Raw genomic sequence first — 56,028 nt, 5'->3', positions numbered from 1 at the left:
TCTCGGAGACGTCGACCATCCGGGCGGCACCGGTGGCGTCCACGTGGGTCAACCGCTGCTCGGTCATGGCCTCAGCTCCGTCCTTGGCTACCTCGCCCGCGCTCGCGCACTGCCGGCTCCGGCCGGGGCGATCGCCCCGATCTTCGCACCCGCGGGCAGGTCCTCGCTGCCGGGTGGCACCACCAGGATCAGGTCGGCCGCGGCCACCAGTCGCTGGGAGTGGCCCGCGTGGCCCGGCAGCACCTCGGCACGGCCGTCGCCGTCGTACCGCCCCGGGAGCAGGAGCGTCCGGTCCCGCGAGCGCCGCACCGGCGCGGCCACCTCGACCTGAACCTCCACCGTCGCCGCGCCACCGGCGAGCAGCCCGAGCACCGGTCGCACGAAGCACTGGAACGCCAGGTAGGTGGCGGCCGGCGTGCCCGGCAGCGCGATCACCGGGACGCGGCGACCACCGTCGCCGGTGTCGACGACCAGCGCGCCCGCTCCTTGAGGGCGGCCCGGCCTCACCGCGACCGGGCCGAACCAGAAGCCGTCCCGCCCGGCCAGCGCCGCCTTGACCACGTCCCGGTCGCCGGCGGAGATGCCGCCGGTGGTGATCAGCAGGTCGACGTCGCGGACCGCCTGGTCCAGGCGCACCAGGAAGTCCCCGGGGTCGTCGCCGGCGGGGCCCACGGCGTGGGCCTGCGCGCCCAGCGCGCGGAGCTCGGCGACCAGGGTCACCGCGGTGCTGTCGTGGACCGCGCCGGCGGCCAGGTGGTCGGGGTCGGCGCCGGCCCCGACCAGCTCGGTCCCGGTGGTCAGCACCGCCACCCGGGGCGCCGGGTGGACCAGGACCGATCCGGTGCCGGTGGCGGCGATGAGGCCCGCGGTCCGCGGATCGAGCACCGCGCCCGCCGCAGCGACCAGCACCCCGGCCGCGACGTCCTCGCCGGCCCGGCGGATGTTGGCGCCGACCGGCACGGGGCGGTCGACCCGCACGGTGGGGACGCCGGCCGTCCCCGAGGCGTCCTGCGTCCACTCGAACGGGACCACGGCATCCGCGGCGGTCGGCATCGGCGCACCGGTCATGATCCGGATCGCGGTGCCCGCTGCGAGGAACTCCGGACCGGGCAGCCCGGCTCCGCTGGTGCCCACCACCGGCAGGCCAGCATCCGTTCCGGCCCCTGCCCCGAGGTCCGCGGCGCGCACCGCGAAGCCGTCCATCGCGGCGTGGTCGAAGCGGGGCAGCGCGACCCGGGCGTGCACGGGCTCGGCCAGCACACGGCCGACCGCGTCGGCCACGGGCAGCGCGACGGGCGTCAGCGGCGCCAGGTCACGGCAGAGCGCGGCCCGGTGCTCGTCGACGGACCGGATCCGCCCCGGGTCACTCACCCCTGCGAGCCGCCGAGCACCTCGCCGGCCGGCACCCGCTGGGCGCCCTTGCCACTCAGCTCGACGTCGCCCATCACCTGGACGCCGTGACCGAAGGTGTAGTCACCCTGGATGCGGAACGACGACGCCTTCTGCAGGGACGGCGCACCCTCGGGGAAGCGCTGGTCGAAGTCGCCGACCAGCTTGTAGTAGCCGGAGTCGAGATCGATGAACGGCACGTCCGACGCCACCTGGGTGAGCGCGAAGTCCGCCCCGATCTCGTAGACGTCCGAGCGCAGCACCAGCAGGTCGTTGGTGGTCTTCACCGGGATGAAGCGGTCGCGCCCCACCTCGATCAGGCGAGCGCCGTCGAAGACCTCGATCGCCGCGCCCATCGCGGTCTCGATCTGGACCACCTCGGGAGTCGAGGGGTCGGTGGGGTCGAGGTGCTTGACGTTGCGGATCAGCGGCAGGCCGAGGATCCCGTCGCGCTGGTCGAGCGTCGCCTTCATGGCGTGCAGGTCGAACCAGAGGTTGTTGGTCGAGGTGAACTGGTGCCGGTCCAGGTCGGCCAGCGCCGCCTGGTCCTCGGGCAGGGTCTGCGCGGTCTCGCGGAGCACGATCCGGCCGTCGGCCTTGCGGCGGGCGAAGTGGCCGCCCTTGCGGTCGCTGGCGGTACGCCGGACCGCCTCGATCGCGAACGGCGCGCCGCTCTGCGCGAACCAGCCGGCGACCCGGGCGTCCGGGACGGCGCCGAGGTTGTCGGAGTTGGAGACGAAGACGTAGCGGTACCCCTGCTCGATCAGCAGGTCCAGGGTGCCCGACCCGCGCAGCGCGGTGTAGATGTCACCGTGGCCCGGCGGGCACCACTCCAGGTCCGGATCCGCCGGATAGCTGGCCGGGGTCAGCCCCTTGAGCAGCAGCTTGGGCTCCTTGTTCTGCAGGAACTCCAGCGGCAGCCCGGGGACCTCCAGGTCCTCGTAGCGCGCGAGCGCGTGCAGGGTGTCGGAGGAGGTGCGGAAGGAGTTCATCAGCAGCAGCGGCAGCCGTGCGCCGTACTCCTTGCGCAGGCCGAGCACCTGGCGGGCGATGATGTCGAGGAAGGAGAGCCCACGACGCACGCAGAGCAGCGACTTGGCCCGGTCCATGCCCATCGAGGTACCCAGGCCGCCGTTGAGCTTGATCACGACGGTCTTCTGGATCGCGGCGGCGGCGACGTCATCCGGCACCTCGACGTCGGCGAGCCGCTCCATGTCGATCGGCTCGATGCTCGACTCGGGGATCATCCCCGTCTCGCCGTGTTCGAGCAGCCGGTAGTAGTGCGCGAAGGTCTCGATGGCGATCTCCTCAACCCCGGCGTCCCTCATCTTCGCCCGGGCCTGGTCCAAACCTGCGCTACCCATACCTCGATCGTAGGCTCGAAAGGTGCCGAGGCCACATTCGATGCCAGAACCGACGGATCAATCTGACCCGACCTCCCCAATTCAGGGGCCGGCACCCGAGGTCGCCGAGCGGCTGCGGGCGGCGAAGTCGGCGCTGCGCGCCGCGATCCTCGACCGACGGCGGGCGGCTCCCACCCAGCGGGACGGGGCGGCCATCGCCGACGCCGCCCTGGCCTCACCCGCGGTCCGCGACGCGGCCGCCATCGCCTGCTACGTCGCGACCGCGGGCGAGCCCGACACCGGTCCGCTGCTGGACCGCCTGCGGGCCGCCGGGTGCCGGGTGCTGCTCCCGGTGCTGCTGCCCGACAACGACCTCGACTGGGGCGTCTACGAGGGCGCCGACGCCCTGCGGCCCGGACGGTTCGAGCTGCTCGAGCCCGCCGGTCCGCGGCTCGGACCGGACGCGATCGCGGCCGTGGACGCGGTGCTGGTGCCGGGCCTGGCGGTCTCCGCGGACGGCCACCGCCTCGGCCGCGGCGGCGGCTCCTACGACCGGGCGCTGACCCGGCTCCCCGCGGGCGCCTTCACGGCGGTGGTGCTGCGCCGCGACGAGGTCGGCCTGGACGTCCCGGTGGAGCCGCACGACCGGCCGGTGCGGGCCGCGATCACGCCGGACGGCGTGCGGCTGTTCCCGACCGCCGACCGCTGACCGGGCCGACCGGAGTCCACGGAGGGGCCGTCGTTGTGCCCTCCCTGGGGTCGGTGCCCTAGGATTGGCAGTCGAAAGTCGCGAGTGCTAACTCCTCCGCCTGATCGTTCTCCCCGGGAGTCGTCCATGCCCACCTACCAGTACCGCTGCTCCGAGTGCGGCCACTTCTTCGAGCAGGTCCAGAGCTTCTCCGACGACGCGCTCACCGAGTGCCCCGAGTGCCAGGGCCTGCTGCGCAAGGTGTTCAACGCGGTCGGCGTGGTGTTCAAGGGATCCGGCTTCTACAAGACCGACAGCCGCAGCGGCGCCAACACCAGCGCCAGCACCTCCGCGGCCGCCTCCTCCAGCACCTCGGGCTCCTCCGGCAGCGACTCGTCCAGCACCGCGGGCTCGTCCTCGAGCTCCTCGTCCAGCTCGTCCGGCTCGTCCGGCTCCTCCACGGGCACCGCCGCGGCCAGCCCGGCGTCCTGACCCTCCCGGGGGCCCGGCCCCCTGTGGACGGGACGTCGCAGCCCTTCGGGTGACGGCGACGGCGACCTAGCGTCGCGCCATGCCTCCGCAGATCGCCCCGTCCACCCCGCTGCGCCGGGTCGCCGACGCCGCGCACGCCGTCCGGCGGTCGGTACGTCGCCGGCGGCGCCCGCTGGCCGCGCTCTGCGCCGCGCTCGCGGTCGCCGCGCTGCTCGGCGCGCTGCGGCCGCCGACCCCGGCGACCGAGCGGGTGCCGGTCGCGGCCCGCGACCTGCCCGCCGGCACCACGCTGGCGCCCGGGGACCTGACCACCGCACTGCTGCCGCCGGACGCGGTGCCGCGCGGCACCCTGCCCGACCCGACCGGCGCGGTGCTCGCGGCGCCGCTGCGCCAGGGCGAGCCGGTCACGGACGCACGGGTCGTCGGACCGGGGCTGGGCGCGGGCGAGAGCGACCGGGTCGTCGTACCGCTGCGGCTCTCGGACGGCGACCAGGCGGTCCTGCTGTCGGCCGGCGACCGGATCGACGTGCTCGCCACCGACCCCGCCGACGGCGGCACGGAGCTGGTCGCGGCGGACGTCACGGTCCTCGCGGTGCCCCCGGCCGCGGCGTCCGGCGGGTCGACCACGGCCGGCGTGCTGGGCGGGCGCCTGGTGGTGGTCGCGGTCCCCGCGTCGGCGGTCACCGGGGTGACCGCGGCGGGGGTGCTGTCCTTCGTGACATACGCGTGGAGCGCTCGTTAGGTTCTTCGGCACGCGGCGCCCGCCGTTTCCGTCCTCTCACCCCGGGGAGAACACCCAGATGAGTGGTTTCAAGAACTTCCTGCTCCGCGGCAACCTCGTCGAGATCGCGGTCGGCCTGATCATGGCCGCCTCGTTCGGCGCGGTCGTCACCGCCTTCACCGACATGCTGATGGGCTTCATCGGCAAGATCGGCGGCCAGCCCAACTTCAACAACGTCACCGTCGCGGACGTCAACGTCGGCATCTTCATCACCGCCGTCGTCTCGTTCGTGATCCTGGCGGCGGTCGTCTACTTCCTGATCGTCACGCCCTACGTGCACGCCAAGGAGAGGTTCTTCCCCGAGGAGTCCGACCCCGAGGCACCGTCGGAGGTCGCCCTGCTCACCGAGATCCGGGACGCGCTGGTCAACCGCTGAGCCGCTGCTCCCCGCGGTCGCTCACTGACCGTGGTGGGGCGGCACCTGCGACTTGAGCCACCGCTCGGAGGCCGTCTCGCCCTTCGCCGTGCCCGAGGCGCCGCGCTCCCCCTCGTCGCGCTCGTCGCGGGTGGTGTCGGGCAGCGCGTCGCCGAAGATCTCGGCGAGGCGGCGCTTGCGCTGCCACTCCGTCTCGCCGCCCCGATCGGTGCCCATGCCGTCGACCCTACGCGCCGAGGTGGCTCAGGTGCACAGCCCGGCCGCGGCCCGCGCCTCGTCGGAGAGGCCGCCCTCGGCCTTGTTGCCGGTGCCGCCGCCCGGCCGGCCGGACGCGCTGGGCGAGCTGCCTGCGCTGGCCGTCGGCGAGCCGCTGTCGGTCGGGGTCGCGTCGGCGCTGGGGCCGGCGGTCTCCGAGGCCGTGGCGGAGGAGCCCTCCGGGTCGTCGGCCGCGCTGATCGACTGGTCGACGAACTCCCGGGTGAGCGGCTTGTCGTTGATCACCAGCTGCCAGAGCTTGTCGACCTCGGGGGTCCACTCGACCCGGCCCGGCTGGGCCGTGGAGTAGACCCACGGGGTGGTGACGAACTTGACGTTGGACGGGCCGATCCCGGCGAAGCTGCCGGCCAGGTCGACCAGCTCACCGAGGCTGTCGAAGTCGGTCTGGATGGAGTCGGTCAGGGCGTTCATGAACGAGACCATCCGGTCCGGGCGGGCCAGGGTCCCGCCGGAGAGCACCTTGTTCATCATCGCCGCCATGAAGGCCTGCTGGCGCTTGATCCGCTCCGGGTCGGTGCCGCTGCCGATGTGGCGCACCCGCACGTAGCTGAGCGCCTCGTCGCCCTTGATCTCCCGCGTGCCGGCCTTGAGCACGATGCCGTGCTCCTCGTCGTTGATGTCCTCGGGGATGCAGACCTCGACGCCGTCCAGGGCGTTGACCATGTCCTTGAAGCCGCCGAAGTCGATCACCACGTAGTCGTCGACCCGCACCCCGGAGACCTGCTCGAGCTGCTGCACGGTGCAGGCCGGCCCGCCGACGGCGTACGCCTCGTTCCACATCACGCTGGTCGCGGCCGGGATGGAGGTGCCGTCCTCGCGGTAGCACTCGGGGCGGTCGACGAGCGTGTCGCGCGGGATCGAGATCCCGTAGGCGAAGGACCGGTCGGCCGAGAGGTGGACCAGGATCGTGGTGTCGGAGAGGCCGCCGCCGGATTCGCCGTCGATCTTGTTGCCCGCACCCTCGCGGGTGTCGGAGCCCATCACCAGGATGTTCAGCGGCTCCTGCGGGCCCTCCACCTCGACCTTGTCGGGGCGGTTCTTCAGCTGGCCCGCGATCTCCTTGTGCTCGATGTTGGAGTTCCAGTGGTTGTAGATCACCGCCACCGAGACGCCGGTGGTCAGCGCCAGCGTGAGCAGCGTGGCGGTGATGACCTTCGCCACCGTGTGCCCGGGCACCACCCGGCGCCGCTTGCCGCGGCGCGCGGACCGGCCGACCCTGCGCACGCTCCCGTCGCCGGGAGGCGGCGTGTTCTGCTCGGTCATCGTTCACCTGGTCGTGCGGGCCCGCGGGCGTGGTCTGCGCGGCTGCGGGGCCAGCTGCGTCGGCGCGACGCGCCAGGATTACGGTACGGCGTCCGGACAAGGCCCCGGTCAAGCGCCCCCCTCGCCGCCCGACGCGCCCATCCTCCCCCACCGCTTCGTCGTCCGTGGAGCCGACCTGAGAAGATGCAGCCGAGCCCCCGTAGCTCAGTGGATAGAGCAGCCGCCTCCTAAGCGAAAGGTCGTAGGTTCGACTCCTACCGGGGGCACCACCGCGACCCCGGCCGTGCCGGGACCGTTCACTCCAGCGCGCTGAACGCCTCGACCCGCTCCCGGGGCCCCGAGACGATGATCTCGTCGCCGGGCCGCAGCACCGTCTCGCCGGTGGCGTAGGTGAACTCCTGGCCGCGCGCCTTCACGCCGACCACGGTCACGCCGTACGACGCCCGCACGCCGAAGCCGGCGAGGCTGCGGCCATGGAGGAACCGGGGCGCCGTGGTGCGCACGAACGCGTAGCCGTCGTCGAACTCGATGTAGTCCATCATCCGGCCGAGCACGAGGTGCGCCACCCGGCGCCCCATGTCGTGCTCGGGGCGGACCACGTGGTGCACGCCGATCTGGCTGAGGATCCGGGCATGGGCCTTGCTGATCGCCTTCGCCCAGACGTCGGGGACGCCCAGCCCCAGCACCACCGAGGCGGCGAGGATGCTCGCCTCGAGGTCGGTGCCGACGCCGATCACGACCCGGTCGAACTCGCCGACCGAGAGCTGGCGCATCGCCTCCTCGTCGGTGGCGTCGGCCTCCACCACGTGCGTGACGCGGCCCGCCAGCGCCTGCACCAGGCGCGGGTCGGAGTCGATCGCGAGGACCTCGGTGCCGTTCTGCATCAGCTCCAGCGCCAGCGAGCGGCCGAACCGCCCGAGGCCGATCACCACGACGGCGTCGTCGCGCTTCCTGCCCAATGACCTAGCCAATGATCGGACGTCCTTCCGGGAGTCGGTGCAGCCTGCGGCGGTCGCGGAGCGCGAGCGCGGAGACCAGGGTGACCGGGCCGAGCCGGCCCACGAACATGAGGACCACCAGCACCAGCTGCGCCGGGGTGGACAGCTGGGCGGTGATCCCGGTGGAGAGCCCGACGGTGGCGAACGCCGAGACGGCCTCGAAGAGCACGTCGCGGGTGCCGAGGTCGGAGAGCTCGAGCAGCGCGAGGGTCGCCATCGCCACGGCACCGACGGCCAGCAGGGCCACGCTGAGCGCCTGGCGGATCGCGCGGTCGTCGACCCGGCGGTCGAACGCCTCCACGTTCTGCTCGCCCCGCACCTCGGCGTAGATGACGAAGAAGAGCAGCACGAAGGTGGTCACCTTGATCCCGCCCGCGGTGCCGGCGGAGCCGCCGCCGATGAACATCAGGATCTCGGTGACCAGCAGCGTGGCGTCGCGTGCGCCGCCGTAGTCGATGCTGTTGAAGCCCGCGGTGCGGGGCATCACCGAGTGGAAGAACCCGGCCAGCACCCGACCGGGCGGGTCCAGGGAGCCCAGCGTCGCCGGGTTGGACCACTCGTTCGCGGTCACGAAGACCATGCCGGCCACCAGCAGCAGCGCACTGGCCGAGAGCGTCATCCGGGTGTGCATGCTCCAGGACCGGGGGCGGTGGTAGCGCCGGGCCAGCTCCACCCAGACCGGGAAGCCGAGGCCGCCGGCGATCACCGCGAACGCGATCGGCAGGCAGATCCAGGGGTCGGTGACGAAGCGGACCAGGCTGTCGCTGTACAGCGCGAACCCCGCGTTGTTGAACGCCGAGACCGCGTGGAAGACCCCGTGGTAGGTCGCCCGCCCCCAGGGCTCGTCGTACCCGAGCGCGAACCGGAGGGTCAGGGCGAGCGCCGTGACCGCCTCGAACACGACGCTGATGGCGATGACGCCGCGGAGCACCCGGCGCACCTCGCCCAGACCGGTCGCCTTGGTCTCGGTGGCCGCGGTCATCCGCGAGCGCAGGCCCAGTCGGCGGAAGATCAGCATCCCGAGCAGCGAGGCGAACGTCATGATGCCGAACCCGCCGACCTGGATCAGCCCGAGGATCACGCCCTCCCCGAAGCCGGACCAGTAGCTCGGGGTGTCGACCACGGTCAGCCCGGTGACGCACACGGCGCTGGTCGCGGTGAAGAGCGCGGTGGTCAGTCCGGCCGATCCGGTCGGCCCGGCCTTCGCTATCGGGAGCGCCAGCAGCAGGGTGCCGACCAGGACCGCGGCGGCGAACGCCAGCACGACCGCCTGGGCGGGGTGCCTCAGCTCCAGCCGCAGCAGGTGGCCGAGCGACGACCGGGCCGATCTCACGCACCGAGGCTAGTGCAGGTCAGGCCGGGTCTCGTCAGGGGCAGGTCTCGTCAGGGGCAGGTCTCGTCAGGGGCAGGTCACGACAGGTCGCGGGTCGCGACGGCCGCGCCGTACCCGCGCGGGACCCGTACGTCCTGGATCCGCCAGCCCTCGAGCAGCCGCACGGGCGCGCTGTCGGTGCCGAGGTAGTCGAGGTGCGGGTCGCGGCCCAAGCCGATCCCGACGCCCTTGAGGTAGGCCTCGGTGCGGGTCCAGGCACGGGTGAACCGGGCGACGGCCTCGTCGGGGTCCTCGGCCTTCTCCACCTCGGCCGCCTCGTCCGGGTGCAGCACGCCGGTCAGGCCGCTGAGGCCCCCGGCCGCCGGGTAGTGCTCGACGTCGACGCCGACCGGGCCGTGGGCGACGGCCAGCAGCACCATCCCCGGGGTGTGGGCCAGGGAGAACTCGACGCCGGCGTCCGCCGCGTCCTCCACCCGGGGCCGGCCGTGGGGCTCGCCGCAGCGCGGGCAGTCGTGGCGGTCCCAGACGACGTCACCGGGGTCGCGGTCGAGCACCGCGCCGACGATCCGGCGGGCCATCCCGTGGGCGATCTCGTAGGAGTGGCGCAGCTCGGCGCGGACGAAGGAGGAGGCCTGCGCACGCTCGGCGTCATCGAACCAACGGCGCGCCTGGTCCAGGTCCCCGGCGTCGACGGCGTCGGTGGCCAGCGCCCAGATCCGCAGCCCCCGACCGGCCTCCGCGGCGGCCACGGAGGCGTCCGGTACGTCGAGCAGCCCGTCGAGCTGGATCGGCTCGAGCGGCGCCGGGACCGGGCCGTCGATGGGCGGGAGCACTGCGTCAGGCATGGGCTCCACCCTGCCGCATCGTGACGTGCGCCACGTCGGCGGGGCGAAGATCGGTGGCCCCGAGGCCGCCGGGCTCGGCTCAGCCGACGAGCCGCGGGGTGCCGCAGTCCACGGTCGGGACCAGCCGCACGCTGCCGCCGCCGAACGTCGCGCCCATGGCGTTCAGGAGCGGCTGCAGGAGCCACTGGTCGATGCCGGAGGACAGCGCGTTGTAGACCTTGGTGATCGACTGGCCGACGAAGTCGGCGTAGGCGCTGCCGTAGATGCTGGAGATGTTCGACTGGTAGCCCATCGTCGGGAAGCCGAGGCCCTCGGGCTTGATCGAGATCTCGGGCGTGTAGTCGTTGCCCTTGATGTCGATGTAGGTGCTGAGCGTGGTGCGGTTGACCGCGCCGGTGGGGAACAGGTGGATCGTCCCCGTGGCGAGGGTGAAGAGGTTGCCGTAGAACTTGAAGTCCTTGGAGCCGGGGACGTCGGGGCTCTTCCCGATGTAGATGTCGATGTCGAACAGGCTGCTGTCCACGTCGAGGTAGACGCGCTTGGTGCCGTCGGGGAGGCAGGTCACGTTCTTGGTGACCACCTTCAGGTTGGCGGTGTCCACGGTGATCGAGATCGGCGCGGACAGGTAGTACCAGACGCCGAGGTACCAGAACGGGATGGTGGGCAGGGTCCCGGAGAGCAGGAACGTCATCTGCGAGCTGTTGGCGTTGCCGCTGCAGCTGATCACGGGCTTCTGGGCGATCGAGAGCTTCGTGGTGATGCCCATCGACTGGGGCCCGTCGGGCAGCGTCGGTGAGAGTCCGGACAGGTCGCTGTAGGCCAGCGAGTCGGTGCCGGTCGCCGAGACCAGCGCGGCCGAGACCAGGTCGGCGATGTTGATCGGCATGGTCAGCGCGGCGGTCTTGTCGACGCCGAAGTCGATCACGTCACCGAGCCGGACCCCGCCGGTCACCTTGGCCGGGTCGATCCCCGAGCGAAGGTTCGTCATCAGCGCCACCTGCGCGGCGGTGCCGTGGGCCTGCACGACCGAGGTGGCCGCCTGCAGGAAGACGTCGAGCGTGACGGTGGTGCTGGACAGCGCGGTGCCGCTCATGCCGGCGAGGTCCTGCGCGACGAGCGCGTCGAGTGCGTCCACGACGTCCCCGATCGGCGGGTTGAGGTCGAGCATCCCGGTCTCGGTGTCGAAGAACATGACGATGACGTCCTCGCCGGCGGGGGTCTTCATCAGCCCACCGAGCGCCTGGCCGAGCCAGGAGTTGCTGATGTTCCACTCCTTGACGTAGGAGCGGACGCGGACGCAGGCGCGCTTGGTGCTGGCGGCGATCCCGACCCGACGAGACTGTCCCTCGGCGACGCCGGTGATCCCGGAGAACGCGAACCCGACGTCGGCGCGGCCGGCGACCTTGATCGCGGTCGGCGTCTCGGTCGCGCCGGCGACCCGGTACTCGTTGGTGGTGGGGTCCTTGAGGACGAAGGTCCAGGAGAGCTCCGAGGGGGGCACCGCGCCGCCGACCATGTCCTTGTTCCGGTTGACGCTGGCGACCTTCTCGGCGTCGATCGCCGCGATCGCGGAGGCCGAGTAGCTGTTCGTGGCGCCGCCGGTCAGGCTGCGGGAGAGGTCCATGGCGACGATGTCGACCAGGCCCTGCAGGTCGGAGCGCAGGGCGCGCTGGGTACCGAGGTCGACAGTCATCGCCGCCGCGAGCAGCAGCACGCTGAGCAGGATGGCCACCATCACCGCCACGGCACCGCGCTCGTCCGCGCGGCGTCGTCGAATACGCAGTCGCCGAAGCATGTTCCCCCCGTTGCGGCGCGGCCCCGAACCCGCTCCGCCCAGTCCGGCCCCAGCCGCGACCGCCGTCGGCCGCCGGCCCCCACGAGGCCTCGTCGGATGCAGGCTAACGGAGCCCGGCCAGGCACATCACCAAAACTGGTGATGCTTTACCGGCATTCGCCGCGCGCTAGCCGATCAGCCGCGGTACGCCGCAGTCCACCCCGGGAGCGACCTGGACCGTGCCGCCGGCAGCGGACACTCCGAACGCCGCCATCAGCGGCGCCATCAGCCAGGTGTCGATCGACGCGACGAGCGGGTTGACGAGCCCGTCGAGGATCAGGTTGACGGTGGTCTGGAGGAGGTCGGTGACGTTCAGGATCCTCAGCAGCGTGCTGAGCGGCCCCAGGCCCCCGAGCAGGGCGAGGTCGTTGAACGCCAGGCCGACCGCCGGCAGGCCGACGCCGCGGGGCGCGATGTCGAGGACCGCCGAGTAGTCGTCGCGAGGGACGTCGAAGTCGTGCAGGACGACGGGGCGGTTCGCCACGGCACCGCTGGTCAGCGCGATCGTGCCGGAGATGACCTCGACCCCGTCCCACCGCGGGAGGCCGACGTCGAGGAGCGCGACCCGCATCTTCGGCGACGACGGCTCGCCGGCGCGCTGCCCGAGCCTGATGTCGATGCCGACCATCGCGCTCGTCACCGCCGTACTGACCCGGACGGCACCGGAGGGCAGGCAGGCGACGTCGCGGACGCTCGCCCGGGCGTCGCCGAGGGTGAGCCGCACGGTGATCGGGGTCCGCACCCGGATCAGTCCGCCGAGGTCGAGGTTCACGATGTCGCCGCGCAGCTCGATGACCCGCTGCGAGCTGCTGGCCGTCCCGTCACAGCTCAGCACCGGCCGCTGTCCGACGGTGAGCCGCGCCGTCATGTCGACGAGCCGACCGCCGCCGGCCCCGATCGGCAGCGGCAGCGTCACACCGCTCGGGAGGTCGATCACCCGGTTGCCGTTGGCCACGACCAGGGCACCGGTGAGCAGGTCGAAGACGTTCACGGTGACGTCGACCGCGGCCTCCGCGGCGGTGTCCAGCTCGAACAGCTCACCCAGCGTGATGTCGACGTGGGGCAGGTTCAGCTGGATCCCACCCCAGAGCTGACGGAGCAGGTCGAGCTCCGAGGTCAGCCCGGACTCGCGCTCGAGGACGTGCTGGGTGGCCAGCACCAGGTTGCCGACGCTGATCTGGGTGCCCAGGATCTCGTCGAACGACATCGCGTCCACGTCCACGGCGAGCAGCGGCCCGATCGCGTCGATCAGCTCGAACAACGAGATGTCCACCCCCACCAACCCGTTGTCGGGGTCGAGGAACGACGTGCCGACCTCCGTGCCGAGCAGGCCGCCGAGGACCGGGTCCAGCACCCAGGACTCCCCCGACCGGAACTCCTCGACGTACGAGCCGACCAGCAGGCAGGCGCGCCGAGTGGTCGACGCCACCGCGGACCGGACCGCGCCGGCGGCGTCCACCCCCGTGAACCCGTCGAACGCGAGGTCGATGCTCGCGGCGGCGGTGACCTGCACCCCCGTCGGGACCTCCGCCGACGCCGCGGTCCGGTAGCGGCCGGTGACCCGATCGCGGACCACGAAGCTCCAGTCCACGTCGGCCCGGTTCACGGCCCCGCCGGCGACCGCCCGGTTGCGGGCCACGCTCGCCGCGACCGCACCGTCCAACGCCGCCAGGTCCGAGGGCAGGTAGGACACGACCGGACCGCCCGTCAGCTCGCGGGAGAGGTCGAGCGCGACCGCGTCCACGAGAGCCTGCAGGTCGGAGCGGAGCACCCGCTGCACGCCGAGGTCGACCGTCAGCGCCGTCGCGACCATGATCACGCTCATCAGGAGCGCGGTCATCACCGCGATCGACCCGCGCTCACCACGCCCTCGGGCAGCACTCGTCCGCAAACCTGTTCCCCCCAGAACCGCGCCCCGAGCGCGCGCTGCGTCTGCGGTCCCGACGGCTGACCTCCCTCAGGTCGGCCTCCCCGGGACCCTCCGATCGGGGGACGGTAGCCAGGTTGAACTGTTTCAGACAGGTAAACCGTCGAATTCGTCCACCCGAACGCCCGCTCAGGCCTCCCGCTCAGACTCCCGCTCGGCCTCCCGCTCGGCCTCCCGCTCGGCCTCCCGCTCGGCCTCCCGCTCGGCCTCCCGCTCGGCCTTCGCCCGGGCCCGGGCGGCCTTGGCGATGGCGTCCTCGACGACCGAGTTCATGCGGGAGCCGTTGGGCCACCCGTCGTAGTGGCAGGCGAGGATCACCAGCTCGCGCAGCGCCTGCTCGTCCAGCTCCTCGTTGGCCAGCGCCGCGGGCACCTGGATGCCCAGGACGTCGTCGGCGCGCTGGCCGACCAGCATCCCGATCAGGAACAGCCGGCGGTCCCGGGTCGAGAGGCCGGGGCGCTGCCAGATGTCGCCGAAGAGGTGCTCGGCGGTGTAGCGGAAGAAGTCGCCCTCGCCGTCGGTCATCTCGAACCCGTAGACCTCCTCCATCTTCTCCAGCCCGCGACGGCGGGACTCGGGGAGGTCGTCGAACTTGCCCACCTGATGATCCTTCGTCTCTCGTCGCCGACTCAGAGCCGGAAGGTCTGGCCGCCGTCGACCGCCAGGATCTGGCCGGTCACCCAGGAGGCGTCGTCGGACAGCAGGAACAGGCAGGCGCCGACCATGTCGTCGACCGATCCCATCCGCTTGAGCGCCAGCTGGTTCCTGACGATGTCCATCGCGGCGTCGCCGGCCTGGACCTTGGTCGCCTCGGTGGCGGTGGGGCCCGGCGCGATCGCGTTGACGCGGATCCGCTGGCCGCCGAGCTCGTGGGCGAGCTGCTGGGTGAGGCTGTTGATCCCGGCCTTGGCCAGGCCGTAGAAGCCCGAGTACAGGTACGCCGCGGTGCTGGACTGGTTGACGATCGCTCCCCCGCCGCGCTTCGCGATCTCTGGGTAGACCGCGCGCGTCATCACCAGCGCCCCGTCCAGGTTCACCGACATGAACTTCCGGTAGTAGTCCCAGTCGACGGCGATCAGCAGGTTGAACTCCATCGCCCCGTAGATCGCGGCGTTGTTGACCAGGTGGTCGATGCCGCCGAGCTCCTCGACGGTCCGCTCGACAAGCGCCCCGGCCGACTCGGCGGAGGAGACGTCGCAGGCCACGAAGATCGCCCGGCCGCCGCCCTCGTTGATGCTCGCGGCGACCTTCGCGCCCGCCTCCTCGTTGAGGTCGGCCACGACGACGCTGGCACCCTCGGCGGCCAGCGCCCGGGCGTAGGCCTCGCCGATGCCCTGGGCGGCGCCGGTGACCACGACGACCTTGTTCTCGAAACGCATGGTGCTCCTTGTGGATGCTCGGTTGTGGTGCTTGACGCGTTGTCGGAATCACCGGTGAACCGGTGAAACTTGCGCGCTTGGGGGGTTGCAACCCCCCAGACGCGCAGGGATCACCGGTTCACCGGTGATCCCCGCACCGGCTCACGCAGGCTCGGCGATCGTCTTCGTCTCCAGGTACTCCTCGAACCCGGCCACCCCCATCTCGCGGCCGATGCCCGACTGCTTGTAGCCGCCGAACGGCGCGTCCGGGCTGAACCAGACCCCGCCGTTGACCGCGAGCGTCCCGGTGCGGATCCGGGCCGCGACCGCCCTGGCCCGCTCCAGCGAGCCCGAGTCGACCGAGCCGGAGAGCCCGTACGGCGACTCGTTGGCGATCCGCACCGCGTCGTCGTCGCCGTCGTGCGGGATCACCACCAGCACCGGTCCGAAGATCTCCTCCTGGGCCAGGCGCGAGGTGTTGTCCAGCCCCGCGACGACGGTGGGCTGCACCCAGTTGCCGGGCCGGTCGACGACCGCGCCGCCGGTGGCGAAGCTGCCGCCCTCGGCCAGCGCCACGTCGAAGTACGCCGCCACCCGCTCGCGCTGCACGGCGGAGATCACGGGCCCGCAGATCGCGCCGGGGTCGGCCGGGTCCTTGATCCCGATCGACTCCATGGTCGCGGCGGCGACCTGCACCGCCTCGTCGTACTTCTCGCGGGGCACGATCAGCCGGGTGGTGATCGCGCAGCCCTGGCCGGCGTGGATGCAGGCCGCGAAGGCGGTGCCGCCGGCCACCGCGGCCACGTCGGCGTCGTCGAGCGCGATCGCCGCGGACTTGCCGCCGAGCTCGAGGAAGACCTTCTTCAGGGTCGGTGCCGCGGCCGCCATGATCGCCTTGCCGACGGCCGTGGAGCCGGTGAAGGAGACCATGTCGACGCGCGGGTCGGTGGTCAGCATCGCCGCCACGTCGTTCGAGCGCGGGGTGACCACGTTGAAGACCCCCGCCGGCATGTCGGTGTGCTCGGCGACCAGGCGGCCGAGCTCCGCGGCGACCCACGGGGTGTCCGGGGCCGGCTTGAGCACCACGGTGCAGCCGGCGGCCAACGCCGGGCCGATCTTGGCCAGGTTGATCTGGGTGGGCACGTTCCACGGGGTGATCGCGCCGACCACGCCGACCGGCTCGCGTCGCACCGTGCGCCGCGAGGGGATCCCCATCGGCGAGGCGACGCCGAGGTCGGACTCGAACTCGTAGCCCTCGGCGAGGTCGGTGACCCACTTCAGCCCGTCGACCGGCACGTCGAAGCCGGCCGCGGTCATCATGAAGCTCGGCATCCCCACCTCGGCCGTGGTCAGCGCACGGAAGGCGTCGGCCTCGTCGAGCAGCGCCTGGTGGAGCTGGCGCAGGCAGCGCACCCGCAGCTCGCGGTCGGTCGACCAGTCGGTCTCGTCGAAGGCCTTCCGGGCGGCCGCGATCGCGGCGTCCATGTCGGCGGCGGTGCCGTCGGGGGCCCGACCGATCTCGGTGCCGTCGGCCGGGTTGAGGATCGGGTACGACGCGCCGTCGGAGGCGCCGACGAGCTTGCCGCCGATCAGCTGCTGCGCAGCGGGGAGGGCGTCGAACGCGGTCATGCCCCGGCCCCCTCGACCTCGGCGGACGGGGCGGGTGCCGGGGCCTGGGTGACGTAGTCGCCCCGCTCGACCGGCGGCGGCCAGACCGTGGAGGGGAGGTCCGCGTGGTGGTAGTGACCGGGCACCCCGTGCCCGGCGACCGACATCCGCTTCAGCAGGGTGTCCGGCGCCTTGCCGGCCTTGATGATCTCCACGAAGGTGTGCGCGGTCGACGGCATGTCGAACCAGTCGCGCTGCCAGTCGATCTTGATCGTGCCGGCGTCGGCACCCTCGGTGACCCGCTTGAGCCCGAACCAGGAGCCGCCGATGCCGAGGATCTCGTACTCCTTGCCGGCGTCGTCGAGGATCCCCGAGCGCTGCTTCCAGAAGCCGAGCACCATCGACTTCTGCTCGTCGATCATCGTGCAGACGTAGTCGTAGTGCCAGCCGTCCAGGCCGTCCATCTCGATGCCGATCGCCCAGTCGCGGATCTGGTCCCTCCCGACGGCCATGAAGTGCTCGTCGGGGGCGTACATCCAGCCGTACGTCGCGTCCTCGGCGTACCACTCCGCCATCGGCCGCCAGTCGCCGGTGGCCTCGACGTCGCGGTTGACCTGGAGCCAGGTGGCCCAGAACTCCTCGATCTCGGCGCGGCTCAACGGCTGGCTCGACGGCGGGGCCTGCTGCTCACTCATGGAACTCCTCAATCCTCTTCGATCGACAGGGCGAAGGCGGGGCAGTACTTGACGGCCTGGGTGACGTCGGCGCGGAGCGACTCGTCGGGGTGCTCGTCGAGGACGACGACCACGTCGGCGGCCTCGTCGAAGCCGAAGACGTCGGGCGCCTCGCCCTGGCACAGCTGGTGCCCCTGGCAGATGCCGGTGTCGGCGACCACGCGGAAACCCATCACTCGCCTCCGGTGGTTGAGGTGCGAGCGGAGCGGGCCCCGAGACCCCGCCGCCGGTACCGGACCTTGGCGGGCCGGGCCAGCTGGATGACCATCTTCGAGCAGTCGTCCTGGTAGGACTCCAGCGGCTGGGAGGCCTCGAAGGTGAAGTCGCGCAGGACGACGGAGAAGATCGCCTTCATCTGCATCATCGCGAAGGCGTTGCCGACGCAGCGGTGCTTGCCGGCTCCGAACGGGATCCAGGTCCACCGGTTCTGCAGGTCCTCCTGGCGCGGGTCGATGTAGCGGCCCGGGTCGAACTCCTCGGCCTGCGGGAAGTCCTCCTCGATCCGGTTCGACACCTTCGGCGAGGCGGCGATCAGGGTGCCGGCCGGGATGGTGTGGCCGAGCAGCTCGAAGTCCTCGCGGACCAGGCGCATCAGGATGATCAGCGGCGGGTGCAGCCGCAGCGTCTCCTTCAGCGCGGCCTCCAGCACCGGGATCGAGCGCAGCGCCTGGAAGGAGACCTCGGGCGCGGTGCCGTCGGCGGCCGGGGCGTACAGCGCGTCGAGCTCGGCGACGACGTCGGCCATCACCTCCGGGTGCCGGAGCAGCTCGATCATCGCCCACGACGCGGTGCCCGAGGAGGTGTGGTGCCCGGCGAACATCATCGAGATGAAGATCCCGGTGATGTAGTCGGCCGACATGTCGATCGAGATCAGCACGTCGAGCAGGTCGCGGTCCTCCTTGGGGACCGGCCCCCGCTCCGTGCGGCGGTCGATGATCGCCTGGACCAGCGAGACGAGCTTCTCCCGGGCGGCGTCGCGGTCCGCGAAGGAGTCGATGTCGGCGTACGGGTCGACGTAGGCGATCGCGTCGGTGCCGCGCTCGAGCTGGTGGTAGGTCTCGGCGAACCGGACGTCGAGCTCCTCGCGGAACGGCTTGCCGATCAGGCACGCGGAGGTGGTGTAGATGGTCAGCTCGGCGAAGAAATCGAGCAGGTCGATCTCGCCCTCGTCGCCCCAGTCGGCCACCATCCGACGGATCTCGGCCTCGATGGTCTGCGCGTGGCCGCGCATCATGTCGCCGCGCAGCGCCTGGTTCTTCAGCATCTGCTGGCGCTCCTCCGGGGAGGCGTCGAAGACGACGCCCTTGCCGAAGATCGGGGTCATGAAGGGGTACGCCGCGGCCTGGTCGAGCACCTCGTCGGGCGCGCGGAAGAAGGCCTCGTTGGCCTCCGCGCCGGTGACCAGGACGACGTCCTTGTCGGCCAGCCGGAACCGGCCGATGTCGCCGCACTCGTCGCGCACCCGCTGGAACAGCGCGATCGGGTCGACGCGCATCTCCGGCAGGTGGCCGGTGCCCCGGATGATCTCCGGGACGGCCGGGTCCTGGTCGTCGAGGGTGAACGAGACCTCGGGGATGGCCGCGAGGCGCTCGGCTGCGGTGGTGCTCATGCCTGCTGCTCCTTCGTCGTGGACGTGTCCACGGGCGCCTCGGGGTTGACGTCGACGGGGCTGATGTGGACCCCGCGCGGGGCGCTGACGACGGTGGTGATCGCGTCGGCGATGGCCCTGGCCTTGAGGAAGTGGGAGTGCCGGGCGTGGCCCCACTTGACCCACTCGTTGAGGACCTTCGCCGCGGCGTCCGGGTCCCAGTCCATGCCCATCTCGCTCCAGGTCGGGCCCGGCCGGACCACCGAGGCCCGGACGCCGGTGCCCTCCAGCTCCATCTGCAGCGAGCCGACCAGGCCCTCGAGGCCGGCCTTGCTGGCGCTGTAGCCGCCCATGAACGGGCGGGCCCGCACGGCGGTGTCGGAGGAGACGAAGACGATGTCGCCGCGGGCGCGCTCGACCATCCCGGGCACGAACGCGCGGATCAGCCGGTGCGGGCCGAGCAGGTTGACGTCGAGCTCGCGGGCCAGCCGGTCGGTGTCGATCTCGGCCAGCGCCCCGGGGCCGAGCAGCCCGGCGTTGGAGACCACCACCTCCACGTCGCCGAGGTCGGCGGCGACCTTGGCGGCGAAGTCGGCGACGCTCCCGTCGTCGGCCACGTCGAGCGGGTGGGCCACCGCCTCACCGCCGGCGGAGCGGATGGTGGCGGCCAGCTCCTCGATCCGGTCCACCCGGCGCGCCCCCAGCGCGACCGGGAAGCCGGCGGCGGCCAGCGCCTGCGCGGTCTCCGCGCCGATCCCCGACGAGGCGCCGGCGATCACCGCCGGGCGGCGCTCGGGGTGGTCGTACCTGCCCATCAGGACTCCTTTGCCGCTGGTTGAAGGGCCACTGCCGCTGCCGCTGGTTGAAGGGCCACTGCCGCTGCCGCTGGTTGAGGCGCGAGCGAAGCGAGCCTCGAAACCGAGGCAGCCGGCGCCGTGGTTTCGAGGCTCGGCCGCGGGCGGCCTCGCACCTCAACCAGCGGCCGCATCTCAACCACCGGTCCGCTCGGTGAACGTGACCGGCAGGTGCGCGAAGCCGCGCACGCTGGTGGAGTGCACCCGGACCGCACGGTCGGCGTGCACCTCGAAGTGCTCGACGCGGCGGACCAGCTCCTCCAGCACCACCCGCGCCTCCAGTCGGGCCAGGTTCGCGCCGAGGCAGAAGTGCCGGCCGGTGCCGAAGCTCAGGCTCTGACCGAGCTCGGCCTTGTCGCGGCCGATGTCGAAGCGGGTGGGCTCGGTGAAGACCCGCTCGTCGCGGTTGGCCGAGCCGAGCAGCACCAGCGCCTTCGCGCCGGCCGGGATGGTGACCCCGGCGACCTCGGCGTCGCGGACGACGTAGCGGGCCAGCATCTGGCTGGAGGTGTCGAAGCGCAGCGTCTCCTCGACCCACGGGACGACCAGCGAGCCGGGGTCGTCCGGCGCGGCCAGGACCCGCGCGCGCTGGTCGGGGTGGGCGGAGAGGTGGAAGAGCGCGTTGCCGAGCAGCTTGGTGGTGGTCTCGTTGCCGGCCACGATCATCAGCAGCAGGAACGCGATCACCTCGTGGTCCTTGAGGTGGTCGCCGTCGACCTCGGCCTGGATCAGCGCCGAGGTCAGGTCGTCGGTCGCGGCCCTGCGGCGCTGGACGACCATCTCGCTCAGGTAGGTGAAGATCGCGATCGCGGCCTCCATGCCGGCCGGCGGCACGTCGCGCACCCCCGCCTCGCGGTGGACCAGCAGGTCGGCCAGGCGGCGGACCTCGTCGCGGTCGGCCTCGGGCACGCCCATCATCTCGGAGATGACGTCCATCGGGAGCTTGCCGGCGAACTCGCCGATCCAGTCGGCCTCCCCGGCCCCGGCGTTCGCCGCGAAGGTGCGGGCCAGGTACTGCTCGGTGAGTGCCTGGATCTGCGGGGTCAGCTCGCGGACCCGGCGCGGGGTGAAGGCGGCCGAGACCAGCTTGCGGATCCGGTTCTGCTCGGCGCCGTCGAGGGCGAGGAACGACATCACCCGGTGCGCGTCCCTGCTCCACGCGCTGGCGTCGAGCGAGACGCCCATCCGGTTGGAGAAGGTCTCGTCGTCGCGCAGCACCTCGAACACGTCGGCGTGCCGGGAGACCACCCACAGGTCGTCCTGGGTCGCGTGGTGGACGGGCTCCTCGTCGCGCAGCCGCCGGTAGAGCGGGTACGGGTCCTCGTGGAAGTCGTAGTCGTAGGGGTCGAACCGCAGCGCGTCGGCGACCCCGGCCGGCGACGGAGCGCTCATCGGGTGGTCCCCTCCAGGATGGTGGCGACCACCGCGTCCAGGCGGTCCCCCAGGTCGGCGTACGTGATCAGACCCATGCCGGCCTGGAGCAGCGCGCCGGAGAAGGCGAGGACCAGCGCCTCGACCCGGCCCGGCGTGCGGTCGTCGCCGAGCGCCTCCTCGAAGCGCTCGACGAAGAGCGCACCGATCCGCAGCCGGAGCCGGTCCACGTCGGGGTCGCCGCCGAGCAGCGCCGCCGTGGCGCCGGCGGCGAGGTGCGGGGCCTCCTCGAGCATCTGGGTCAGCGACCGGGTCACCGACTGCACCCGCTCGATCGCGGTCGCGCCGGCCAGCTCGTGGTCGGCCCCGTGCGCGACCAGCCGCTGCCAGAAGATCTCGGCGACCAGGTGGCCCTTGGAGGAGAAGTAGGTGTAGGCGGTCGCCGGCGAGACCCCGGCGCGCACCGCCACCTGGCGCACGGTCAGCGCCTCGGCACCGACCTCGGCGAGCTGTTCGAGCCCCGCGTCGAGGAGCTTCTGCACCGTTTCCGCCTGGCGCGGCTTGAGCTGCTGCCGGGGCGCGGTCGCACGGGCCGCGGCGGCGGGATCGGGGCTGGTCACCTGACTGGACACGTGTCTAAACTAGAACTCGTTCCAGCGATCTGGCAAGCGCTCACGAGGAGAATCGATGACCGAGGCGACAGCGGCGGGGCCGGCGACGCGGGCGGGTTCGCGGGTGCCGAGCAGGTACGCCGACCTGACCCGCGAGGAGCTCGCCGCCGTCGTACCGGAGCTGCTGCTGATCGGGCAGCTCATCGACCGCTCGGGCATGGCGTGGTGCATCTCGGCGTTCGGGCGCGAGGAGATGGCGCAGATCGCGATCGAGGAGTGGGCCGCGTCCTCCCCGATCTACACGCGGCGGATGCAGCGCGCGCTGGGGTACGCGCCCCAGGTGCCGGGTCAGGGCGACGTGGTCACCATCTTCAAGGGTCTCCAGCTCGACATCGGCGCGCCGCCGCAGTTCATGGACTTCCGCTACACCGTGCACGACCCGCACCACGGCGAGTTCCACCTCGACCACTGCGGCGCGCTGATGGACGTGGAGCCGATGGGCGAGGACTACGTGCGGTCGATGTGCCACGACATCGAGGACCCGACCTTCGATGCCACCGCGGTCGCCTCCAACCCGCGCGCCCAGGTCCGCCCGATCCACCGGCCGCCACGGACGCCGGCCGACCGGCACCCGCACTGCGCGTGGACGGTGATCATCGACCCGGCCCACCCGCCGGTCGCCGGGATCCCGGCACTCTCGGTGGTCGGGTCGACCCGCGCGGCGACCCTGGAGCTGGAGCCGATCGAGCCCAGCGGGTCGGCCGAGGAGGGCGCGGCCGACTACGCCGGCCCGCTCGTCTCCGACCTCGACTTCGCCGCGTTCTCGCGCTCGGCGCTGGCCCGGATCGCGGACGAGGTCTGCCTGCAGATGCACCTGCTCGACCAGGCCTTCGCGCTCGCCGTCGGGAAGCGCGCGGCGACCGAGGAGGACCTGCTGCGGATCCGCCGCAAGCAGCTGACCGGGGTCGCCGGGATCGCCGCCGAGCGGCTGGCCCGCGCCCTGCGCCTGCCGGCGACCGAGGAGGGCGCGCTGCGGCTGCTCGCGCTGCACCCGCTGGTCAACCCGTCGGCGTACGTGCCGGCGCAGGTCGTGGGCGACCGGCTGGAGGTCCGCCGCGGCCCGGCCGACGACGACCGCGCCTGGATCTGGCTGGTCGACCCCGCCCACGCCGGTCCGCTGCAGGCCATCGTCAGGGCCCTCGACCCGCACCTCGACGTGGAGGTGACGCCGCTGACCGACGGCACCGAGGGATGGTCCGCCACGGTCGTCCGGCGCGAGGAGCCGGCCGCGGAGGACGGCGCCGTCGCGGTCACCCGCTTCAGCACCGGCGCCGGGTTCGCGTTCGAGGAGCGGCGCTCGCTGCCGATCTACCCGGTCTGAACCGCCGCCACGACCTCGCGGACCTCGAACACCATCCCCGCGGCCTGCAACCGCGCCAGCAGCGCGTCGCCCATCGCGGTCGCGGTGGTCACCTGGCCCGCGGTCTCGGGGAGGTCGTCCAGCGCCAGGCACATCGCCGACTCCGCCAGCATCTTCGCGGTCTCGGTGTAGCCGGGGTCGCCCCCGGAGACGCGGGTCCGCACCTTCACCGGCACCCCACCGGCGTCGGGGACCGTCTCGGCGACGAAGTCGACGGTGAACCAGGACTTCTCGCGCCGCGACGCGCTCGGCCCCTCCCCCTGCGGGATCCGGTCCAGCAGGAACGCCCGGACCGGCGGGACCTGCGCGCCGAGCGCGAGCGCGCCGACGCCGAGCGCCCCGCCCACGGCGTACCGCAGGGTCTTGGCTCCGGCGAAGTGCGAGTAGCGGAAGTCGGGGCCGTACGACGCCAGCGCGGCGCCCGAGCGCGCCACCACGAACGGGTCGAGCGTCGGCATCGGAAGCAGCCAGTAGCCGAGGTCGGCGTCGCGGCACGGCTTGCCGCCGGACGGCCTGCTGCGACGCCCCTCGGGCCGCGGCTCCACGCGACGCCGGGCCGCTGAGGCCTCCTTCATCTGCTTGGCGCGGGAGAAGGCGCCGATCGCGGAGTGGAACGTGCCGCCGGAGAAGGCGGCCCCCGCGCGGACCGCGCCGGTCATCCGGACCGGGTCGGTGATGGTGCCGCCGCAGGCCTCGGCCAGCCGTCGGACCGTGAAGTACGCGCCGAGGTCGTGCGGGATGGAGTCGAAGCCGCAGGCGTGCACGATCCGGGCGCCGCTGGCCACCGCGGTCGCGTGGTGCTCGACGTACATCCGGTCCACGAACTCGGGCTCGCCGGTGATGTCGACGTAGTCGGTGCCGGCGGTCGCGCACGCCTCGACCAGCGGGGCGCCGTGCTGCTGGTACGGCCCGACGGTGGTCGCGACCACCCGGGTCGAGCCCGCCAGGTCGGCGAGGCCGACGGGGTCGGCGGAGTCGACGACCAGCAGCGGCAGGTCGGCCAGCGCCGCGCGGTCGGGGTGGTCGGCGACCAGCCGCTCCCGCACCCGCTCCAGCTTGTCGCGGTTGCGGCCGGCCAGCGCCCAGGCGAACCCCTCCGGGGCGTGCGCGGCCAGGTAGTCGGCGACCAGCCCGCCGGTGAAGCCGGTGGCGCCGAGGAGGACCAGGTCATGGGCGCGGTCGCGCGCGTGGGAGCCGGAAGCCATGCACCGCATCGTGGCAGATCGGTGGTTCCGCGCCGAGGGGAACCGGTCCGGGCGGTCACGCGTCACAGCCCCAGGACCGCCGGCCGACCACGGCCGCCACGACCAGGAGGAGCCGAGCATGGGGACGTTCGGGACGCCGGTACGGCGCTGGGCGCGCCGCCCGCGGAGCGCGATCGCCGCCGCGGTGGCCGTCACCGTCGCCGGCGCCTTCGCGGTCGGGTGGTGGGCCGGCGGCGGTCCTGCGGAGGGAGCGGGGCGCCGGACCGGGGTGGGGCCCGGGTCGGCGCCCGCGCCCGCACCCTCTCCGGTCGCCTTCGCGGCCGACCTGACGCCGGAGGCGTCCTGCGAGGACCTGCTCGCCCGCTACGTCGACCGGGCGCTGCGACGCGTCACGGCCCGGGGATGGCGGACGGACCGCAGGCCGTACGGCCCCTTCTGGACCGCCGACGACGGCGTCACCGGCGCCGCCCGCGTCCAGAAGCAGCTCTCCAGCGCTCCTGCCACCACGCGGCAGCGCAGCAGCGCGACCGGGACCAACGTGCAGGAGATGGCCGTCGACGAGCCCGACGCCGTCAAGACCGACGGCGCGCTGCTGGTCCGGGTCCGGGGCGAGGAGCTGGTCGTGTACGACGTCTCCGGGCCCCGGGTCGTGGAGCGCGGCGGCCTGCTGCTGCCGGGCGTCGAGGAGCCCGAGCTGCTGCTGGCCGGCGACACCGTGGTCGCGCTCGGCGCGGACACCCGCTCGCCGCGGGCCGACGACGGATCGCACCGCGGCAGCCGGGTGCTGACGGTGGACGTCTCGGACCCGGCGCACCCGGCGGTCGTCGACGACGTGGCGTACGGCGCGGAGCTCGTCTCGGCGCGCCAGCACGGCACCGGCGCCGACGTCGCTGTCCGGCTGGTGCTCTCCGCCGGCCTGCCCGACCTGGACTTCCGGCACCCCGGGCGGCGGCTACGGGCGAAGGCGGCACTCGACGCGAACCGGCGGCTGGTCGAGCGCACCACGATCGAGGACTGGCTGCCGACGATGACGACCGCCGCCGGCACGGACGGCGAGGACGGCGCGCGCCCGCTGCTGGAGTGCACCGACGTCGCGGTGCCGACCTCCGCGGTCGCCCTGGGCACGGTCGCCGTCGTCGGCTTCCGCCCCGACGACCCCACCGACGTGGACGCCGTCGGGCTGGCCGGCGCCACCGACGTCGCCTACGAGTCCGCCGACCACCTCTACCTGGCCGCCAGCCCGCCCAGCACCCCGTGGGGCTGGATGTGGGAGGGCGACTGCGCGGCGGGCGCGTGCGGCTCCAGCGACGACGGCACGTCGTACCTCTTCGACTTCGCGCTCGACGGCACCCGGGCCCGCCATGTCGCCTCCGGCGACGTCGAGGGCCGGATCGCGGACCGGTGGTCGATGGACGAGGCCGGCGGCGTGCTCCGGGTCGCCGTCGAGCCGACGCAGGAGACCGGCGACTTCACCTCGGTGGTCACGCTGCGCCGCAGCGGGGGGCGGCTCGCGGAGGTCGGCCGCCTGGACCGACTGGGCGTCGGCGAGGACCTCAAGGCGGTGCGCTGGTTCGACGACGTCGCGCTGCTGGTCACCTTCCGGCGGATCGACCCGCTCTACGCGGTCGACCTGAGCGATGTCAGCCACCCGCGGAAGCTCGGGGAGCTGAAGATCCCCGGCTTCTCCGCCTACCTGCACCCGCTGGGCCCGCACCGCCTGATCGGGGTCGGCAGCGGTCCTGGCGAGGGGCGCCGGTGGGGCGCACAGGCCGGCCTGTTCGCCGTCACCGACCTGACCGACCCACGGCGCCTCGACGTGCGCTCCTTCGGCACCGGCACCGAGGCGGTGGCCGGCGAGGACCCGCGCGCCTTCACCTGGGTGCAGGAGCACCGCACCGCGCTCGCCGTCGTCCAGCGCTGGCGCCGGACCCGCACGGCGGACCTGGTGGTCCTGCGCGTGGCCGGCGGGCGGCTGCACCCGGAGACCACGACCCGGGTCGAGTACGGCGACGACGTCGACCTGGTCCGCACGGTGCCGGTGGGCGGCGGCCGGGTGGTGCTGGTGACCGGCGAGGACGTCCGCTTCCTCGACCTCTGACCCGCGACGCGACGTAGGCTCGCAGGCATGTGCCGGAACATCAGGACGCTCCACAACTTCGAGCCGCCGGCCACCTCCGAGGAGGTCCACGCGGCGGCGCTCCAGTACGTGCGCAAGGTCGCCGGGACCACCAAGCCCTCGCAGGCCAACGCCGAGGCGTTCGACCGTGCCGTGCACGAGATCGCCCACGTCACCCAGCACCTGCTCGAGGACCTGGTCAGCGCCGCGCCGCCGAAGAACCGCGAGGTGGAGGCCGCCAAGGCCCGGGAGCGGGCGCGGCTGCGGTATGGCTGAGCCGGAGACCCCTGGCTGGAGACGGCCGGGCCGGACGCAGCGGGTCGCGGACGCGTTCCTCGCGGTCCCGCGCCGCGACTTCCTGCCCGCGCGACAGCGCCGGTTCGCCGACGATGACCGTCCGCTCGACATCGGCCACGCGGTCACCAACTCCCAGCCCTCCACCGTGCGGGACATGCTGGAGCTGCTCGACGTCCACCCGGGGATGCGGGTCCTCGACGTCGGCTCCGGGTCGGGCTGGACCACCGCGCTCCTGGCGCACCTGGTCGGCCCCGACGGCGAGGTGGTCGCCGTGGAGCGGCTGCCCGAGCTGGTCACCGCCGCCCGGGCCAGCCTCGGCGACCGCTACCCGCAGGCGTCGGTGCAGCCGGCCCGGCCCGGCGTGCTCGGGGTGCCGGAGCGGGCGCCGTACGACCGGATCCTGGTCTCCGCCGACGCCGGCGAGCTGCCGGACGCGCTGGTCGACCAGCTGGCGGTCGGCGCGACGCTCGTCGTGCCGGTGGCCGGCGAGATGCTCCGGGTGACCCGCACCGACGCGGGCCGGGCGGTGACCCGGCACGGCCGGTACCTGTTCGTGCCGCTGCTCGAGGACTAGGCAGGCGCCCTCCGAGCGCCACGTACGCTGGGGCGGTGAGCACCGCGTCCGTCCCCGACGCCGTCGACGCCGGGTCCCGCCGCGCGCTGGACCTGCTCGCCGACCGGCCGCTGGTCGCGCTCACCGGCGCCGGGCTCTCCACCGACTCGGGGATCCCCGACTACCGCGGGCCGGGCGCGCCGTCGCGGATGCCGATGACCTACGGGGAGTTCACCTCCGGACCCGCGGCGCGGCAGCGGTACTGGGCCCGCAGCCACCTCGGCTGGTCGCGGATGCGGCGCGCCGACCCGAACCCCGGCCACCGGGCCGTCGCGGCGCTCGGCGCCGAGCTGGTGATCACCCAGAACGTGGACGGGCTGCACGAGGCGGCCGGCACCCCGCGCCTGGTCGCCCTGCACGGCCGGATCGCCGACGTGGTCTGCCTGGGCTGCCGCCGTACGACGTCCCGGCACGCGCTGCACGAGCGGCTGACCGCGGCCAACCCGGGCTGGGCGGAGGCCCACGGGGCCGTCGCGGACCGGCCCGACGGCGACGTGGACCTGGAGGAGACGGCGTCGTTCGTGGTGCCGGGCTGCGCCGACTGCGGCGGGGCGCTGAAGCCCGACGTCGTCTTCTTCGGCGAGAACGTGCCCAAGGAGCGGGTCGCCCGCTGCTACGCCGCCGTCGACGCGCTGGCCGAGGCCGGCGGCGCGCTGCTGGTGGCCGGCTCGAGCCTGACGGTGATGAGCGGGCTGCGGTTCGTGCGCCGCGCGGCGCGACTCGGCGTGCCGGTGGTGATCGTCAACCGGGGCACGACCCGCGGCGACGACCTGGCGACGTACAAGGTGGAGGCCGGGACCAGCGAGTGGCTGACCGCCCTCGCCGATCGTCGCGTCTGACAGGTCAGAGCTTCTTGACGAAGATGTGCTCCGCGGCCTCGTGGAAGATCTCGGCGGTCTCGCCGCCGGCGCCGACCAGCACGCCGTCCTGGGTCGCCTGGATGGTGACGGTCTGGTCCGGCAGCGCGCCGACCCGGCGCATCGCGCTCATCAGCACCTCGTCCTTCTGCATCTCCTCCGAGATGCGGCGCACCAGCGCACGGGCGGAGTCGGGGCCGGCGGCCTTGGAGAGCGGCTCGACGTCGGCCATGAAGTCCTCGGCGACGCGCTCCTGGCCGAGCTCGTCCAGGCCCGGGATGGGGTTGCCGTAGGGGGACTCGGTGGGCTGGCCGAGGAGCTCGATCAGGCGGCGCTCGACGGTCTCGGAGATGACGTGCTCCCAGCGGCAGGCCTCCTCGTGGACCAGCTCCCACTCCAGGCCGATCACGTCGGTGAGCAGCCGCTCGGCGAGGCGGTGCTTGCGCATCACGCGGGTGGCCAGGCGGTGGCCCTCCTCGGTCAGCTCGAGGTGGCGGTCGCCCTCGACGGTGAGCAGGCCGTCACGCTCCATCCGGGCCACGGTCTGGGAGACCGTGGGGCCGCTCTGGTGCAGACGCTCGGCGATCCGCGCACGCAGGGGGACGATCCCCTCCTCGATCAGCTCGTAGATCGTGCGGAGGTACATCTCGGTGGTGTCGATCAGGTCGCTCACGCGGTCATTCTGTCATTGGAATGGGTCAAAAAACGATCTGGGGGCACTCCGTTTCAGCCGATGAGAGAGTGGCTGCGTGACGCACCTCGTGATCTCCCGCCGCTTCCACGGTCCGCCCCGCTCCGGCAACGGCGGTTGGACCGCCGGAGCGCTCGCCGACGCCCTGCCGGCGGTGGCCGACGACCACCCGGTCACGGTGCGGCTCAAGCTGCCGCCGCCGCTCGAGGTGCCGCTCTCGCTGCAGCCCGGCGCGGGTGCGGCGCCGCACCTGGTCCTCGCCGACGAGGGGCGCACGGTCGCCGAGGCGGTCCTCAGCGAGCGCGAGCTGGTACCGGTGCCGCCCGTGGGGGTGCTGGAGGCAGCGGACGCGGAGGAGCGGTACGCCGGTCTCCGGGCCCACCCGTTCCCCACCTGCTTCGTCTGCGGACCGCAGCGGCGACCGGGCGACGGCCTGCGGATCTTCCCGGGGCCGCTCTCCCCCGGCGCGGCGCGGAGCAGGGAGAACCGGACGGTCGCGGCGACCTGGACGCCGTACGAGTCGACGCTCCCGATCGCCTGGGCGGCGATGGACTGCCCGGGCGGCTGGTCGACCGACCTGCTGGACCGGCCGGCCGTGCTGGGCACGATGACGGCCGTGGTGCACCGGCTGCCGTCCACCCGGGAGCGCTACGTGGTGGTCGGCGAGCAGCGGGATATCGATGGCCGCAAGTTGCACACGGCTGCCACGCTGTACGGACCGGGCGACGAGGTGGTCGCCACCGCGGAACACGTGTGGATCACGATCGACCCCCAGGAGTTCAGATGACCACCACCTCCACGGCCGCGCCCTGGTGGCGCGAGGCCGTCGTCTACCAGGTCTACGTCCGGAGCTTCGCCGACTGCTTCCCCGCCGAGGACCAGGGCGGCGGCGACGGCATCGGCGACCTGCCCGGGATCACCCACCGCCTGCCCCACCTGCGCGACCTGGGCGTCGACGCGCTGTGGATCACCCCCTTCTACACCTCCCCGCAGGCCGACCACGGGTACGACGTCGCCGACTACACCGACGTCGACCCGCTCTTCGGCGACCTCGCGGACTTCGACGCGTTGCTCGCCCGCGCCCACGAGCTGGGACTGCGCGTGATCGTCGACCTGGTGCCCAACCACACGTCCTCGGCGCACGCCTGGTTCCAGGCCGCGCTGGCCGCGCCGCCGGGATCGCCCGAGCGGGCCCGGTACCTGTTCCGCGACGGCAAGGGCCCGGACGGCGAGGAGCCGCCGAACAACTGGGAGTCGATCTTCGGCGGCCCGGCCTGGACCCGGGTCACCGAGGCCGACGGCACGCCGGGCCAGTGGTACCTGCACCTGTTCGACTCCTCCCAGCCCGACCTCGACTGGCGCAACCCCGAGGTCGGCGACATGTTCGAGGACGTGCTGCGCTGCTGGCTGGACCGCGGCGTGGACGGGTTCCGCGTCGACGTCGCGCACGGCATGTACAAGGAGGAGTCGCTGCGCGACCAGGTGCGCCCCGAGCCGCCGCCGACCCCGACCCCGGTCGACCACGCCGACGCCACCGACGCTGACGCCACCGACGCCGACGCCACCGACGCCGACCCGACCGGAGCGGAGCCGGCGGAGCCCGCGCCGGACCAGCAGCGGTCGATGGTCGAGCGCACGCTGCGCGACGAGCCGATGTGGGAGCAGCCCGAGGTGCACGAGGTCTACCGCCGCTGGCGCCGGGTGCTGGACGGCTACCCGGGCGACCGGATGGCGGTCGCGGAGGCCTGGACGCAGACCTCGGAGTCGATGGCGCACTTCATCCGCCCCGACGAGCTGCACCAGGCGTTCAACTTCGGCTGGCTGGGCACACCCTGGTCGGCGCAGGAGTTCGCCCAGGTCGTCAACAGCTCGCTGGAGGCGGTCGCCGCCGCCGACGCGCTGCCCACCTGGGTGCTCTCGAACCACGACGTGGAGCGGCACCCGACGCGGTACGGCGGCGGCGAGGTCGGCCTGGCCCGGGGCCGCGCCGCGACGTTGACGATGCTGGCACTGCCCGGCTCGGCGTACCTCTACCAGGGCGAGGAGCTCGGCCTGGAGCAGGTGGACGTGCCGCCGGAGGCCCGCCAGGACCCGTCCTGGTTCCGCACCGGCAAGCCCGGCCGGGACGGCTGCCGGGTGCCGATGCCCTGGTCGGGCGACGCGCCGCCGTACGGCTTCGGCGGGACGGGCCAGCCGTGGATCCCGCAGCCCGAGGACTGGGCCGGGCTCACGGTGGCCGCGCAGGCCGCCGACCCCGACTCGACGCTGTCGTTCTACCGCCGGGCGCTGGCCGCGCGCCGCGAGCACCTGTCCGGCGCCGGCGACGCGGCGACGGCGACCGTCACCGGCGACCTGCTCGAGATCCGTCGGGGCGACCTGCGGGTGCTGCTCAACGCGGGCTCGGAGGCGGTGCCGCTCCCGGCCGGAGAGGTGCTGATCAGCAGCGACCCGGTGGGCCCGACGCTGCCGCCGAACACCGCCGCCTGGCTGCGCTGACACCGGACTGGGTCGCGAGCTCCCCGGGCGCCGGGACGCCCGGGGGGGCTCAGGACTCCTGGTCCGGCGACAGCAGCGCGTTGTAGCGCCCGAGCCGGTCGACGAAGTCGGCCAGCTCGTCGACGGACCACTCGTCGAGCCGCTCGCCGAGCCGCTTGCGCCGGTCGTCGTTGACCGCGCGCAGCCGCCGGTCCGCCTCGTCCGTGACGGTGAGGAGCGTGGCCCGGCCGTCCTCGGGATCCGGGCGCCGGTCGACCAGGCCGAGCTCGACCAGCTGTTGGACCTGGCGACTGATGGTCGCCTTGTCCAGGTGGAAGGCGCAGCCGACGGCCGTCGCCCGGACCGGGCCGTGCTCGCGGATGTAGCCGAGCATCAGGAAGGCGGGCCCCGGTAGGTCGGGGTGGATCTCGCGGGACCGCTCGGCGATCACCCGGCGGGCGCGGCGCAGCAGCACCCCGACCTCGGCCTCGAGCGCGGTCATCAGCTCCTCGCGCCGGGCGTCCCTCGCGTCAGTCACGACGTGCCTCCGAGCCGGCCGGGCCCTCCCCGGTGCCTGCGGATGCCGGGGTGGGCTCCACGTCCTCCTGGTAGGCGGGCCAGTCGGCCGGCTCGCCGGTGGCCACCATGGCGGCCTCGATCTCGGACTCGGGGACCGTCGGGCCCATGGTGGTGCGCAACGGCACCTCCTTGATGAAGAGCACGCAGACGAAGGCGAGGATCGCGAACGGCACGGCCACGGTGAAGATGTGCCCGATGGCGTCGCCGAAGGAGGCCTCGTAGACCGCGCGGATCGGCGCCGGCAGGTCGGCCAGGTCCGGGATGTCGCCGGTGGAGTGCTGCATCGCGGCCAGCTGCTCCGTGGAGATCTGACCCGCCTGGGCCAGGGCGATCACGCCGTTGCGGACACCGTCGGCGACCTGGTGGGCCAGCAGGGCGCCGAGCGCCGAGACCCCGACCGATCCACCGATGGAGCGGAAGAACGCCACCACCGAGCTGGCCGCGCCGAGGTCGGCGGGAGCGGTGTTGTTCTGCACCGCGAGCACCAGGTTCTGCATCGAGGCACCGATGCCGACGCCGACGCAGGCCATGTAGAGGCCGACCACGACCAGCGGGGTCTCGGCGTCGATGGTGCCCAGCAGCGCGAGACCGACCACCGCGGTCGCGGTTCCGCCCACCAGCCACCGCTTCCAGCGACCGGTGCGGGTGATGATCCGGCCGCTGACGATGCTGGAGACGAGCAGGCCACCGACCATGGCGACCGACATCAGGCCGGCCTCGGTGGGGCTCATCCCGCGGGCGAGCTGGAAGTACTGGCTGAGGTAGACCGTCGAGGCGAACATCGCCACGCCGACGGTCGCCGACGCGGCGGTGGCCAGCGTGGTGGTGCGGTCGCGGAACAGTCGCAGCGGGATCACCGGCTCGGAGGCGACGCGGGCCTCGACCCAGATCGCGGCGGCGATCAGGACCAGGCCGACGAGGACGAGCGCGGCCGAGGTCGCCGAGACCCAGTCGAAGTGGTTGCCGGCCAGGCTGACCCAGACCAGCAGGCAGCTGACGCCGGCCATGATCAGGGTGGCGCCGAGGTAGTCGATCTTCACCTCCCGCCTGACCACGGGCAGGTGCAGCGTCCGCTGCAGCACGACGAAGGCGGCCGCCGCGAGCGGGATGGCGAGGAAGAAGCAGCCCCGCCAGCCCATGAAGCTGTCCACGATCAGGCCGCCGAGCAGCGGACCGCTGACGGTGGCGGCCGCGAAGACGGCGCCGATGTAGCCGCTGTACCGGCCGCGCTCGCGCGGCGGCACCATCGAGGCGATGACGACCTGGACCAGGGCGGTCATGCCGCCGACGCCGAGGCCCTGGATGGCGCGGGCGCCGATCAGGAACTCCATGTTCGGCGCCAGGCCCGCGGCCAGCGAGCCGATGGAGAAGATCACCAGCGCCGTCTGGACGAGCGCCTTCTTGCTGAACAGGTCGGCGAGCTTGCCCCAGATCGGGGTGGTCGCGGTCATCGTGAGCAGGGTCGCGACGACCACCCAGGTGTAGCCGGTCTGGCTGCCCTCGAGGTCGGTCACGATCCGCGGCAGCGCGTTGCTGACGACGGTGCTGGACAGCATCGCCACGAACATCCCGAGGAGCAGCCCGGTCAGGGCCTCCAGGATCTCCCGGTGCGACATGGGGGCGTTGTCCTCGACCGCGGCGGTCATCAGGCCTTCTTCTCTTCTCTGTTGCAGCGTTGGGGCGCCGTCCCGGGGATCACCCGAGATGGTTGATGGGTGCAACCATATGGGGAGATGGTTGCGATGCGCAACGGTCGCCGGTGCGTGAGACGGCGTCGAGGGGTCGGCGCGCGGGAAAAGGACGACCCGCAGGCGTGGTCCGTGCGGACCGCACCGGGGGACGTTCCCGGTTCGCCTGCGGGTCGGGTGGCTGCTGGTGATTCGCCAACAGCGCGAGGGACGATCTCGCCCCTCCTCAGCACTGCTGGGGGCTGCTAGCGGGCAGCCACCTCACGCGTCCGATGGGAATTCATTCCTCGGATCACCTCCTTTCCCGTGTACGACAACCGTAGATCGGAGCTCGGCCCGGGACAACGGGATTGCCGTCGTGGCCGTGGGCAGGCGACACGCCGTCCGTGGGGCGGCCCGCCCGTGGCATGTAACACGCCGTACCGGGATGCAACACGCCGTCCACGTCGGTAGGAGCCCGGTGCAACGGACTCCTACCGACGCCAACGACCGACCAGAGCCCGCAACAGCGTGTTACCCCCTAGGAGACCGCCGCCGCGAACTGCGCCGCGTGCAACCGCGCGAACGGCCCACCGGCCGCGAGCAGCTCGGCGTGACCGCCCTGCTCCACGATCCGGCCGTCCTCCATCACCAGGATCAGGTCGGCGTCGCGGATCGTGGAGAGCCGGTGCGCGATCACGAACGAGGTCCGGTCCCGGCGCAGCGCCGCCATCGCGTGCTGCACCAGCACCTCGGTGCGGGTGTCGACCGAGGAGGTCGCCTCGTCCAGGATCAGCAGCGCCGGCTGCGCGAGGAACGCCCGGGCGATGGTGATCAGCTGCCGCTCGCCGGCCGACAGGTTGGAGCCCTCGTCGTCGACGCGGGTCGCGTACCCCTCGGGCAGCGAGTGCACGAACCGGTCGACGTACGTCGCCCGCGCGGCGGCGAGCACCTCCTCGTCGGTCGCGTCGGGGCGCCCGTAGCGGATGTTCTCCTCGATGGTCCCCTCGAACAGCCAGGTGTCCTGGAGCACCATCCCGATCCGGCCGCGCAGCTCGGCGCGGGTCATCTCGGTGATGTCCACGCCGTCGAGGGTGATCCGGCCGGCGTCGAGCTCGTAGAACCGCATGATCAGGTTGACCAGGGTGGTCTTGCCGGCGCCGGTCGGGCCGACGATGGCGACCGTCTGGCCGGGCCGGGCGACCAGCGACAGGTCGGTGATCAGCGGCTCGTCCTCGCGGTAGGAGAAGGAGACGCCCTCGAACGCCACCTCGCCGCGGGTCTCCCCGATCGGCTCGGTCGCCGGGCGGTCCGGCACCTGCTCCTCGGCGTCGAGCAGCTCGAAGACGCGCTCGGCCGAGGCCACGCCGGACTGGAGCAGGTTGACCATCGAGGCGACCTGGGTCAGCGGCTGGGTGAACTGGCGCGAGTACTGGATGAACGCCTGCACGTCGCCGATGCTCAGCGCGCCGGAGGTGACCCGCAGGCCGCCGACGACGGCGATCAGGACGTAGTTGATGTTCCCCACCAGCATCATCAGCGGCATGATCAGGCCGCTGACGAACTGCGCCCGCCACGACGAGTCGTAGAGCCCCTCGTTCTGCTCGGCGAACTCCCGCTCCACCTCGGCGCGACGGCCGAAGACCGAGACCAGGGCGTGGCCGGAGATCGCCTCCTCCACGTGGGCGTTGATCTTGCCGGTCTGGCGCCACTGCTGGATGAACTGGACCTGCGAGCGCTTCATGATCTTCCCGGTCACCAGCATCGCCAGCGGGATGGTGACCAGCGCGATCAGCGCCAGCAGCGGGCTGATCCAGAACATCATCGCCAGCACCGCGACCACCGTCATCAACGAGGTGAGCAGCTGGCTCATCGTCTGCTGCAGGGTCTGCGCGACGTTGTCGATGTCGTTGGTGACGCGGCTGAGCAGCTCCCCGCGCGGCTGCCGGTCGAAGTACGACAGCGGCAGGCTGTTCACCTTGTCCTCGACGTCGGCGCGCATCCGCCGCACGCTGCGCTGCACGATCCGGTTGACCAGCAGCCCCTGGAGCCAGGCCAGCAGCGAACCGGCGACGTAGACCGCGAGCACGATCATCAGCGCGTGGCCGACGGCGTCGAAGTCGATGCCGGTGGCGCCGCCGAGGTCGAGGCCGGAGAGCATGTCGGCGCGGCCGGTGTCCCCGCTGGCCCGGGCCGCCTCGATCGCCTGCTCCTGGGTCACCTGCGCGCTGTGCAGCCTGCCGGCGATGAAGCCGTTGAAGACCAGGTCGGTGGCGTGGCCGAGCAGCTTGGGACCCAGCGCCATCAGCGTCACCGAGCCGACGGCGAACAGGCCGACCAGGACGAGCAGCGGCCGCTCGGGGGTCATCCCGCGCAGCAGCCGCCGGGTCGAGGCCTTGAAGTCGTTGGCCTTCTGGCCGACCATCCCGCCGCCCATCGGGCCGCGGCCGGGACCGGGGCCGGCGACGACCCGCTCGGTCTCCTTCATGGTGCCGGCGGGCTTGCCGCCGCCGGCCGCCCCGCCGGTGGTCGCGACCCCGCTCATGCCACGGCCTCCTCGTCGACGCCCTGACTGGCGGCGATCTCCCGGTACGTCGGATTGCCGGCCATCAGCTCGGCGTGGGTGCCGCGGCCGACGACGAGCCCGTCCTCGAGGACGAGGATCTCGTCGGCGTCGCGGATGGTGGCGATCCGCTGCGCCACGATCACCACCGTGGCCTCCCGTGTCTCCGGGGCCAGCGCCGCGCGGAGCCGGGCGTCGGTGGCCAGGTCGAGCGCGGAGAAGGCGTCGTCGAACAGGTAGATCTCCGGGCGCCGGACCAGCGCGCGGGCGATCGCGAGGCGCTGGCGCTGGCCGCCGGAGACGTTGGTGCCACCCTGGGCGATCGGGGACTCCAGGCCGCCCGGCATCTCCCGGACGAAGTCGGCCGCCTGGGCGATCTCCAGCGCCTCCCAGAGCTCCTCGTCGGTCGCGTCGGCCTTGCCGTAGCGCAGGTTGGAGGCGACGGTGCCGGAGAACAGGAACGCCCGCTGCGGGACCAGGCCGAGCCGGGACCAGAGCACCTCGGCGTCGAGGTCGCGCACGTCCACGCCGTCGACCAGGACCCGGCCCGCGGTCACGTCGAGCAGCCGCGGCACCAGGTTGACCAGGGTGGTCTTGCCGGCGCCGGTGGAGCCGACCACGGCGATCGTCTGGCCGGGGCGCGCGGAGAAGGTGACCTCGCGCAGCACCGGCTGCGCGGCGCCGGGGTAGGTGAGCTCGACGCCCTCGAAGTCGAGGTGGCCGGCGTACGGCAGGGTGGTGACCGGCGCGACGGGCGCGGTGACGCTGGTGTCGGTGTCGAGCACCTCGCCGATCCGGTCGGCGCAGACCGCGGAGCGCGGAATCATCATCAACAGGAACGTCCCCATCATCACCGACATGAGGATCTGCATCAGGTAGGAGAGGAAGGCGGTCAGCGCGCCGACCTCCATCTGGCCCGCCTCGATCCGGTGGGCGCCGAACCAGATCACGCCGATGCTGGCCACGTTGGCGATCAGCATCACCAGCGGGAACATCGTCGCCATCCAGCGGCCGGCGCGCAGCGAGACCTCGGTCAGCCCGTCGTTCGCCTCGGCGAAGCGGCGCGACTCCAGCGGCTCGCGGACGAAGGCGCGGACCACGCGGATGCCGGTGATCTGCTCGCGCAGGATCCGGTTCACCCCGTCCAACCGGGTCTGCACCAGCCGGAAGCTGGGCACCATCTGGGTCACCACGAGGCCGATCGCGACGAAGAGCACCGGGACCACGGCGACGATCAGCCAGGAGAGGCCGAAGTCCTCCCGCATCGCCATGATGATGCCGCCGACCATCATGATCGGGATGGTCACCGCCATGGTGCAGGTCATCAGCGTCACCATCTGGACCTGCTGGACGTCGTTGGTGGCGCGGGTGATCAGCGACGGCGCGCCGTACGACATCACCTCGCGGCCGGAGAAGCCGCCGACGCGCCCGAAGACCGCGGCCCGCAGGTCGCGGCCGAAGGCCATCGCGGTGCGCGCGGCGAACCAGGCGGCGGTGATCGAGCAGGCCGCCTGGACCATCGAGACCAGCAGCATGACCCCGCCGTGCCGGATCACGTAGCCGGTGTCGCCGGGGACCACGCCCTTGTCGATGATGTCGGCGTTGAGGCTGGGCAGGAACAGCATCGCCACGGTGGCGGTGAACTGGAGCGCCACGATGGCGACCAACCAGGTCCGGTAGGGGCGCAGGTGGGTGCGCATCAGGCGGAGGAGCATCAGCGGTCCTTCTCGTTCGGTACGGCGTCGCCGTCGGGTCCGCCGTCGCCGTCGGGTCCGCCGTCGTCGTGGGTCGCCTCGGCGGCTTCGGGGGCGTCGGGGGCATCGGGGGCATCGGGGCGCAGCACGCCGTCGAGCACGGTGTCGACGATCTGCTCGGGGGTGAGCAGCCGGCCGTCGGCGATCTCGGCGTGGGAGCCGGCGAAGGTGAGCAGCCGGAGCAGGTGCAGCACCTCCTCCGGCGTACGGCGCAGGTGGTCCGCGTCGGGCTCGATCAGTGCCAGCAGCCTGGCCGACACCTCGGCCTGGCCCTCGGCCAGCGTCGGGTCGTCGTGCAGGTGGCGCGGCGGCGCCACGGCGCCGAGCGCCCGCATCAGGTGGAAGATGGCGAGGTAGCGCTGCTGGAGCACCGCGACCACCCGGTGCAGCCGCTCGCGCAGCGGCACGCCGGCATCGATCTCCTCGAGCCGGCGCAGCAGCTCGGTCGGCTCGAAGCAGGCGACGATCGCGGCGTCGACCAGCTCGTCCTTGGAGCCGAAGACCCGGAAGATCGTGCCCTCGGCGACGCCGGCCGCCTCGGCGATCTGGCGGGTGGTCACCTGGCGGCCGTACTCGTGCAGCAGCGGCCGGGTAGCCCTCACCAGCGCCTCGCGGCGCTGATCGGGCGACATCGGGGCAGCACGACGGGGCACCCGACCGAGTCTAAGTGAGTGAGCACTCACTCACAAATGGATAACCCGCCTGACGGCTCCCGAACGGCAGCAGGCGCTCAGGGCGCGAGCCGCTCCCGCCGCCACCCCTCCTCGGCCCGGCGGTACCGCAGCCGGTCGTGCATCCGACCCGGGCGCCCCTGCCAGAACTCGAACGCCTCGGGCCGCACCAGGTAGCCGCCCCACGTCGGCGGCACCGGGATCTCGTCGTCCCCCCAGCGCTCCCCCGCGGCCCGGTACGCCGCGTCCAGCACGCCCCGATCGGCGACCACCTGCGACTGGGCCGACGCCCAGGCGCCGACCTGCGCGCCCCGCGGACGGGTCGCGAAGTAGGCGGCGACCTCGGCCGCCGACAGCGGCTCGGCCCGCCCCTCGACGCGAACCTGCCGCTCCAGGTCGTACCAGCCGAAGAGCAGCGCGCAGCGCGGCTCGGCCGCCAGCTCGGCACCCTTGCGGGAGGCGGTGTTCGTGTAGAAGACGAAGCCGTCCGCACCGAGCCCCTTGAGCAGCACCGTACGCGCCGAGGGCTGCCCGTCCGCGGAGACCGTCGCGACCACCATCGCGTTCGGCTCGTGCACCCCGGCGCCGGCCACGTCGTCGAACCAGCGCCGGAAGAGCGCCAGCGGGTCCTCCCCCGCGTCCGCCTCGGAGAGGCCGGCGGCGCCGTACTCGCGACGCAGAGCGGCCAGGTCCACCGCGGAGGCTGCGTCGGCGTCCGGGACGGCGACCGGCTGCATGTCGTGGGTCACCTCTTGGTCACCAGCCATGTGCCGAACCTAGCCCGTGCGGCAGAATGCCGGTGGCTCCCGCCCCGACCGGGCTGCGGGCGGCCACCCGAGTCCGACCCGCACGGCGCGCGACAGCAGCGCCGGCCGGGTCGCTGAGACGAATGGAGTCAGCGATGACCGAGGTCCACCACGGTCTGGAGGGCGTCGTCGCCTTCGAGACCCAGATCGCCGAGCCGGACAAGGAAGGCTCTGCGCTGCGCTACCGCGGTGTCGACATCGAGGACCTGGCCGGCCGCGTCCCGTTCGAGAACGTCTGGGGCCTGCTGATCGACGGTTCCTTCACCCCGGGCCTGCCGCCCGCCGAGGCCTACAACCTGCCCGTGCACACCGGCGACGTCCGCGTCGACGTCCAGGCCGCGATCGCGATGCTGGCCCCGGCCTTCGGGTTCGGTCAGACCTACGACATCTCCGACGAGCAGGCCCGCGAGGACCTCGCCCGGGTCGCCGTCATGGTGCTCTCCTACGCCGGCCAGTCGGCCCGCGACATCCACCTGCCCGTCGTCCCGCAGAAGGTGGTCGACGAGGGCAAGACCCTGGCCGAGAAGTTCCTGATCCGCTGGCGCGGCGAGGCCGACCCCAAGCACGCGCACGCGATCGACGCCTACTGGTCGTCGGCCGCCGAGCACGGCATGAACGCCTCCACCTTCACCGCGCGCGTGATCACCTCCACCGGCGCCGACGTGGCCGCCGCGTTCTCCGGCGCCATCGGCGCGATGAGCGGCCCGCTGCACGGCGGCGCCCCCTCCCGGGTGCTGGGCATGATCGAGGAGGTCGAGAAGTCCGGCGACGCGCGTGCCTACGTGAAGAACCTGCTCGACTCCGGCGAGCGGCTGATGGGCTTCGGCCACCGCGTCTACCGGGCCGAGGACCCGCGCGCCCGCGTGCTGCGCCGCACCGCCCGCGAGCTGGGCGCCGAGCGCTACCAGGTCGCCGAGGCGCTGGAGCAGGCCGCGCTGGCCGAGCTCCGCGAGCGTCGCCCCGACCGCGTGCTGGAGACCAACGTCGAGTTCTGGGCCGCGATCGTCCTCGACTTCGCCCAGGTGCCCGCGCACATGTTCACCTCGATGTTCACCTGCGCCCGGACCGGCGGCTGGTCCGCGCACATCCTGGAGCAGAAGAGGACCGGTCGCCTGATCCGGCCGTCGGCGGTCTACGCCGGCCCGTCGACCCGCCCGGCCAGCGACATCGAGGGCTGGGACCCCTCCTGGGGCGCCTGAGCACCACCCGTTCCACCCACCGCGGGCCGGCAGACACGTTCTGCCGGCCCGCGGCGCTTTTCGCCGAGCCGGGGCTCGGGCCCCCTCGAACCGGGCCTCGCGCCCCGCGAGCCCTCACCCCCGGCTCGGCGGGGCCTGCTCCCCGGCTCGGCGGAGGACCTGCACCAGCACGTCGAGCGCCCGGTCGAGCTCCTCGTCGGTCGGCCCGCCGAAGCCCACCACCAGGCCGGCCAGGCCAGCGCGACGGCAGTAGTCCCGGAGCAGGTTGACCCGGAACCCCGCCCGCTCCGCGGCGTCGCGGGCAGCGACCGCGCGCTCGTGGGGCAGCAACCAGGTCGCGTACATCCCGGCCACCGGCCCCGCGAGGGTCGCGTACGGCGACAGCGCGGTCACCACGCGCGGCGCACGCTCGGCGTACACCCGGCGGGCCGAGCGGACCACCGCGTCCACGTACCCGTCGCGCAGCAGGGTGACCATCGCCCGCTGCACCGGCCACGGGGGCGCGTCGTGGGTGACCTCGCGGTGCCGGTCGAACCGCTCGGCCAGCCGGTCCGGCAGCACCGCCCAACCGAGCCGCAGCGACGGCAGCACCGCCTTCGACGCGGTGCCGAGGTAGGCCACCCGGTCGGGGTCGAGCGCGGTCAGCGCCGGCACCGGCGCCACGTCGTAGCGAAACTCGGAGTCGTAGTCGTCCTCGACCACCAGCGCGTCCGCGGCCCGGGCCGCGGCCAGCAGCGCGAGCCGGTCGTCGGCCGGCATCACCCGGCCGAGCGGGTGCTGGTGCGCCGGGGTCACGTACGCCGCCGCGCAGCCCGCGAGGTCCGTGACGGCCGCCAGGGCCGGCAGGTCGCGCACCTCGCGCCCGCACTCGCGGACCGTGGCCACCGCGGCCCGGTAGCCGGGGTCCTCCACCGCGACCGGCCCCGCCGGCAGCACGGCCAGCAGGTGCCGCAGGCCGGCCGTCGTCCCGCCCGTGATCCGGACCGCGTCGGCGTCGACCGCCAGACCGCGCTGGCGACCGAGCCGCTCGGCGACCAGCTGGCGCAGGTCCGGCAGGCCCCGCGGGTCGTCGTACCCGCGCGGCGGGGTGGCCGCGGAGACCTCCCGCCAGGCCCGGCGCCAGGTGGCCGCGTGCCGTGGGTCGATCCACGGCGTCCCGGCGTCCATCATCACCAGCGGCGCCGCCACCGAGGCGGTACGCCGCCGGGCGGGCGCGCGCGCCGCGGCGACGCTGCCGCCGGCCACCCAGCTCCCGGCGCCCCGGCGCGCCTCCAGCCACCCCTCCGCCCGCAGCTGGTCGAAGGCCTGCTCGACCACGCCCCGCGAGATCCCGAGGTCGGCAGCGAGGCGCCGGGTCGCCGGCAGCCGGTCACCGCGCTCCAGCGCCCCGTCGAGCACCAGGCGGCGTACCTGGTCGGCGAGCTGGGCCCCCAGCGGGCGTTGATCGTCGCGGTCCAGGCGGACGGGCAGCATCGCTCCTCCTCGCGAAGTGGCCCAGCAGAATACCGAAGAATCGGCCCGTGCCATGGGCCAGTTCCCGTCCCACGATGGTGCCATGCCCACGACGTCCACCCCCTCCCCCGCGTCGCCCCTGCAGCCCACCGCCCGCACCGAGGTCCGGCGCGGGCGCAACCGCGCCGTCGCCGACCGGGCCGCGCTCCTCGATCTGCTCGCCGACGGGCTGGTCGCCCACCTCGGCGTGCAGGTCGGCGACCACCCGGTGGTGCTGCCCGCGGCGTACGCCGTCGCCCCGGACGGCCCGGACCGCGACGGCACGCTCTACGTGCACGGCTCGGTGGCCGCCCGCTGGCTGGGCGCGGCCACCGGCGCCACCGTGTGCGTCACCGTCACCGAGCTCGACGGGCTGGTGGCCGGTCGCTCGGCGTTCCACCACTCGATGAACTACCGCTCGGCGGTGGTGATCGGCACCGCGCGCGCCGTCACCGACCCCGCCGAGCGCGGCCGCGCCCTCGACCTGATCGTCGACCACATGATCCCCGGGCGCGCGGCCACGCTGCGCCCCAGCACCCGCAAGGAGCTGGCTGCGACCGCGGTGCTCGCGGTGCCGCTGCACGAGGCGTCGATGAAGGCGCGCGCCGGCGGGCCGGTCGACGAGCCGGAGGACGTCGCGGCGGGCGTGTGGGGCGGGCACGTCCCGGTACGACGGGTCGCCGACGCCCCGGTGCCGGCTGCCGACAACGCGTCCGGCGCCACCGTCCCGGCCGACGTCGAGCGCCGTGCGGCGGCGCCCGCTGCCGTCGTCAGCTGAGCGGCGGCAGCCGCTTGCCGAAGCAGCGCGACAGCGGGCTGTCGCGGTAGTGACCGAAGCCCGGGACGGGCACGTAGCCGGCCGACTCGTACAGCGCGATCGCCTCGGGCTGCTTCAGGCCCGTCTCCAGCACCAGCACCGCCACGCCGGCGCGGGCCGCGGTCCGCTCCAGCTCGGCCAGCACCAGTCGGGCGATGCCGTTCCCGCGTCGCTCGGGGACGACGTACATCCGCTTGATCTCCGCCGCGGGTCCGCCACCCAGCGCCTCCACTCCGGTACGCCGCCAGGCGCCCGTCGCGACCGCGGCACTGTCGAGGTAGCCGACCAGGAAGAGCCCGTCCGGGCCGCGGAACTCGGCCAGGTCGACCGGGCCCGCGTCCGGTGAGCCGTAGCGCTCGACGTACTCCTCCTGGACGCGCGCGACCAGCGCGACCGCGTCCGGGTGGTCGTAGCCGACCGGACGCAGGTCGAGGGCGGGTGCGTCAGCCAAGCGGGGTCCCGCAGGCGTCGCAGAAGCGCGCCTCGACGTTCTGCCGGACGCCGCACTCGCGGCAGTAGGGACCGGCCGCGCCACTCGCGGCCCGCGGGTCGCGCGCGTCGCGGGACGCGCCGAGGGTCGCCTGGGCGGACGGCGCCAGGTCGACCTTGACCCGGTAGCGCGGCGCCGTGCCGAAGGCGGCGGCGAACGCCAGGAACGTGAGGAAGAAGGAGAGCATCGCGCCCGCGACCCACCAGAACATCGCGTCGCCGCCGTCCCACAGGTCGGCCGACTGCGCCTGGTAGGCGCGGTAGCAGCAGTAGAGCGTCACCGCCAGCGTCACCGCGAGGAGCACCCGCCCCGTCCTGCGGACGGCCGGGCTGACCTCGTCGGGCTCGTTCGTCGTCATCTGAGAACCCCCATGTCTCGGTGCGCCGCGGACGCGGCGCGTGCTGAGGATAACGACGGTGTGGCCCGCCGATCGGTTGCCTCGCGGTCGCGCGCAGTCCGCAGACCGATGCCTGTTTTCACCGCCGTGACCTGCCTGTCACACTTATCCCATCTCTGACAGCGTCGTCAGGTCCCTGTGCCGCCCCCTCTCCCGATGAGAAGGTTGATCCGTGACCGACGCACTCCAGATCCCCGCCGACCTCAAGCCCGCCGACGGCCGTTTCGGCGCGGGCCCGTCGAAGATCCAGACCAGCCATCTGGACGCCCTCGCCGCCACCGGCGACGCGCTGATGGGCACCTCCCACCGCCAGGCCCCGGTGAAGAACACCGTCGGCCGCGTGCGCGAGGGCCTGGCCGCCCTCTTCGACCTCCCCGAGGGCTACGAGGTGGTGCTCGGCAACGGCGGCGCCACCGCGTTCTGGGACATCGCCACCTTCGGCCTGATCGAGCAGAAGTCGCAGCACCTCTCCTTCGGCGAGTTCTCCTCGAAGTTCGCCAAGGCCGCCGAGCAGGCGCCGTGGCTCGAGGCGCCGTCGGTCATCAAGTCCGACCCGGGCGCGCGCCCCGAGGCCGTCGCCGAGGCCGGCGTCGACGTCTACGCGTGGGCGCACAACGAGACCTCCACCGCCGTGATGGCGCCGGTGGTCCGCCCCGCGGGCACCGACGAGGGCTCGCTGGTGCTCATCGACGCCACCTCCGGCGCCGGCGGCCTCCCGGTCGACCTGACCCAGGTGGACACCTACTACTTCGCGCCGCAGAAGTGCTTCGCCTCCGACGGCGGCCTGTGGATCGCGCTGATGTCGCCGGCCGCCCTCGAGCGCGCCGCCCGGATCGCCGCGACCGACCGCCACATCCCGGCCTTCTTCGACCTGCCGACCGCGATCGACAACTCCGCGAAGAACCAGACCTACAACACCCCCTCGGTCGCCACGCTCTTCCTGATGGCCGAGCAGCTGGACTGGATGAACGCCCAGGGGGGCCTCAAGGGCATGGTGGAGCGCACCACCGCCTCCTCCGACGCGCTCTACGGCTGGGCCGAGCGGACGGCCTACACGACGCCGTACGTCGCGAACCCGGCCGACCGCTCGCTGGTGATCGGCACCATCGACTTCGACGACGCGATCGACGCCGCCCAGGTGGCGAAGGTGCTGCGCGCCAACGGCATCGTGGACACGGAGCCGTACCGCAAGCTCGGCCGCAACCAGCTGCGGATCGCGATGTACCCGGCCGTCGACCCGGCCGACGTCGAGGCGCTGACGCGGTGCATCGACTACGTCGTCGAGAACATCTGACACTCGCGCCCCATGAATCCCCGGCTTGACCGGGGATTCCGGTGCGTGACGGCCATTGCACTGGCCGTCACGCCTGGGATTCACCGGCCGACCGGGGATTCCCACGTCCTCACAGCCGCGCCGCCACCTTCTCGTACGTCGGCCGGCCGAACGCCACGATCCGGGCCACCTCGACCTCCGTCGGGGTGGCCCGGATCGTCTCCAGCGCGGCGTCGATGGCGTCGTCCAGCGGCCAGCCGTAGATGCCCGCGCTGATCAGCGGGAACGCGATGGTGCGGGCCCCGAGCTCGTCGGCCACCTCCAGCGCACGCCGGTAGCACGACTCGAGCAGTCCGCGGTCGGTCTCGCCGAGGTGGTAGTTGGGCCCCACCACGTGGATCACCCACTGCGCCGGCAGGTCCCCCGCGGTGGTCCATCCGGCGTCGCCGGTGGCCAGGCCGTCGGGGAACCGCAGCACGCAGTCGGCGAGGATCTCCGGGCCGCCGGCGGCGTGGATCGCGCCGTCGACGCCCCCGCCGCCGCGCATCGCCCGGTTGGCGGCGTTGACCACCGCGTCCACCTTCTGCCGCGTGATGTCTCCGACGACCGCCTCGACCTCCATGAGCACGAGACTGCCACCGCGGGCCAGCGCGTGTCCTAGGAAGCCCAGTAGCCCTCGCGCCGCGAGATCCCGAGGGCGGTGAGGGAGAGCCGCTCCGAGGACCAGCGGAACTCCAGCACCCCGCCGAAGCTGTGCCCCTCGCTGTCGCCGAAGACGGCGCTGGCGAAGGTCTCGCTCCCGGCCCCATCGGCCGATCCTCGACCGCCGACCCGCAGGCAGTCGTCCAGCACCGCGTCGGAGTCGACGTCGTCGGAGGAACCCGACACGGCGGCGGCACCGGCGGCGAGCCACGCCACGGCCTCCTCGCAGCGTTCCTCGAGCCGTCCCGCAGGCACGCGCGCGGTGAAGCCGACCGCGGAGACGGCCTGGCCCTCATGCGGCGCCACGAAGAAGACGTCGGGCGCGTCGTCGAAGGCCCACACGCCACCGGCGCCCAGGCTGCCGTCCACCCAGTCGAGGTCCTGGCCCCATGAGTCCCCCGGCGTACCGAGGCCGGAGAGCACCCCGGCCGGGTACTCCGGGTCGTAGTCGTCCTCGCCGCCGACGAGCAGCCCGACGCCGAGTCCGGCGCCGAAGAGGGCGGCGCCGGCCAGCGCCAGCCCGCCGATCCGGGCCATCGGCGAGCGCCCGGCGGGCGACCGCGGGGTCGCGGGCGTCGGGACGATGTCGGTCGGTCTCGGGAGGCTCACGCGGTCATCCTGGCGCCACGCGGTCCCCTTCCGTGCAGATATTGCGGCAGCGCGCCCACACTCAGCGCGCCCACGCTCAGCGCGGTCGCAGCGACCGCACCAGCACCAGCAGCCCGACCAGCCCGAACGCGCCGCCGATCAGCCACGGGTCGAGCACGATCCCGGCCCACGAGTCGTCCTCCGAGGACGGCTCGGTCGAACCGTTCTCCCCGGCACCGGACTCCAGCCCGAGGCCGTCCGTGCCCGACGTCGGCGACGGCGCGGCGCTCTCCTCGGGCGCCATCGCGGACCGGATGCTCGCCGGCACCGCCACCCGCAGCACCTCGCTGCCCGCACCCTCGGAGCTGAGCAGGACCCGTCCCCGCTCGTCGACGGCGAGCCCCTCCCCCTGCGGCTGGATCGGCAGCGGGAAGGTGCCGAGGCGCTCCCGGTCCGGCCAGCTGTAGACGGCGGCCTGGCCGTAGTTGCGCACGATCAGGTGCCGGCCGTCGGGGAAGAACGAGCCGTCGGTGGCGATGCCGAGCATGTCCCCGACCCGCCGCAGCCGGTTCGGCCGGTCGGGGTCGAGCAGCCGGGGCGCCCGGAAGACCTGGCCGATGAACTCCTTGGTGACCACCAGCAGCCGGCCGGTCTCCGGGTCGACCAGCAGCGTCTCGGCGTCGTGCGCCCGGCCGGGGTAGACGAGCTCGTAGGTCTCACCGGGGACGCGCCGCTCGCCCCGCCCGAACGGCACGCGGGTGACGGTCACCGAGGAGCGCCGCGCCAGGTTGTCGCCGATGTCGGCGACCCAGACGTGGCCCGCCCCCGCCGGCGCCAGCGCCTCGATGTCGGTCGCCTCGCCGTCCCAGGTGGTCACGCCGACCGTCTCGCCGGTGGCGGGGTCGACGGTGAAGATGCGGTTCGAGTCGCCGGAGTCGTTCACCGTGACGACCAGCCCGTCCCGGGCGACCAGCCCGCTGGACTCGACGATCGCGGGGTCGGCGAAGGTGAAGAGCACCCGGCCCTCGCCCTGCGCGGCCGCGGCCTGCGGCACCGCGACGCCGATCGCGAACAGGCCCGCCGCGACCGCGGCGAGCGTCCCCTCGAGGCGGGTCACCGCGGGGCGTCCGACGGGCCGGACGAGGACGCCGCCAGCAGTACGCCGAGGCGCGGGTGCAGGCCCCACGTGGCGGTGAGGTCGTCGTACTCGGCGCGGGCGGCGGAGGCGCCGGGACCGGCGCCGCCGGTGCGCACCGCCCGCAGCAGCGTGTTGCGCGGGGTGTGCTTCGACTCGACGAACTGCACCACCTCGACCCGGTAGCCGGCGCCGCGCAGCAGCAGCCCGCGCAGCGCGTCGGTGAGGGTGTCGGCGAACCGCTCGCGCAGGATCCCGTCGCGGACCAGCGCGGCGTACGGCTCCGGCGGCGGGGTACGCCGCAGCTGGGCGGCGATGTCGTGGTGGCAGCAGGGCGCGGCGAGCACCAGCGGCGCCTGCCACTCCACCGCGCGGGCCAGCGCCTCGTCGGTCGCGGTGTCGCAGGCATGGAGCGCGAGCACCACGTCGGGCGGCTGCGGCAGGGCGGCGTCGGCGATGGTGCCGACCACGAAGTCCGCGTCGATGCCGAGGTCCGCGGCGACCGACGCGTTGTGGGCGCGCGACTGCTCCTTGACGTCGACCCCGGTCATCCGCACCGGCAGGCCCCTGCGGTCGCTCAGGTACCGGTGCGCGGCGAAGGTCAGGTAGCCGTTGCCGCAGCCGAGGTCGACGATCCGCAGCGGGTCCTCGGGCGTGGGGGTGCGCAGGTGTCCGGCGCCGATGGCGTCGGAGACGGCCGCGTCGAGCAGGCCGACGAACTCCTCGATCTGGCGGTACTTGGCCTGCCGGCTGGGCCGGATCCGGCCGTCCTTGCCGGCCAGGCCGAGCGCGGCGAAGAGGGCGTCGTCCTCGGGCAGCAGCCGTTGCTTGGCGCGGTCGTGCGACCGGCTCGCGGGCGCCGCGGAGGCCCCCTCCGCCGGCCCGACGTGCACGAAGGCCTGGCCCTTCTTGGTGATCCGCAGCTGCACGACCGCCCTCGCCGTGGTCACGTGCCAGTTGCCGTACGGCGTGGCCAGCAGCGCGTCGACGCAGGCCGCGGCGGGCTCCCCGGCGGCGGCGTTGGCCGTGTGCGCCTGGGTGGCGTCGTAGGAGACGGTCTGCAGGTGGGTGCCGGCCTTGAGGTCGACCCAGCGCACCTCGACCCGGCGCCACGGCGGGGCCTCCTGGCCGCGCTGGCGCCCCGAGGCGACGGCCCGGACCAGGTCCGGGTCGAGCAGGTGCTCGCGGACGACGGCCAGCCCGTCGGCCAGCGGGAGCGTGCTGCTGCTCATCGGCGGTCCACCGTCACTTGACCAGGGCGGCCACCACGACGATGACCAGGAGCGCGGCCAGGGCGACCGGGATGACGAGTCGACGGTGCCGCGGGTTCACTCCACGATCCTAACGGCGCGGGCCCGTTCGGCCGGCTTCGGCGGCGTCCCGCTCCGTCGGCGGGCCGTCCAGCCGCTCCGCCAGCAGCTCGCCCAGGTGGAGCGCCCGCACGCCGGCCAGGTCGTCGAGCTGCAGGGCGCACGACATCCCGTCGGCCAGCACCACGGTCGCCGGGTCGGCGGCGCGGGCGGACCGCACCGCCGGCAGCAGGTGGGTCTCGGCGACCGCGACCGAGGTCTCGTAGTGCCCGCGCTCGACGCCGAAGTTGCCGGCCAGCCCGCAGCAGCCCGGCACCCGGGTGACCGCGGCGCCGGCGCGGGCGAGCAGGGCCGCGTCGGCCTCCCAGCCCAGCACCGCGTGCTGGTGGCAGTGCGGCTGCGCCAGCACCGAGACCCCGGTGAGGTCGGGCAGCGGCAGGTCGAGCCGGGTGACCAGCTCCGCCAGGGTCAGCACGCCGGCGGCGACCCTCTCGGCGGCCGGCACGTCGGCGTCGGGGACCACCTCGGCGGCGTCGGAGCGCAGCGCGGCCAGGCACGACGGCTCCAACCCGACCACCGGCACGCCCGAGTCGACGTACCGGGAGAGCACGCCGACCGCGCCGGCCACGATCCGCCGCGCCTGGTCGAGCTGGCCGGTGGTGATCCAGGTCAGCCCGCAGCAGGCACGCTCGTCGATCACGCCGACCCGCAGCCCGCACGCCTCGAGGTAGGCGACCGCGGCGCGACCGGGGCCGTCGCGGAAGTGGTCGGTGAACGAGTCGGCCCACAGCCACACGTCGGGCCGCTCGGGCGTCCCCGCGTCGGGTCGGGAGCGCGCCCAGCGGCGCAGCGTGGTCGCCGCGAAGGCCGGCACGGTACGACGAGCGTCCACCCCCGCGAGCGCCTTGGCGGCCGCGGCGGTCGGCGCCCAGCGCAGCGTCGCGTTGGCGAGCCGCGCCGATCCGGTGGCGGCGGCCAGCGCGGCCCACCGGGGCAGTCGACCCAGCGTGTAGTGGCTGCGCGGCCGCGGCCGGCGCCGGTAGGTCCGGTGCAGCGCCTCGGACTTGTAGGTCGCCATGTCCACGCCGGTCGGACAGTCAGAGGCGCAGCCCTTGCAGGAGAGGCAGAGGTCGAGCGCGTCGTGCAGCGCCGGGTCGGCCAGCCCGCCGGGCAGGCCGCCGGTGAGCGCCTCCTGGAGCACCCGGGCGCGGCCGCGGGTCGAGTCCCTCTCCTCGCCGGTGGCGAGGAAGGAGGGGCACATGACGCCGCCGCTCCCGGACGGCGCCACGCACTTCCCGACCCCGGTGCAGCGGTGGGTCGCCGCGACCAGCGAGCCGCCGTCGTCGGCCAGGCGCAGCATCGGGCGAGGCCCGGGGGCAGCCCGCTCGGCGCGGACGGGCCGCAGGTCGGCGTCGAGCGGGGCCGGTTCGACCAGCACGCCGGGGTTGAGCAGCCCGTCGGGGTCGCAGGCGGCCTTGACCTGCCCGAACAGCCGCAGCGAGGTGGCGTCGTACATGATCGGCAGCAGCTCGGAGCGGGCCCGGCCGTCGCCGTGCTCCCCGGACAGCGAGCCGCCGTAGTCGGCCAGCCGCCGCGCGCAGGCCTCGAGGAACTCGCGGAACCGCAGCCCGCCGTCGGCGAAGTCGAAGTCGATCCGGGCGTGCACGCAGCCGTCGCCGAAGTGGCCGTACGGAACGGTCGAGAGTCCGTGCGCGGTCAGCAGCTCCTCGAAGTCGCGCAGCCACGCGCCCAGTGCCGCGGGCGGGACGGCGGCGTCCTCCCAGCCGGCGTGCGCGGGGCGGGAGAGGCTGCGGGCGGCGAGGCCGGCGCCGTCCTCGCGGATCCGCCACAGCGCGGCGGCCTCGCCGGCGTCGGTGACCTCGCGGTGGCCCAGGGCGGCGCCGGCGGCCACCAGCCGGGCGCCGAGCCCGGTGTCCGACATCGGCTCCGACGACGGCCCGGCGTCGTACTCCACGAGCAGCCACCCGCTGCCGCGCGGCAGCTCGGGGACGGCCCGTCGGGCGCGGACCAGGTCGGCCAACCGCGCGTCGAGCCCCTCGCACGCGATCAGCGCACCGCCGCCGGCCGCCAGCAGCGCCGGTACGGCGTCGGCGGCCTCGGCCATCGACGGGTAGCCGAGCACCAGCAGCCGCCGCGGCGCCTCGGGCACCAGCGCGACCGTGGCCTCGCGGACCAGGCCCAGCGTGCCCTCGGTGCCGGCCAGGAACCGCGCCATCCCCCCGGCGCCGCCCCCCGGTGCCTCGGGCAGCAGGTGCTCGAGCGAGTAGCCGCTGACCTGCCGGCCGAACCGGCCGAACGTGGTCCGCACGTGCGCCAGCTCGGCGGCGACCAGTCCCCGCAGGCGCTCCTCGACCGTGCCGGGCGCCGCGGCACGGTCGCCCCACAGCACGTCGACCGCGCGCAGCGTGTCCGCGGTGCGTCCGTAGCCGAGCGCGCGGGACCCGCACGCGTTGTTGCCGATCATCCCGCCGATCGTGCAGCGGGGGTGGGTGGACGGGTCGGGCCCGTAGCGCAGCCCGTACGGCGCGGCGGCGGCCTGCAGCGCGGCGTGCACGACGCCCGGCTCGACCCGGGCGGTGCGGGCCTCGGGGTCGATCTCCAGCACCCGGTTCAGGCGCCGGGTGTCGACGACCAGGCCCGGGCCGATCGCGTTGCCGGCGATCGAGGTACCGGCACCGCGCGGGGTCAGCGGGGTCGCGGTCAGCGCGGCCGCCTCGAGCACCGCCTCGAGGTCGTCCCGGTGCGCCGGGCGGGCCACGGCCCGCGGCAGGACCCGGTAGAGCGATGCGTCGGAGGAGTAGAGCGCGCGGGTCAGCGGCGAGTCGTCCGCCTCGACCCCGCGGCGGCGGAGCTCGGCGACCAGATCGGTGGCCCCGTCGGTGGCCCCGTCGCGACCGGAGGCCTCAGCCATCCGCACCCCCGTCCCGGTCGGGGCGGTAGCGGACCACGAACGAGTACGCCGTGTGCAGCGTGACGGCCGCCAGGAAGATGCCGATCGCGGCGAAGAACCACGGCCCGAGGCTCGGCTCGGGGTCGTCGGCGACGGCCGTGGTGACCACCAGCAGGCAGGTCAGCAGCAGCATCGTCGCGGTGCCCAGCCACAAGGCGTCGGCCCGGGCCATCGCGCGCATCCGCTCGGCGCGCTCCGGGGTCGCCGTCCACCACTCCTTGTGCGGGACGTTGACCATCGAGGCCGGGACCGGCGCGAACGCGACCAGCGCGAGGACGCCGGCGACCAGCAGCCCGACCAGCGCGGTCCCGACCAGCAGCTCACCGCGGCCGGACCACCGGTCGACCTCACCGCTGAACCCGAAGTGCACCGGCACCCGGTCCGGTAGCGCGACCGCCGCCGCCACCCAGGCCGCCGCGTAGAGCAGGCAGGAGCCGGCGAACGCCGCGGTGGGGACGGAGCGACGGGACAGCGGCCGGGTCACCAGAGCTCCATCGACTCGCGGAACACCCCGGCCAGGTCCTCGGCGGCCACCTCGCGCGGGGCGGTGGCGAGCAGCCGCTGCTGCTGCAGGGCGCCGGCGACGAGGTCGTCGACGTCCCCCTCGCCGTACCCGACCGCGGCCAGGCCGTTGGGGCTGCCGATGTCGCGCATCAGCCGGGTGATCACGCGCGGCAGCACGTCGGCGCCCTCACCGGTCAGGTCGTCGGCGCCGGGGTCGAGCAGGCGCGCGGCGCGCAGGTGCCGCTCGGGGGCGGCGGGGAAGGTGAACCGGAACGCCTCCGGCGCGGTCAGCGAGACCGCCATCCCGTGCGGCACCATCGGCTCGGCGTCCGGGTAGTCGGCCGGGCGGAAGTCGCGGACGCGGCCGGCGATCGGGTAGGCGCAGGCGTGCGGGATGTGGACGCCGGCGTTGCCGAACCCGAGGCCGGCGAAGGTCGCCGCCAGCGCCATGTCGTCGGCGGCGTCCCGCGCCGCCGCGTCCGAGCCCTCGCCGGACCCCTCGCCCCACGCGGCACGGACGGCGGGCCGGAAGGCGGAGGCGAGCAGCCCCAGGGCCCTCTCCGACCACAGGTCGGAGATCGGGTTGGAGCCGCAGTAGGGCACCCGTTGCTCGGGCGCCTTGGAGTCGTAGTCACCGAACCACCGGGCCGTGTAGCTCTCCAGCGCGTGGCAGAGGATGTCCATCCCGGACGCGGCGAGCACGCCCGCGGGCTGGGTCGCCGAGAGGGACGGGTCGACCACCGCGAGCCGGGGCCGCAACGCCGGGTGGCTGATCCCGGTCTTCACCTTCAGCGCGAGCACGTCCATCACGCAGATCGTGGTCGACTCGCTGCCGGTGCCCGTGGTGGTGGGCACGGCCGCGAGCGGGAGCACCGGGTGCTCGGGCGCCCGCGCCTGCCCGACCGGCGCGTTGACGTAGTCCATCAGGTCGCCCGGGTTGGTGGTCAGCAGCGCGACGGCCTTGGCGGTGTCGATCGCCGAGCCGCCGCCGACGGCGACCACGGCGTCGAACGAGCCGGCGCCGCGGGCGAACTCGACCGCCTCGATCAGGGAGGCGTCGGTCGGCTCGACGTGCGCGCCCGCGAACGTCACCACCTCGATGCCGTACGCCGTCAGCGACTCCGCGACGCCGGCAGCGTGCCCGGCCGCGGCGACCCGCTCGTCGGTGACCAGCAGGGCCCGCCCGGCGCCCCAGCCGCGCACGTCGTACCCGATCTCGCGGGCGGCGCCGCGACCGAACTTCAACGCTGGCGCGGCATAGGTGAAGACCTGTTCGTGCTGGCCGGGAGTCACCCGGTCACCGTAGCGCCCGCGGCGGCGAGCGCCGCGCGGACCAGCGGGTACACCGGCACGGCGCCGGACTCGATGTCGGCGATCGGCACCCAGGCCACGGCATCGGTGGTGCCGCCCTCCTCCACCACCCGCGGCTCGCCGGGATCGACGCTGGCCCGGTAGATGATCCCGATCGCGTGGAAGTCCTCCTCGCGGCCGTCGGGCGCGGTACCGGTGAAGTGGTGGTCGACCACGGTCAGCAGGGTGTCCACGCGTCCGGTCAGTCCGCACTCCTCCCACAGCTCGCGAGCCACGGTGTCCTCCGGCTTCTCGCCGTGGTCGATGCCGCCGCCGGGGAGGTGCCAGGTGCCGGGGTTGGGCGCGAGGTCGGAGGTGCGGGTCAGCAGGACCCGGTCGCCGTCCAGGACGCACCCGTAGGCGGCGGCCCGTTGACGCCTACGGACCTGGTAGGCGGCGACGGCGTCGCCGACCACGGCCGAGGTCGGCACGGCCCCGGACAGCACGTCGGCCAGCGGCTTCCACGCGGCCTCGCTGGTGGATCCGTCGACCTCGACGACGTGCGGCGCGGGGCTGTCGGCCGCCACCCAGCCTTCGTAGACGATCCGCACCGCATGGTTGTCGACCCGGCGGCCGCGGCGCCAGGCGTTGCGCATGTGGGCGGAGAAGACGTGCGCCGTCTCGCCGATCTCGGCGCGCAGCCCGGTCTCCTCGTAGACCTCGCGGACCACGGCCTCGCGCGGGTCCTCACCGTGCTCCACCCCGCCGCCGGGCAGCGTCCAGGTCTCAGTACGGGTGATCTTCGGCGCGATCCGGGAGAGCAGGATCTCCTCGCCACGCACGATCACCGCGTACGCCGCCAGCCGCTGCACCCGTTGCGCCACCTGCTCACCACCCGTCGCTCCCGGCCGGCGTCGTACCGTCCTGGGGCCACCCTACGGACATCCCGCCGCCGACCCGGGCCTCAGGCCCCACCGAGCCGGGCCTCCGGCCCCGCCGAACTGCGGCTTGTGGCTCAGGAGAACGGCGGCCGCGCATCCCGGGCGATGGACCTCCGCCCGGCCCAGCGCCATACCCGCGCCGCACGGTCCCGGTCCTCGTCGGTGACCAGGTTGCCCATCCAGCGCAGGGCAAGCGTCATCAGCAGGTCCGAGCGCATGCCCACCGGGCCGAGCGCGGGCAGGAGCCGCGGCACCGTGACCAGGCCGGCGAGCCGACGGGCGATGGAGAACGCCTCACCGTAGTGGTCGCGCAGCAGCGCCGGCCACACCACCGAGAGGTCGACGTCGCCGTCCTCGGCGAACAGCTCGGCGAGCAGCCGCCCGGTCTCCAGACCGTAGTCGATGCCCTCGCCGTTGAGCGGGTTCACGCAACCGGCCGCGTCGCCGATCAGCGCCCAGTTCCGTCCCGCGACGTGGGAGACCGCACCGCCCATCGGCAGCAGCGCGGAGGCCGGGCGGCGCAGCTCGTCACCGAGACCGAAGTCGCCACGGTGCTGGTCCGCGTAGGACTGCATCAACGGCCTGATCGCGAGGTCGGCCGGGCGCTTGGCAGTCGCCAGCGTGCCCACACCGAGGTTCATCTCGCCCGAGTCGGCGCCCAGCGGGAAGAGCCACCCGTAGCCGGAGAGGACCTCCCCGTCGAGACCGCGCAGCTCCAGGTGCGAGCTGATCCACGGGTCGTCCGCCGCCTCGGCGGTGACGTAGGAACGGCCGGCGACGCCGTACACCGTCTCCCGGTGCCACTCCCGACCGAGCACCTTGCCCAGCGGCGAGCGCACGCCGTCGGCGACGACCAGACGCTCGCACTCGATCTCGAAGCGCTCGCCGTCGCGGCCGCCGCGCTCGAAGACCACGGCAGCCACCCGGTCACCGTCGAGGCGGGCGTCGACGGCGCGTGCGCCGTCGATGCCGACCACGCCGGACTTCGTGGCCACGGTCCGCAGGTGATCATCGAGCTCGGTGCGCGCGACGGCGCTCCCCCAGTCAGGAAGATTCCCTCCCGGCCAGTTCAGGTGCAGCGTCTGCCCGAAGCCGTGCGCCCGGAGTCCCTGGTTGACGGTGTGACTCCGCACCCATTCACGCAGGCCGAGGCGCTCGAGCTCGCCGATGGCGCGCGGGGTCAGGCCGTCGCCGCAGGTCTTGTCGCGGGGGAAGACCGCGGCGTCCGCCAGCACCACGTCGCGGCCGAGTCGCGCCGCCCACGCGGCGGCACCGGATCCGGCGGGGCCGGCGCCCACGACCAGTACGTCGGTACGGCTCGGCGCGTCGGTCGTCATGGCGCCATCTTGTCAGCACGACCACGGCGACCTTCACGCACCTGAGGTTCGGTGGCACCGAACCCCCGGTCCGGGGGTGCCTTTCCCCCGGTTCGGGAGTTCCTGAGGCCCGGTTCGGGGGTGCCTTTCCCCGGTCCGGGTGGAAAAAGCCGCCAGGGGCCACACCGATGGGTGTGGCCCCTGGGGCAATGTTTGTCCGG

Annotated in this window: 53 protein-coding genes and 1 tRNA gene (1 of these 54 only partly in view); 15 read left to right on the top strand and 39 right to left on the bottom strand. The window is 73.6% G+C overall.

What is annotated here, in order from left to right; translation table 11 throughout:
• The 3 genes in view from moaC to E8D34_RS04675 are tightly spaced (at most 20 nt apart) and all read right to left on the bottom strand, a layout consistent with a single transcriptional unit that may run on beyond the window.
• Positions 1–67, bottom strand: the 5' portion of a protein-coding gene (gene moaC, locus E8D34_RS04685; protein WP_136593449.1) for a cyclic pyranopterin monophosphate synthase MoaC. Its footprint begins 410 nt before the window's first position; 67 of the gene's 477 nt are visible here — the first part of the coding sequence; it begins with the start codon at positions 65–67; its stop codon lies off the left edge, out of view.
• A 20-nt stretch (positions 68–87) separates the two neighbouring features.
• A complete protein-coding gene (gene glp / locus E8D34_RS04680) occupies positions 88–1,371 on the bottom strand; it encodes a gephyrin-like molybdotransferase Glp (protein WP_136593448.1) in 1,284 nt (427 codons plus the stop codon).
• Positions 1,368–2,753, bottom strand: a complete 1,386-nt coding sequence (locus E8D34_RS04675; protein WP_136593447.1) for a UTP--glucose-1-phosphate uridylyltransferase — start codon at positions 2,751–2,753, stop codon at positions 1,368–1,370. Before E8D34_RS04675 ends, glp begins: the two co-directional genes overlap by 4 nt.
• A 40-nt stretch (positions 2,754–2,793) precedes the next feature.
• On the opposite strand from E8D34_RS04675, the gene E8D34_RS04670 reads away from it, so the two are divergent.
• From E8D34_RS04670 to E8D34_RS04655, 4 genes are all read left to right on the top strand, one after another.
• Positions 2,794–3,441 (top strand): 5-formyltetrahydrofolate cyclo-ligase, encoded by a 648-nt coding sequence (locus tag E8D34_RS04670; protein WP_136593446.1) that lies wholly within the window; start codon positions 2,794–2,796, stop codon positions 3,439–3,441.
• Between the two features lie 126 nt (positions 3,442–3,567).
• Complete coding sequence (locus tag E8D34_RS04665; protein ID WP_136593445.1) at positions 3,568–3,912, top strand: FmdB family zinc ribbon protein; 345 nt, start codon at positions 3,568–3,570, stop codon at positions 3,910–3,912.
• Positions 3,913–3,991: 79 nt separating this feature from the next.
• The gene (locus E8D34_RS04660) at positions 3,992–4,654 is read left to right on the top strand and encodes an SAF domain-containing protein (protein WP_136593444.1); all 663 of its coding nucleotides are present in this window, start codon (positions 3,992–3,994) and stop codon (positions 4,652–4,654) included.
• Positions 4,655–4,712: 58 nt separating this feature from the next.
• Entirely contained in the window at positions 4,713–5,069 is a 357-nt protein-coding gene (locus E8D34_RS04655; RefSeq protein WP_136593443.1) for an MscL family protein, read from the top strand.
• 21 nt (positions 5,070–5,090) lie between these two features.
• Here E8D34_RS04655 and E8D34_RS04650 read toward each other — a convergent pair whose 3' ends face one another.
• Both E8D34_RS04650 and E8D34_RS04645 read right to left on the bottom strand, forming a co-directional pair.
• Entirely contained in the window at positions 5,091–5,285 is a 195-nt protein-coding gene (locus tag E8D34_RS04650; protein WP_136593442.1) for a hypothetical protein, read from the bottom strand.
• A gap of 27 nt (positions 5,286–5,312) precedes the next feature.
• Positions 5,313–6,608: an LCP family protein gene (locus E8D34_RS04645; RefSeq protein WP_136593441.1), complete on the bottom strand. Its 1,296-nt coding sequence runs from the start codon at positions 6,606–6,608 to the stop codon at positions 5,313–5,315.
• A gap of 193 nt (positions 6,609–6,801) precedes the next feature.
• Here E8D34_RS04645 and E8D34_RS04640 point away from each other — a divergent pair.
• Positions 6,802–6,877: transfer RNA gene (locus E8D34_RS04640), tRNA-Arg, on the top strand.
• 27 nt (positions 6,878–6,904) lie between these two features.
• Here the strand turns inward: E8D34_RS04640 and E8D34_RS04635 are convergent.
• The 14 genes from E8D34_RS04635 to E8D34_RS04570 form a co-directional block, all read right to left on the bottom strand.
• Entirely contained in the window at positions 6,905–7,567 is a 663-nt protein-coding gene (locus E8D34_RS04635; protein WP_240771107.1) for a TrkA family potassium uptake protein, read from the bottom strand.
• A gap of 4 nt (positions 7,568–7,571) precedes the next feature.
• A complete protein-coding gene (locus E8D34_RS04630) occupies positions 7,572–8,939 on the bottom strand; it encodes a potassium transporter TrkG (RefSeq protein WP_240771106.1) in 1,368 nt (455 codons plus the stop codon).
• Between the two features lie 77 nt (positions 8,940–9,016).
• The gene (locus E8D34_RS04625; RefSeq protein ID WP_136593440.1) at positions 9,017–9,784 is read right to left on the bottom strand and encodes a 4'-phosphopantetheinyl transferase superfamily protein; all 768 of its coding nucleotides are present in this window, start codon (positions 9,782–9,784) and stop codon (positions 9,017–9,019) included.
• A gap of 79 nt (positions 9,785–9,863) precedes the next feature.
• Complete coding sequence (locus E8D34_RS04620; protein ID WP_136593439.1) at positions 9,864–11,579, bottom strand: hypothetical protein; 1,716 nt, start codon at positions 11,577–11,579, stop codon at positions 9,864–9,866.
• A 166-nt stretch (positions 11,580–11,745) separates the two neighbouring features.
• On the bottom strand, positions 11,746–13,458 hold the full coding sequence (locus tag E8D34_RS04615) for a hypothetical protein (protein WP_136593438.1): 1,713 nt from the start codon (positions 13,456–13,458) through the stop codon (positions 11,746–11,748).
• A gap of 216 nt (positions 13,459–13,674) precedes the next feature.
• A complete protein-coding gene (locus E8D34_RS04610) occupies positions 13,675–14,145 on the bottom strand; it encodes a carboxymuconolactone decarboxylase family protein (RefSeq protein WP_240771105.1) in 471 nt (156 codons plus the stop codon).
• Positions 14,146–14,174: 29 nt separating this feature from the next.
• On the bottom strand, positions 14,175–14,924 hold the full coding sequence (locus E8D34_RS04605) for an SDR family oxidoreductase (RefSeq protein ID WP_136593437.1): 750 nt from the start codon (positions 14,922–14,924) through the stop codon (positions 14,175–14,177).
• Between the two features lie 141 nt (positions 14,925–15,065).
• A complete protein-coding gene (locus E8D34_RS04600) occupies positions 15,066–16,532 on the bottom strand; it encodes an aldehyde dehydrogenase (protein WP_136593436.1) in 1,467 nt (488 codons plus the stop codon).
• The gene (locus tag E8D34_RS04595; RefSeq protein WP_206056556.1) at positions 16,529–17,206 is read right to left on the bottom strand and encodes a nuclear transport factor 2 family protein; all 678 of its coding nucleotides are present in this window, start codon (positions 17,204–17,206) and stop codon (positions 16,529–16,531) included. Before E8D34_RS04595 ends, E8D34_RS04600 begins: the two co-directional genes overlap by 4 nt.
• An 8-nt stretch (positions 17,207–17,214) precedes the next feature.
• Complete coding sequence (locus E8D34_RS04590) at positions 17,215–17,418, bottom strand: ferredoxin (protein ID WP_136593435.1); 204 nt, start codon at positions 17,416–17,418, stop codon at positions 17,215–17,217.
• The gene (locus E8D34_RS04585) at positions 17,418–18,854 is read right to left on the bottom strand and encodes a cytochrome P450 (protein WP_136593434.1); all 1,437 of its coding nucleotides are present in this window, start codon (positions 18,852–18,854) and stop codon (positions 17,418–17,420) included. The genes E8D34_RS04590 and E8D34_RS04585 overlap by 1 nt, the downstream gene beginning before the upstream one ends.
• Positions 18,851–19,648: an SDR family oxidoreductase gene (locus tag E8D34_RS04580; protein WP_136593433.1), complete on the bottom strand. Its 798-nt coding sequence runs from the start codon at positions 19,646–19,648 to the stop codon at positions 18,851–18,853. The genes E8D34_RS04585 and E8D34_RS04580 overlap by 4 nt, the downstream gene beginning before the upstream one ends.
• Before the next feature lie 174 nt (positions 19,649–19,822).
• Positions 19,823–21,079 (bottom strand): cytochrome P450, encoded by a 1,257-nt coding sequence (locus E8D34_RS04575; protein WP_136593432.1) that lies wholly within the window; start codon positions 21,077–21,079, stop codon positions 19,823–19,825.
• Positions 21,076–21,690: a TetR/AcrR family transcriptional regulator gene (locus tag E8D34_RS04570; RefSeq protein WP_206056555.1), complete on the bottom strand. Its 615-nt coding sequence runs from the start codon at positions 21,688–21,690 to the stop codon at positions 21,076–21,078. The genes E8D34_RS04575 and E8D34_RS04570 overlap by 4 nt, the downstream gene beginning before the upstream one ends.
• Positions 21,691–21,745: 55 nt before the next feature.
• On the opposite strand from E8D34_RS04570, the gene E8D34_RS04565 reads away from it, so the two are divergent.
• On the top strand, positions 21,746–23,050 hold the full coding sequence (locus E8D34_RS04565) for a hypothetical protein (protein WP_168929330.1): 1,305 nt from the start codon (positions 21,746–21,748) through the stop codon (positions 23,048–23,050).
• Here E8D34_RS04565 and E8D34_RS04560 read toward each other — a convergent pair.
• Positions 23,038–24,294, bottom strand: a complete 1,257-nt coding sequence (locus E8D34_RS04560) for a saccharopine dehydrogenase NADP-binding domain-containing protein (RefSeq protein ID WP_136593431.1) — start codon at positions 24,292–24,294, stop codon at positions 23,038–23,040. The genes E8D34_RS04565 and E8D34_RS04560 overlap by 13 nt on opposite strands.
• Positions 24,295–24,412: 118 nt before the next feature.
• Here E8D34_RS04560 and E8D34_RS04555 point away from each other — a divergent pair, with 118 nt between their 5' ends.
• From E8D34_RS04555 to E8D34_RS04540, 4 genes are read left to right on the top strand one after another with little or no spacing between them, the layout of a single operon-like run.
• On the top strand, positions 24,413–26,392 hold the full coding sequence (locus tag E8D34_RS04555) for a beta-propeller domain-containing protein (protein WP_168929329.1): 1,980 nt from the start codon (positions 24,413–24,415) through the stop codon (positions 26,390–26,392).
• A gap of 27 nt (positions 26,393–26,419) precedes the next feature.
• Complete coding sequence (locus E8D34_RS04550) at positions 26,420–26,686, top strand: DUF2277 domain-containing protein (RefSeq protein ID WP_136593429.1); 267 nt, start codon at positions 26,420–26,422, stop codon at positions 26,684–26,686.
• The gene (locus tag E8D34_RS04545; protein ID WP_136593428.1) at positions 26,679–27,281 is read left to right on the top strand and encodes a methyltransferase domain-containing protein; all 603 of its coding nucleotides are present in this window, start codon (positions 26,679–26,681) and stop codon (positions 27,279–27,281) included. Before E8D34_RS04550 ends, E8D34_RS04545 begins: the two co-directional genes overlap by 8 nt.
• Before the next feature lie 35 nt (positions 27,282–27,316).
• Positions 27,317–28,159 carry a Sir2 family NAD-dependent protein deacetylase gene (locus tag E8D34_RS04540; RefSeq protein WP_136593427.1) on the top strand — a complete coding sequence of 281 codons (843 nt, stop codon included), beginning with the start codon at positions 27,317–27,319 and terminating at the stop codon, positions 28,157–28,159.
• A 4-nt stretch (positions 28,160–28,163) separates the two neighbouring features.
• On the opposite strand, the gene E8D34_RS04535 is transcribed toward E8D34_RS04540, so the two are convergent.
• Positions 28,164–28,850 carry a metal-dependent transcriptional regulator gene (locus tag E8D34_RS04535; RefSeq protein WP_136593426.1) on the bottom strand — a complete coding sequence of 229 codons (687 nt, stop codon included), beginning with the start codon at positions 28,848–28,850 and terminating at the stop codon, positions 28,164–28,166.
• Between the two features lie 76 nt (positions 28,851–28,926).
• On the opposite strand from E8D34_RS04535, the gene E8D34_RS04530 reads away from it, so the two are divergent.
• Both E8D34_RS04530 and E8D34_RS04525 read left to right on the top strand, forming a co-directional pair.
• Positions 28,927–29,655 carry a hypothetical protein gene (locus E8D34_RS04530; RefSeq protein ID WP_136593425.1) on the top strand — a complete coding sequence of 243 codons (729 nt, stop codon included), beginning with the start codon at positions 28,927–28,929 and terminating at the stop codon, positions 29,653–29,655.
• Positions 29,652–31,364: a glycoside hydrolase family 13 protein gene (locus tag E8D34_RS04525; protein ID WP_136593424.1), complete on the top strand. Its 1,713-nt coding sequence runs from the start codon at positions 29,652–29,654 to the stop codon at positions 31,362–31,364. Before E8D34_RS04530 ends, E8D34_RS04525 begins: the two co-directional genes overlap by 4 nt.
• Positions 31,365–31,413: 49 nt before the next feature.
• On the opposite strand, the gene E8D34_RS04520 is transcribed toward E8D34_RS04525, so the two are convergent.
• From E8D34_RS04520 to pdxH, 6 genes are all read right to left on the bottom strand, one after another.
• Positions 31,414–31,881, bottom strand: a complete 468-nt coding sequence (locus E8D34_RS04520; protein ID WP_240771104.1) for a MarR family transcriptional regulator — start codon at positions 31,879–31,881, stop codon at positions 31,414–31,416.
• Positions 31,874–33,568: an MDR family MFS transporter gene (locus E8D34_RS04515; protein WP_240771103.1), complete on the bottom strand. Its 1,695-nt coding sequence runs from the start codon at positions 33,566–33,568 to the stop codon at positions 31,874–31,876. The genes E8D34_RS04520 and E8D34_RS04515 overlap by 8 nt, the downstream gene beginning before the upstream one ends.
• A gap of 562 nt (positions 33,569–34,130) precedes the next feature.
• On the bottom strand, positions 34,131–36,134 hold the full coding sequence (locus tag E8D34_RS04510) for an ABC transporter ATP-binding protein (RefSeq protein ID WP_136593423.1): 2,004 nt from the start codon (positions 36,132–36,134) through the stop codon (positions 34,131–34,133).
• On the bottom strand, positions 36,131–37,867 hold the full coding sequence (locus E8D34_RS04505; RefSeq protein WP_136593422.1) for an ABC transporter ATP-binding protein: 1,737 nt from the start codon (positions 37,865–37,867) through the stop codon (positions 36,131–36,133). Before E8D34_RS04505 ends, E8D34_RS04510 begins: the two co-directional genes overlap by 4 nt.
• Positions 37,867–38,559, bottom strand: coding sequence for a TetR/AcrR family transcriptional regulator (locus E8D34_RS04500; RefSeq protein ID WP_240771102.1), 693 nt, complete (start codon positions 38,557–38,559; stop codon positions 37,867–37,869). Before E8D34_RS04500 ends, E8D34_RS04505 begins: the two co-directional genes overlap by 1 nt.
• Before the next feature lie 77 nt (positions 38,560–38,636).
• Positions 38,637–39,344: a pyridoxamine 5'-phosphate oxidase gene (pdxH, locus tag E8D34_RS04495; RefSeq protein ID WP_240771101.1), complete on the bottom strand. Its 708-nt coding sequence runs from the start codon at positions 39,342–39,344 to the stop codon at positions 38,637–38,639.
• 134 nt (positions 39,345–39,478) lie between these two features.
• Between pdxH and E8D34_RS04490 the strand changes: the two genes are divergently transcribed.
• The gene (locus tag E8D34_RS04490) at positions 39,479–40,582 is read left to right on the top strand and encodes a citrate synthase 2 (RefSeq protein ID WP_136593421.1); all 1,104 of its coding nucleotides are present in this window, start codon (positions 39,479–39,481) and stop codon (positions 40,580–40,582) included.
• Positions 40,583–40,696: 114 nt separating this feature from the next.
• Here E8D34_RS04490 and E8D34_RS04485 read toward each other — a convergent pair whose 3' ends face one another.
• A complete protein-coding gene (locus E8D34_RS04485) occupies positions 40,697–42,055 on the bottom strand; it encodes a PLP-dependent aminotransferase family protein (protein WP_136593420.1) in 1,359 nt (452 codons plus the stop codon).
• An 82-nt stretch (positions 42,056–42,137) separates the two neighbouring features.
• Here E8D34_RS04485 and E8D34_RS04480 point away from each other — a divergent pair, with 82 nt between their 5' ends.
• Positions 42,138–42,851, top strand: a complete 714-nt coding sequence (locus E8D34_RS04480; RefSeq protein ID WP_136593419.1) for a pyridoxamine 5'-phosphate oxidase family protein — start codon at positions 42,138–42,140, stop codon at positions 42,849–42,851.
• On the opposite strand, the gene E8D34_RS04475 is transcribed toward E8D34_RS04480, so the two are convergent.
• The gene (locus E8D34_RS04475) at positions 42,844–43,341 is read right to left on the bottom strand and encodes a GNAT family N-acetyltransferase (RefSeq protein ID WP_136593418.1); all 498 of its coding nucleotides are present in this window, start codon (positions 43,339–43,341) and stop codon (positions 42,844–42,846) included. The genes E8D34_RS04480 and E8D34_RS04475 overlap by 8 nt on opposite strands.
• Positions 43,334–43,738, bottom strand: a complete 405-nt coding sequence (locus E8D34_RS04470; protein ID WP_136593417.1) for a zinc ribbon domain-containing protein — start codon at positions 43,736–43,738, stop codon at positions 43,334–43,336. Before E8D34_RS04470 ends, E8D34_RS04475 begins: the two co-directional genes overlap by 8 nt.
• Positions 43,739–43,949: 211 nt before the next feature.
• On the opposite strand from E8D34_RS04470, the gene serC reads away from it, so the two are divergent.
• Positions 43,950–45,071: a phosphoserine transaminase gene (gene serC, locus E8D34_RS04465; protein WP_136593416.1), complete on the top strand. Its 1,122-nt coding sequence runs from the start codon at positions 43,950–43,952 to the stop codon at positions 45,069–45,071.
• A gap of 109 nt (positions 45,072–45,180) precedes the next feature.
• Here the strand turns inward: serC and E8D34_RS04460 are convergent, their stop codons facing one another.
• From E8D34_RS04460 to E8D34_RS04420, 9 genes are all read right to left on the bottom strand, one after another.
• Positions 45,181–45,672: an O-acetyl-ADP-ribose deacetylase gene (locus tag E8D34_RS04460; RefSeq protein WP_136593415.1), complete on the bottom strand. Its 492-nt coding sequence runs from the start codon at positions 45,670–45,672 to the stop codon at positions 45,181–45,183.
• Between the two features lie 35 nt (positions 45,673–45,707).
• Positions 45,708–46,361 carry a hypothetical protein gene (locus E8D34_RS04455; RefSeq protein ID WP_136593414.1) on the bottom strand — a complete coding sequence of 218 codons (654 nt, stop codon included), beginning with the start codon at positions 46,359–46,361 and terminating at the stop codon, positions 45,708–45,710.
• Positions 46,362–46,437: 76 nt separating this feature from the next.
• Positions 46,438–47,457, bottom strand: coding sequence for a hypothetical protein (locus E8D34_RS04450; protein WP_136593413.1), 1,020 nt, complete (start codon positions 47,455–47,457; stop codon positions 46,438–46,440).
• On the bottom strand, positions 47,454–48,707 hold the full coding sequence (locus E8D34_RS04445; protein WP_136593412.1) for an SAM-dependent methyltransferase: 1,254 nt from the start codon (positions 48,705–48,707) through the stop codon (positions 47,454–47,456). Before E8D34_RS04445 ends, E8D34_RS04450 begins: the two co-directional genes overlap by 4 nt.
• A gap of 109 nt (positions 48,708–48,816) precedes the next feature.
• A complete protein-coding gene (locus E8D34_RS04440; protein WP_136593411.1) occupies positions 48,817–51,717 on the bottom strand; it encodes an FAD-binding and (Fe-S)-binding domain-containing protein in 2,901 nt (966 codons plus the stop codon).
• Entirely contained in the window at positions 51,710–52,240 is a 531-nt protein-coding gene (locus E8D34_RS04435) for a DUF1648 domain-containing protein (RefSeq protein ID WP_136593410.1), read from the bottom strand. Before E8D34_RS04435 ends, E8D34_RS04440 begins: the two co-directional genes overlap by 8 nt.
• Positions 52,237–53,553, bottom strand: a complete 1,317-nt coding sequence (locus E8D34_RS04430; protein ID WP_136593409.1) for a hydroxyacid-oxoacid transhydrogenase — start codon at positions 53,551–53,553, stop codon at positions 52,237–52,239. The genes E8D34_RS04435 and E8D34_RS04430 overlap by 4 nt, the downstream gene beginning before the upstream one ends.
• On the bottom strand, positions 53,550–54,434 hold the full coding sequence (locus E8D34_RS21495; protein WP_276606573.1) for an NUDIX domain-containing protein: 885 nt from the start codon (positions 54,432–54,434) through the stop codon (positions 53,550–53,552). The genes E8D34_RS04430 and E8D34_RS21495 overlap by 4 nt, the downstream gene beginning before the upstream one ends.
• Positions 54,435–54,565: 131 nt before the next feature.
• On the bottom strand, positions 54,566–55,828 hold the full coding sequence (locus tag E8D34_RS04420; RefSeq protein ID WP_136593408.1) for a geranylgeranyl reductase family protein: 1,263 nt from the start codon (positions 55,826–55,828) through the stop codon (positions 54,566–54,568).
• Positions 55,829–56,028 lie beyond the last annotated feature (200 nt).

Source organism: Nocardioides sp. GY 10113 (genome assembly GCF_004919105.1).
Taxonomy (GTDB): Bacteria; Actinomycetota; Actinomycetes; order Propionibacteriales; family Nocardioidaceae; genus Nocardioides.
The sequence above is the reverse complement of the archived record's forward strand: the minus strand, read 5'-3'. Positions and strand labels throughout refer to the sequence as shown.

Excerpts from the sequence above, each read along its gene's own strand:
- E8D34_RS04625 (WP_136593440.1), bottom strand. The coding sequence starts at position 9,784 with ATGCCTGACGCAGTGCTCCCGCCCATCGACGGCCCGGTCCCGGCGCCG.
- E8D34_RS04615 (WP_136593438.1), bottom strand. The coding sequence starts at position 13,458 with ATGACCGCGCTCCTGATGAGCGTGATCATGGTCGCGACGGCGCTGACG.
- E8D34_RS04505 (WP_136593422.1), bottom strand. The coding sequence starts at position 37,867 with ATGCTCCTCCGCCTGATGCGCACCCACCTGCGCCCCTACCGGACCTGG.
- E8D34_RS04485 (WP_136593420.1), bottom strand. The coding sequence starts at position 42,055 with ATGCTGCCCGTCCGCCTGGACCGCGACGATCAACGCCCGCTGGGGGCC.
- E8D34_RS04440 (WP_136593411.1), bottom strand. The coding sequence starts at position 51,717 with ATGGCTGAGGCCTCCGGTCGCGACGGGGCCACCGACGGGGCCACCGAT.
- E8D34_RS04480 (WP_136593419.1), top strand. The coding sequence starts at position 42,138 with ATGCCCACGACGTCCACCCCCTCCCCCGCGTCGCCCCTGCAGCCCACC.
- E8D34_RS04525 (WP_136593424.1), top strand. The coding sequence starts at position 29,652 with ATGACCACCACCTCCACGGCCGCGCCCTGGTGGCGCGAGGCCGTCGTC.
- E8D34_RS04420 (WP_136593408.1), bottom strand. The coding sequence starts at position 55,828 with ATGACGACCGACGCGCCGAGCCGTACCGACGTACTGGTCGTGGGCGCC.
- E8D34_RS04580 (WP_136593433.1), bottom strand. The coding sequence starts at position 19,648 with ATGGGCAGGTACGACCACCCCGAGCGCCGCCCGGCGGTGATCGCCGGC.
- E8D34_RS04600 (WP_136593436.1), bottom strand. The coding sequence starts at position 16,532 with ATGACCGCGTTCGACGCCCTCCCCGCTGCGCAGCAGCTGATCGGCGGC.
- E8D34_RS04645 (WP_136593441.1), bottom strand. The coding sequence starts at position 6,608 with ATGACCGAGCAGAACACGCCGCCTCCCGGCGACGGGAGCGTGCGCAGG.
- E8D34_RS04510 (WP_136593423.1), bottom strand. The coding sequence starts at position 36,134 with ATGAGCGGGGTCGCGACCACCGGCGGGGCGGCCGGCGGCGGCAAGCCC.
- E8D34_RS04515 (WP_240771103.1), bottom strand. The coding sequence starts at position 33,568 with ATGACCGCCGCGGTCGAGGACAACGCCCCCATGTCGCACCGGGAGATC.
- E8D34_RS04660 (WP_136593444.1), top strand. The coding sequence starts at position 3,992 with ATGCCTCCGCAGATCGCCCCGTCCACCCCGCTGCGCCGGGTCGCCGAC.
- E8D34_RS04650 (WP_136593442.1), bottom strand. The coding sequence starts at position 5,285 with ATGGGCACCGATCGGGGCGGCGAGACGGAGTGGCAGCGCAAGCGCCGC.
- E8D34_RS04605 (WP_136593437.1), bottom strand. The coding sequence starts at position 14,924 with ATGCGTTTCGAGAACAAGGTCGTCGTGGTCACCGGCGCCGCCCAGGGC.
- E8D34_RS04675 (WP_136593447.1), bottom strand. The coding sequence starts at position 2,753 with ATGGGTAGCGCAGGTTTGGACCAGGCCCGGGCGAAGATGAGGGACGCC.
- E8D34_RS04490 (WP_136593421.1), top strand. The coding sequence starts at position 39,479 with ATGACCGAGGTCCACCACGGTCTGGAGGGCGTCGTCGCCTTCGAGACC.
- E8D34_RS04470 (WP_136593417.1), bottom strand. The coding sequence starts at position 43,738 with ATGACGACGAACGAGCCCGACGAGGTCAGCCCGGCCGTCCGCAGGACG.
- E8D34_RS04560 (WP_136593431.1), bottom strand. The coding sequence starts at position 24,294 with ATGGCTTCCGGCTCCCACGCGCGCGACCGCGCCCATGACCTGGTCCTC.
- E8D34_RS04545 (WP_136593428.1), top strand. The coding sequence starts at position 26,679 with ATGGCTGAGCCGGAGACCCCTGGCTGGAGACGGCCGGGCCGGACGCAG.
- E8D34_RS04575 (WP_136593432.1), bottom strand. The coding sequence starts at position 21,079 with ATGAGCGCTCCGTCGCCGGCCGGGGTCGCCGACGCGCTGCGGTTCGAC.
- E8D34_RS04460 (WP_136593415.1), bottom strand. The coding sequence starts at position 45,672 with ATGGAGGTCGAGGCGGTCGTCGGAGACATCACGCGGCAGAAGGTGGAC.
- E8D34_RS04590 (WP_136593435.1), bottom strand. The coding sequence starts at position 17,418 with ATGGGTTTCCGCGTGGTCGCCGACACCGGCATCTGCCAGGGGCACCAG.
- E8D34_RS04585 (WP_136593434.1), bottom strand. The coding sequence starts at position 18,854 with ATGAGCACCACCGCAGCCGAGCGCCTCGCGGCCATCCCCGAGGTCTCG.
- E8D34_RS04670 (WP_136593446.1), top strand. The coding sequence starts at position 2,794 with ATGCCAGAACCGACGGATCAATCTGACCCGACCTCCCCAATTCAGGGG.
- E8D34_RS04555 (WP_168929329.1), top strand. The coding sequence starts at position 24,413 with ATGGGGACGTTCGGGACGCCGGTACGGCGCTGGGCGCGCCGCCCGCGG.
- E8D34_RS04655 (WP_136593443.1), top strand. The coding sequence starts at position 4,713 with ATGAGTGGTTTCAAGAACTTCCTGCTCCGCGGCAACCTCGTCGAGATC.
- E8D34_RS04665 (WP_136593445.1), top strand. The coding sequence starts at position 3,568 with ATGCCCACCTACCAGTACCGCTGCTCCGAGTGCGGCCACTTCTTCGAG.
- pdxH (WP_240771101.1), bottom strand. The coding sequence starts at position 39,344 with ATGGCTGGTGACCAAGAGGTGACCCACGACATGCAGCCGGTCGCCGTC.
- E8D34_RS04620 (WP_136593439.1), bottom strand. The coding sequence starts at position 11,579 with ATGCTTCGGCGACTGCGTATTCGACGACGCCGCGCGGACGAGCGCGGT.
- E8D34_RS04445 (WP_136593412.1), bottom strand. The coding sequence starts at position 48,707 with ATGAGCAGCAGCACGCTCCCGCTGGCCGACGGGCTGGCCGTCGTCCGC.
- E8D34_RS04550 (WP_136593429.1), top strand. The coding sequence starts at position 26,420 with ATGTGCCGGAACATCAGGACGCTCCACAACTTCGAGCCGCCGGCCACC.
- E8D34_RS04595 (WP_206056556.1), bottom strand. The coding sequence starts at position 17,206 with ATGAGTGAGCAGCAGGCCCCGCCGTCGAGCCAGCCGTTGAGCCGCGCC.
- E8D34_RS04565 (WP_168929330.1), top strand. The coding sequence starts at position 21,746 with ATGACCGAGGCGACAGCGGCGGGGCCGGCGACGCGGGCGGGTTCGCGG.